This window comes from Amycolatopsis sp. GA6-003 (assembly GCF_046267895.1).
Classification (GTDB): Bacteria; Actinomycetota; Actinomycetes; order Mycobacteriales; family Pseudonocardiaceae; genus Amycolatopsis.
The window spans coordinates 9041509-9099179 of sequence record NZ_CP176499.1 but is presented as its reverse complement, the minus strand read 5'-3'; the positions used below and the strand labels follow the sequence as shown (position 1 = coordinate 9099179).

Here is a 57671-nt window from a genome sequence, read left to right as displayed (position 1 = left end):
GAGCTCCACGCCGCGTTCGCTCGCCTCCGCGGCCTTGCCGAGCAGCAACGCGGCCAGCACCGGTTCGGCGACCGCGCTCATCACGCGGTCGGTGAGTTCCTGTGCCAGCGCGAGTTCGGCGGTCGCGAACTCCACGGCGTCCTCGGGACGGCCGAGTTCCACCAGCGACACGACGGTGTGCAGCCGGTTCGCGGCCTCGTGGGCCTGCGAACGCAGCGCTTCGGCGAGGCTGCGCGCGGTGGTCAGCTCGCCGGTGAGCGTCTGAAGTTCGGTGTGGTCGCGCAGGATCACGACGGTCCCCTGCGCGCGTCCGCCGGAACTGACGAGCGTCGTGCTCACGACCAGCACCCGCGAATCCGTCAGGTGCAGTTCCTCGGTGCGGTTTTCCGGCGCGGTGAACGCCGCCGCCAGCTCGGGCGGCAGCCCCAGCTCGGCGAGCGGGCGCCCGACCGGGTCGCCGCTGAGCCCGAGCAACGTGCGGGCGCCGTCGTTGCACAGCCCGACCCGGCCGTCGCGGTCGACCAGCAGCACGCCCTCGCGGACCGAATGCAGCACCGCTTCGTGGTACTCGAAGAGGTTGCTCAGCTCAGCGGGAGCGACGCCGCGCGTCTGCCGTTTCAGCCGCGCGCTCACCAGCCAGCCCCCGCAGGCGCCCACGAGCAGTACTGCCGCCGCGACGCCGAGCAGCGGCCAGACGCGCTCCCGCAGCTCGGCCGAGATCGCCGCGATCGTGATGCCCACCGCGACGAGCGCGACCACCCGATGCCGCGAGTCGAACACCGGCACCACCACGCGCACCGACGGGCCGAGCGAACCGGTGTAGGTCTCCGACACCACGCCGCCCTGCTGGGCCGCTTCGATGTGCCCGAGGAACGGCTGGCCGATCAACGCCGGATTCGGGTGGGTGTAACGAATTCCTCGCGGCGACATGATCGTCACGAAGTCCACGCGCGTGTCCGCGAGCACCCGCTGCGCGTACGGCTGCAGCGTCGCGGCCGGGTCGGGCCCGGCCGCCGCGCGCGCGACGTCCGGCGCGTCGGCGACCGAGCGGGCCACCGCGAGCGTCTGCTCCCCGGCCCGGTCGGTCGTCGTGCGCCGGGCGTCGAGATAGGCGATAGTGATCCCGCCGGAGACGAGCACGAGCAGGACCGCCAGCTGCAGCGCCAGCAGCTGACGGGCCAGGCTCCAGCGGCTCGTCCGGATCCGGGGGGTCGGGGGCACCCGCTCATACCAGCACACGCCCTCCTCCGGCGGCACTCCGGCGCCGCGGCCGGAAAGTCCACACCGGACTCCTCCCGCCGCGAACTCAATGAACACAACGGTGACGCCAGTCATATCCGCCCCGCATAGTGACCCGCGTTCCACCCCACCGAGCTGGAGGCAACGGTGCCGACACCGACCCCCGAGGCGGCCGCGCCCAGGCGCGACCGCACGCGTTACCTGTACCTGGCCGTGATCGCCGCCGTCGTGCTGGGCGTCGCGGTCGGGCTGCTCTGGCCGTCCGTCGGCAAGAGCCTCGCCCCGCTGGGCACCGGCTTCGTCAACCTGATCAAGATGATGATCTCGCCGATCATCTTCTGCACCATCGTGCTGGGCATCGGCTCGGTCGCGAAGGCGGCGAAGGTCGGCAAGGTCGGCGTCACCGCGCTGGTCTACTTCATCGTGATGTCGACGTTCGCGCTCGCGATCGGGCTCGTCGTCGGCAACCTGCTGCACCCGGGCAGCGGCCTGCACCTCAACCCGGCCGACGTGTCGAAGGTGCACCAGCAGGCCAAGGGCGAGGGCGGCGTCGACTTCCTGCTCGGCATCATCCCGAAGACGTTCGTGTCCGCGTTCACCGAGGGCCAGGTGCTGCAGACGCTGCTGGTGGCGTTGCTGGCCGGGTTCGCGCTGCAGAAGCTCGGCAAGCGCGGCGAGCCGATCCTGCGCGGCATCGAGCACATCCAGCGGCTGGTGTTCCGCATCCTGTCGATGATCATGTGGGCCGCCCCGGTGGGCGCGTTCGGCGCGATCGCCGCGGTCGTCGGCGCGACCGGCTGGGGCGCGCTGCGCAGCCTGCTGGTGATCATGCTCGGCTTCTACCTGACCTGCCTGGTGTTCGTGTTCGGCGTGCTGGGCGCGGTGCTGTGGCTCGGCGCGCGGGTCAACATCTTCAGCCTGCTGCGGTATCTCGGCCGCGAATTCCTGCTGATCCTCTCGACGTCCTCTTCGGAATCCGCGCTGCCGCGGCTCATCGCGAAGATGGAGCACCTCGGCGTCAGCAAGCCGGTCGTCGGCATCACGGTGCCCACCGGGTACTCGTTCAACCTCGACGGCACCGCGATCTACCTGACGATGGCGACGCTGTTCATCGCCACCGCGCAGGACCAGCCGCTCGCGCTCGGCGAGCAGATCACGTTGCTGCTGTTCATGATCATCGCGTCGAAGGGCGCGGCGGGCGTGAGCGGCGCCGGCATCGCGACGCTGGCCAGCGGCCTGCAGTCGCACCGGCCGGAACTCGTCGACGGCGTCGGCTTCATCCTCGGCATCGACCGGTTCATGTCCGAGGCCCGCGCGCTGACGAACTTCGCCGGCAACGCGGTCGCGACCGTCCTCATCGGATCGTGGATGAAGGAGTTCGACCGCGACCGCTCGCGGCAGGTGTTCGCCGGCCAGGCGCCGTTCGACGAAGCGACCCTGCTCGACGACAAACCGGCCGAACCCGCTCAGCCGGCCCCGGCGAGCGCCTGAAACGCGGTCCGGGCCCGGGTCCCTTCCCCTCGGGCGCGGACTGTTCCGGCGCCGCGGCCGTGCGCGTCCCCCGTGCGCACGGCCGCGGCGCCTTTCCAGTTCAGCAAGCGGTGCGGCCGTCGTAGCTCTGCCGCGAAACCGCGATCGCCTCGCGGTGCCGCTCCGCCCAGTCGACCAGCCCGGACAGCGAGTCGTACAGCTCGCGCGCCATTTCGGTGGCCTCGTACTCGACCCGCGGCGGCACCGTCGGGTAGACCGTGCGCGTGAGCAGGCCGTCGCGCTCCAGGTTCCGCAGGGTGAGCGTGAGCATGCGGCGGCTGATCCCCTGCACCGAGCGTTCGAGTTCGGTGAACCGCACCGGACCGCGCGTCGCCTCCAGCAGGATGCCGATCACCCACTTCCCGCTGATCCGGTTCACGACCTCCATCACCGTGCACACCGCGAATTTCGCCGGGTCGAAGTCCGTGGCCTCGCCGGTCACAGCGATGTTCCCCTGGGACATGAAAGTGCCTCCTTCCGCGCCGGTCCATGGTCACACATGATGGGCGCTGTAACAAGAGATGCCCTGGCTGCGACCAGCGGAAACTCTCCCCAGTGCCGGTTATGGAGGACTTTGTCATGCCCGAAACCGCTCGGCATCGCGGCGCGGCGCTCGCCGTGCTGTCCGCCGCCTCGCTGATGGTGGTGCTGGACAGCTCGATCGTCGCGGTCGCCCTGCCGGTGATCCAGACCGACCTCGGGTTCAGCGCGCCCGGGCTGGCCTGGGTGGTCAACGCCTACCTCGTCGCGTTCGGCGGCCTGCTCCTGCTGTCCGGCCGCCTCGGCGACCTGGTCGGCCGGCGGCGGGTGTTCCTCGCCGGCCTCGTCGTCTTCACCGCAGCTTCGCTGGCCGCCGGGCTTTCGCCGAACGCCACCGCGCTGGTGGTCGCGCGGTTCGTCCAAGGCGTCGGCGGGGCCCTGGCGTCCGCGGTCGTGCTGGGCATGATCGTGACGCTCTATCCCGAGCCGCGCGCCCGCGTCCGCGCGATCGGCGTGTACAGCTTCACCCAGGCCGCGGGCGCTTCGATCGGCATGGTCGCGGGCGGCGCGCTCACCCAGGGCCTCGACTGGCACTGGACCTTCTACATCAACCTGCCGATCGGCGTCGCCGCGCTCGTCCTGACTCCGCTGGTGGTCGCGTCCGACCGCGGGCTCGGCCTGCGCACCGGCATCGACGTCCTGGGCGCGCTGCTGGTCACCGCCGGGGTGATGCTGCTGGTGCTGGGCATCGTGCAAGCCGGCGATGCCGGGTGGACCTTCCTCACCATCGCGACGCTGGTCGCCGCGGTCGGCCTGCTCGTGCTGTTCCTGCTGCGCCAGGCCCGGACGCGAACCCCGTTGCTGCCGCTGCGGTTGCTCCGGGTGCGCGCGATCAGCGGCGCCAACCTGACCATGGTCGTGATGGTCGCCGGGTTCCTGGGCTTCCAGTTCGTCACCGCGCTGTACCTGCAGCAGGTCCTCGGGTTCGACGCGCTCACCACCGGTTTCGCCTTCGTCCCGACGCCGGTCATGATCGCCGCGTTCTCGCTCGGCCTGGCCGACTGGCTGAACACCCGCTTCTCCCCGCGCGCGGTGCTGGTCGCCGGTCTGCTGACGGCGTCGGTCGCTTTCCTGTACCTGACCCAGGTCCAGACCTCGGGCGGCTACGCCCTGCACGTGCTGCCGTCGCTGATCCTGATGGGCGCCGGGGCCGGGACGGCCATCCCGGCGCTGATGGGCTTGGCGATGTCCGCCGCGACCCCCTCCGACTCCGGCGTCACGTCCGGCTTGATCACCACGACCCAGCAGGTCGGCGGCGCGCTCGGAACCGCCGTGCTGGCCACCGCCGCGGCGACCCGGACTGCCGAGCTGCTGGGCGGAGGCGCTTCGGAAAAGGAGGCGCTGGCGTCGGGATTCCGGGTGGCTTACGGCTTCAGCGCCGGGCTGACCGCGCTCGCCGCGATCCTCGCCGCGGTGCTCCTGGGCCGCCGAGCCGCCGCGGCTCCGGCCGGCGCCGCCGCCGAACCGGTCGCATCCTGACCCGGTGCGTCGTGAGCGGCGATGCCGGTGAGAACCGGGATCGCCGCTCACGAGTCCTCGGCGCTAAGCCGCTCGCCCGGTCGCCGCGAGGTAGCCGGTCAGCCCGTGGTGGCCCCGCCGCATCATCCACGCGTGATTGGCGCGGAAGAACGGCCGGGCCACCACGTCCAGCCTGCGCAGCAACGGTTTCCGCACCTGGACGTGCTGCGTGATCTCCAGCCGGGAGCCCCCGTCCTCGGCGTGGATCGCGCCGGCGAGCGTCCCGTCGAGATCCCCGCTCAGCCGGACCCGCACCCGCAGTCCCGCCGCGTCCTGCTGCTCCCGGTGCATCGCGACGACGATCCGGTACGGCAGCCGGGACCGGCAGACGATCCGGGCGGTGTCGTCGTCGACCTGGTGCACCGACTGGACGTCCGGCCACCACCGCGGATACGACTCCAGGTCGACGATCGCGTCGAACACCCGTCCCGGCACCGTCGGCAGCCACCAGTCGCTGCGGAACGAATACTCGGCTTCCCTCTTTTTCTCGAGGACCACTGCCGCCCCTCTCTCCCGATCAGCGGAACGCGCGCTTGTCGATCTTGACCGCCGTTTCCTAGGCTGGCCGCTCCTGGGGTACGCCGCCGCCTGAACTCCTCGAGGAGGCCTGCCGTGCCGATCATCGCCCGCACCGCCGTAGCCGCGCTGGCGGCCGCGACGCTCGTCGGCTGCGGGTCGTCCCCGCCCGCGCCCGCCTTCACCGCGACCCTCACCTCGCCCACGAACGTCGTCCTGCACTGGCCGTCGGATCCGGCCGCGGCGGGCTACCTCCTCGAATACGCGAACGCCGCCGACGGCCCGTGGACCGCGCTGCAGTACCTCCCGCCCGGCCAGACTTCTTACACCCACCCGAACCTGATCCCGGAAACGCCGTTCTACTACCGGATCCGGTCTTTCGCAGGCCCAGTGTCGGCGACCGTCACGTTGGGCGCTGCTTCTCCGCCCGGCACCGCTGCCCCGCCCGGCACCGCTGCCCCGCCGTCCGCCCCGGCCGATCTCACCGCGACGGCCGCTCCGGACCAGAGCCTGCACTTCGCCTGGACCGACCGCTCCGCCGACGAAGCCGGTTTCCTGCTGGAGATCCGCCGCCCGGGCGCCCCGGAGTTCGCCCCGGTCGAGGTGACCGATCCCAACGCGACGCAGTGCGCGCTGTCGCTTCTGCCCGGCGAACAAGGCTCGGCTTTCCGGGTCCGCGCCCTGTCCTACGGTCCGCTCTCCCCGGTCGTCGAACGCACCACCGGAAAGGACTGACCCTCCCGCCGCACAGCGAAAAGCCGCCCGGCACAGGGACGGACGGCTTTTCACGGCTCGGCTTCGAGCGGGTCAGGCGGGGTTCAGCACCTGCGCGAGGAACTCGCCGGTGTAGCTGCCCTCCGTGGCCGCCACCTGTTCCGGGGTGCCCTCGGCGATCACCATTCCGCCGCCGGAGCCGCCTTCCGGGCCCATGTCGATGATCCAGTCGGAGGTCTTGATCACGTCGAGGTTGTGCTCGATCACGATCACCGTGTTGCCCTTGTCCACCAGGCCGTTGATCACGCCGATCAGCTTGCTGATGTCCTCGAAGTGCAGGCCGGTGGTCGGCTCGTCGAGGATGTAGACGGTCTTGCCGGTGGAGCGCTTCTGCAGCTCGCTCGCCAGCTTGACGCGCTGTGCCTCGCCGCCGGACAGGGTCGGCGCGGGCTGGCCCAGCCGGACGTAGCCGAGACCGACGTCGACGAGGGTCTGCAGGTGCCGGTGGATCGCCTTGATCGGCTCGAAGAACTCGGCCGCCTCCTCGATCGGCATGTCCAGCACGTCGGACACCGTCTTGCCCTTGTAGTGCACCTCGAGCGTTTCCCGGTTGTACCGGGCGCCCTTGCACACCTCGCACGGGACGTAGACGTCCGGCAGGAAGTTCATCTCGATCTTGATCGTGCCGTCGCCCGCGCACGCCTCGCAGCGGCCGCCCTTGACGTTGAACGAGAAGCGGCCCTGCTGGTAGCCGCGGACCTTCGCCTCGGTGGTGGCCGCGAACAGCTTGCGCACGTGGTCCCACACGCCGGTGTAGGTGGCCGGGTTGGACCGCGGCGTGCGGCCGATCGGCGACTGGTCGACGCGCACCAGCTTGTCGACGTTGCCGAGGCCGTTGACCCGGGTGTGCCTGCCCGGGACCTGGCGCGCGCCGTTGAGCTTGTTCGCCAGCACCTGCGCGAGGATGTCGTTGACCAGCGTCGACTTGCCGGACCCGGACACGCCGGTGATCGACACGAGGCAGCCGAGCGGGAACGACACGTCGATGCCGCGCAGGTTGTGCTCGCGCGCGCCCACCACGGTGAGCTGCCGCTTCTTGTCGACCGGCCGCCGGATCGCCGGCACCTCGATCCGCCGCCGCCCGGACAGGTACGCGCCGGTGATCGAGTCCTTGTTCTTGAGGATCTTCTTGTACGGGCCGCTGTGCACGATGTGCCCGCCGTGCTCGCCCGCGCCCGGGCCGATGTCGACCACCCAGTCGCTGGCCCGGATGGTGTCCTCGTCGTGCTCGACCACGATCAGCGTGTTGCCGAGGTTGCGCAGCCGGGTGAGCGTCTCGATCAGCCGGTGGTTGTCGCGCTGGTGCAGGCCGATCGACGGCTCGTCCAGCACGTACAGCACGCCCACGAGACCGGAGCCGATCTGCGTCGCCAGCCGGATGCGCTGCGCCTCGCCGCCGGACAGGGTGCCGGACGCGCGGTCGAGCGACAGGTAGTTGAGGCCGACGTCGAGCAGGAAGCGCAGCCGCGCCTGGATTTCCTTCAGCACCGCGCCGGCGATCATCGCCTCGCGCGGGCCGAGGACCAGCTCGTCGAGGAACTCCGAGGCCTCCGCGATGGACAGCGCGCAGACCTCGGCGATCGACCGGTCGCCCTGCGTCGTGTGCTCCAGGGTGACCGCGAGGATCTCCGGCTTGAGCCGCGTGCCCTGGCAGGCCGGGCACGGCACCTCGCGCATGTAGCCCTCGTACCGCTCGCGCATGTACTCCGAGTCGGTCTGCTCGAGGCGCCGCTCCAGGAACGGGATGACGCCCTCGAAGGCCGCGTAGTACGAGCGCTGCCTGCCGTACCGGTTGCGGTAGCGGACGTGCACCTGCTCGTCGACGCCGTGCAGCACCGCCTTCTGCACCCGGGCGGGCAGCCGCCGCCACGGCGTGTCCATCCGGAACCCGACCGCCTCCGACAGCGATTCCAGCAGCCGCAGGAAGTAGTCGGCGCTCTGCCCGCCCGCCCACGGGGCGATGGCCCCCTCGGCGAGCGACAGCTCGTCGTCGGGCACCACCAGTTCCGGGTCGACCTCCTTGCGGATGCCGATGCCGGTGCACTCGGGGCACGCGCCGTAGGGCGAGTTGAACGAGAACGACCGGGGCTCGAGGTCCTCGATCGCCAGCGGGTGGCCGTTGGGGCAGGCCAGGTTCTCGGAGAAGCCGCGCACGCGGTGCGGGTCGTTCTCGTCGAGGTCGACGAAGTCGAGTTCGACCAGGCCGTCGGCCAGCCGCAGCGCGGTCTCCACCGAGTCGGTGAGCCGCTGCCGGGCGCTGGTCTTGACCGTGAGCCGGTCGATCACCACGCCGATCTGGTGCTTTTCCTGTTTCTTCAGCTTCGGCGGGTCGGTGAGCGGGTGCACCGTGCCGTCGACGACCACGCGCGCGTAGCCCTGCTGCTGCAGGTTCTGGAACAGGTCGAGGTACTCGCCCTTGCGCCCGCGCACGACCGGCGCGAGCACCTGGAACTTCGTGCCCTCGGGCATCTCCAGCACCTGGTCGACGATCTGCTGCGGGGTCTGCTTGCTGATCGCCTCGCCGCACTTGGGGCAGTGCGCCTTGCCCGCGCGGGCGTAGAGCAGCCGCAGGTAGTCGTAGACCTCGGTGATGGTGCCGACGGTCGAGCGCGGGTTGCGCGACGTCGACTTCTGGTCGATCGACACCGCGGGCGAGAGGCCCTCGATGAAGTCGACGTCCGGCTTGTCCATCTGCCCGAGGAACTGCCGCGCGTACGCCGACAGCGACTCCACGTACCGCCGCTGCCCCTCGGCGAAGATCGTGTCGAAGGCCAGGCTCGACTTGCCCGACCCGGACAGGCCGGTGAACACGATCATGCTGTCGCGGGGCAGATCGAGATCCACGCCGCGGAGGTTGTGCTCGCGCGCTCCGCGAACAACGAGGCGATCAGCCACGCCTTCGTTCCTTCCGTCGTTCTGCTCGGTGGCCCGCCGGGAGATCCGGTGCCGGCGGACGTGCCCAGGGTAGGGACGACCACCGACAAAAACCGGACCGCACGCGTTCTGCCTGGGCTTTTCCGCTCTCCGGGGGCCGGGGGAAGCGGCCCGCGGCGGGGTCGCCGGACGCTGTCGGAGGCCCCGCGCGGCAGAGCGGACGCGCGGGCTTGGCCCGGTTCCACGATACAGGTCGGCGAAGACCGCCCGGCCCGGGTGCACGCCCCCGGGAACCGGCGCGGGGCAGGGCCTTCCGGCGGTTTCGCGGAAAGTGTCGCCCCCTGCCGATACGTTCGGGGCCGTGGCGAGCGACGAAGCCGGAGCAGTGCGGATCTACGCGGCGGGGAAGGGCGGCGACACCCCGGGGCCGGGCGGCTGGTCCGCGCTGCTGGCCTACGGAGGGCATCGGAAAACCCTCACCGGCGGGTCCCCGGACGCAACTGCGGGCAGCATGGCCCTGACGGCGGCGATCGAAGCGCTGGAAAGCCTGAAACGGCCGGTCCGCGTGCACCTTTACAGCGACAGTGAGCATCTCCGCGCCACACTGGAGGGCCGGTCGTCCGACGCCCTCCTCCCCCGGCTTCGAGCCTGTGCCGCGCGCCACGAAATCTCCTGGCGCGAGGATCCGGCCGCCCGCGCCCAGCTCGCCGAACTGGCCGGCCTCGCGGCGGCGGCGCGCCCCACCCGACGCCCGCCCGCGCCGCCGGAGGACGACGAATGCCGCCACGGCATGACGAAGGCCTACTGCGCCGACTGCAGGCAACTCGACGCGGGCGTGCTGCGGACCGGCTACCGCACGGCAGGCGGCAGCGCGTACCACAACGACGCCGACTGCTACTGGCTGCGCAGGGGCCAGCAGCGGCAGGAGCGGATGGGGCGGAACACCCACGAGATCGTCCGGATCGCCTGGGCGTCGGTGATCCCGGGGGAACTCGCACCGTGCGAGCACTGCTGCACGCCGGAGTGGCTGCAGCGGAACCGGCGCGGGTGAGGGGTGAGCGATCCGCATGAGGCACCGGAACCCGCACCAGGCGAGCACTGCTGCACGACAGAACGGCTACAACCGGAACCAGCACTGCCGGGAACTCGATCGCGCTGCATGACCCACCGCACCCGGTCCCACGCGAACACCGCCGCACGACAGAACGACCGCAACCGAACCAGCACGCCCGACGCCTCAACCTCCCCACGCCCAGTCGACCCCGCACCACGCGAGCACCGCTGCCCGACGGAGTGGCGGCAACCGAACCGAAGCGGCCGAGAACTCAACCGCTCTGCATCACGCACCGCACCCGGTCGAACCGGCCCGCCGCGAGGTCGTCCTCGCGGATCAGCCAGTACAGGACGCCGACGTCGCCCCACGTGAGGCCCGCGTCGCCGTCGCTGTCGATCTGGGCGAGCAGGGTCCAGCGCAGCGCTTCGTCGGCGAGGTCGGACTCGCTCGCGTCGTCCGGCAGGACCGCCGCGGCGACCTCGTCCTCCGGCGGTCCCTGGACCGGCCACGAACAGCCGCCGATCTGGTGGTACGGCGCGGCCGACGACTCCCGGAGCCGGTCGAAGAACTCCTCGGACCAGTTGTCCGGGTCGGAGAGCGGGAGCCCGTCGCGGGCGAGCGTGCGGCGCAGCACCTCCTGCTGCGAGTTCGGGAACGTGCCGGTGATCTCCCCGGACACCTCCGCCCGCGGATAGGCCTCGACCCCTTCCGGCGCGGCCCGTTCCGCGGCCTCGGTTCCGGCCGGGACGAAAACGACCCCGCCGAGCGAGGTCAGGTCGACCGGGCCCTGCGCCTCGAACCAGTCGTCGCAGTAGAAGAACAGCAGCGAACCCGACGCAGGCAGCTCGATCCCGCCGGGCACCCGGGGCAGCGCCGCGCAGTCGACGGACGCGACGAAGTTCATCGGCAGCTCGTCCCGCCAGACTGGCCACTCCGCGTCCGCGGGCAGCGCGGGATCGCCGCCGAGACAGCCGACGCGCGCGCCGTTCCCGCCGGTGGTCAGCCGCACCGCGGGCCGGAACAGGGTTTCCCACGCCTCGGCCACGTCCGGCGGAAGGTTCTCGCGCGCCAGCTCGGCGAGCGGGTCGAGCCAAGAGGTCATGGGGAGATCTTGACAGCAAGCACCGACAGAAACGGCCGCATGGGCGACGCGCGGGTGATCCGGCTACGGTGGGGACTCGTGAACATCGCCGACACGTACACCGGACACGTCGAACCGGGCGGCGACGCCGCCCGCCGGACGCTGGACGGCCTCACCATCACCAAGCTCTCCGTTGGCCCGATGGACAACAACGCGTACCTGCTCGTGTGCCGCGAGGAGAACGAAGCGCTGCTGATCGACGCGGCCAACGACCCGGAACGCATCTCGGACCTGATCGGCCACGGCCCCGACCGGCCCGCGCTGCGCACCGTCGTGACGACCCATCAGCACCCCGACCACTGGCAGGCGCTCGGCGCGGTGGCCGGAGCGAACGGCGCGAACACCGCGGCGCACCCGCTGGACGCGGAACCGCTGCCGATCCCCCCGGATTTCCTGGTCGAACACGGAGACACCCTGAAGGTCGGCGCGGTGACCCTGGAAGTGATCCACCTGCGCGGCCACACGCCCGGGTCGATCGCGCTGCTGTACCGGGACCCGAACGGCCACGGGCATTTGTTCACCGGGGATTCGCTCTTCCCGGGCGGGGTCGGGAAGACTTCTTCGCCGGAGGACTTCACGTCGCTGCTGAACGACGTCGAGAAGCGGATTTTCGACGAACTGCCGGACGACACGTGGTTCTACCCGGGCCACGGGGACGATTCGACGCTGGGAGAGCAGCGGCCGCACCTGACCGAGTGGCGCGAACGCGGCTGGTGAGCTAAGGGCTTCCAGGGGAGGGGAGAACCACGTGGCCATCGAATCGGCGGCGCTCAAGATCGGCAGTGCGATCGCACAGACCGCAGCGAAGATATGGCTGCGGTCGCGAAGCTCCGCCGAGGAACGGAGCATGACACTGGTCCAATTGACTGGCGCGCGAGGCTTGGGCATCCTCCCGCAACGGCGGCTCAACCGGCAGCTTGACCAGCTCGCCGAAACAATCGCACAGCGGCTCGAGCCGCTGTGCGATCAAGAATTCCGGCGGCTTGCCGAACACGACAGGCTGGCCGCACTGGACGCCGTCGCGTTGACCCTGGAAACGGCCGATCTGAGCGACTCCCGCCTCCTGCAGGTAGCGGTTTCCGCACCAGAGGTGGAGCAGCTCGCGGCTCCCGCGGCGACAGCCGTTCTCGCGAAGGCGGAGCTCGGAGAAGCTGGCGAGCAGTTCTACCGAGTGGTGCTCAGGGAGGCGATCGCCCACCTGACGGAAGTGATCGTCACGCTGCCGAGCTTCCAGAACCGCGCATTGCGCGAGATCCTCGAGCGCGAGACTGAGATCATCGACCTTCTCCGCGGCATCTTCGACCGGATGCCCGAGCGTGAGGTGTTGAAGACCGCGGACGCCTCGGGCGAATTCGAACTGGAGTACCGGAGGGAAGTTGCCCGCAAACTGGACCAGGTCGAACTGTTCGGCGTTACCACCTCGAGGCCGACCCGGCGGTATCCGCTGAGCGTTGCCTACATCGGGCTCATGGCATCTGCCCATGATCTTTCCGACGGGCTGGACGAAGACGAAACCGTCGAGGCGACCCTGTCCGGAAGCTTCCGCACGGTCATCCGCGGCGAAGCCGGATCAGGCAAAACGACCCTGCTGCGCTGGCTCGCGGTCCGGGCCGCACAGCACAAGCTGGAATCCGCCCTCTCGTCATGGAACGGGCTCGTCCCGTTCTTCGTGCAGCTTCGGCGCCACGCCGGGCGGAAGATGCCCGGCGTCGTGCAACTGCCCGTGGAAACAGCTTGGACTCTGCGCGATCGCATGCCGCCGTCCTGGGCGTTCGACGTGCTGCGTGCGGGTCGCGGCCTAGTGCTCATCGACGGGGTTGACGAGATCCCGCTGCACCAGCGCGACGAGGTCCGCGAATGGCTCTCGGACCTGGTAGGCGCCTTCCCGACCTCCCGGTACGTCGTGACCTCGCGCCCGCCCGCCATTGCCGACGACTGGCTGGAGGACTGCGGGTTCGCCGCAACGGACTTGCAGCCGATGAGCCGGTCCCACGTGCGCTCGTTCATCCAGCATTGGCACGAGGCGGTGGGCGCGGATTTCCTGCCCGAGGACAGGGCGGACCTCCGGCGATACCAAGGCTCGCTTCTGGCGGGCATCGACGGCAACCAGGCCCTGCGCTCTCTTGCCACCAATCCGCTTCTGTGCGCTCTTCTCTGCGCTTTGAATCACGACCGGCGTGCCCAGCTCCCGCACAGCAGGATGGAGTTGTACCGCACGGCGCTGGAGATGCTGCTGTACCGGCGCGACACCGAGCGCCGAGTACCGGACGCGGAATTGACGGGATTGTCCCCCGCCGAGCAGATGCTGGCTCTCGAAGACCTCGCGTACTGGTTCACGATCAATCAGCTGACGAACGCGGAGTCCGACCGGGTAGTGCGCCGGCTGGGCACCACAGTACGGGGTTTTTCAGGCCCAGCACAGGATCCGCACGAGGTCTACACCCATCTGCTGCTGCGCTCGGGGTTGCTTCGCGAGCACAGTGCGGGCCAAGTGGACTTCATTCACAAGACGTTCCAGGAATACCTGGCAGCGAAAAGGATCGTGGACACCGACTCGATCGAAATGCTTGCGCGGCGGGCCACCGACGACTCTTACCACGAGGTGATCGTCCTGGCGGTAGGGCATGCCCGGCAGAGGGAACGGGAACTTCTCCTGGAGCAGATCCTGCTCCAGGAGAACCGTCCGGGCATCACCGCCCCGCAGCGCAAGCAGTTGCGCGGCCTCGCCGTATCGTGCCTGGAGACCGCGACCCAGCTCAGCCCGTCGCTGCGGCAGCGGATCGTCTCGTGTTTCAGCGAGTTCATCCCCCCGAAATCGCCTGCGGACGCCCGAGTGCTGGCGATGGCCGGCGCAGACGTCTTGCCTTTGTTGAGGAAGACCAGTTCGCTCAGCGAATCGGAGGCGGCCGCGTCCGTGCACGCCGCCGCGCTCGTCCGAGGCCGCTCCGCGCTGCCGACGCTGGCCGCGCTCGCGCGCGACACGCGGCCGGCAGTGCTCCGAGAGCTCGTCCGGTCCTGGACTTACTTCGACCCGGTCGAATACGCCCGCGTCGTGCTGGCGCCGGCACCGCTCGGCAGCAGCGACGTGACTATCAGCGACCCGGCGGTCCTGCCCGGAGTCGAGCACCTTCCGTCGGGCCGACGGCTGAACTTCGATTTCACCGGCCCGCTCAGCGCTGCGGATCTGCGGGCTATCGGAGCTGCCAAGACGGTGACTTCGCTCCGGCTGACAAACGAGCCGATGTTGGAATCTCTCGATTTCCTGGCCGAGCACCCGACTCTTCGAGAGGTGGCGATCTCCCATGCGGCGGCGCTGCGCGACGTCTCCGCGCTGCCGACTCTCCGCCAACTGGTCTCTCTGTCGATCACGTCCTGCCCTCAGGTCTCGGCAGTCGAAGACATTCTTTCGTGCCAGCGATTGCGGAAACTCTCGACGAGCCGCGTCGTCGCGCGTGACGCTCGGAAGATGGTCGAACGCCTGCCGGCGCTGCGCTGGCTCGACCTCCGCTCGTGCTCGAGCCTCATGACGATCGGGGACCTCGGGGCGAACCCCGCACTGCGGCGGCTCGGCTTCGACGCTTGCGGCGAGCTTTCCGGGCTCGACGGCCTGGCTGGCTTTCCGGGACTGGTCTCCCTTTCCTTTCTCGATTGCCCATTGCTTCGGATCAGCGGACCGGAGCTTGCCGACTCGGCGATAGAATCGCTGACCCTGCGCTGGTGCGACACGGTCCGAAACCTCGAACCTCTGTGCGCGATGCCGAATCTGCGACGGCTGCATTTGCAAGGACTCGGCATCCCCGACCTCGGACCGTTGCGCGAACTGACGAAGCTGACTTCCTTGGCCGTATTGGACTGCCCGTGGGTGAACGATCTTCGCCCGCTGGCCGACTTGCCGGCATTACGCCACCTGAGCCTCCAACGAACCGGGACGCGTCTCGACCTCGGGCAGCTCGGCCCGAAAGAAGACCTCGCCATCGAGCACAGCGGAAACGCCTACAACACGAAAGGCCTTGGCGTCTCGACCACGGTCAGCATCGCGAAAGCGGACCGGGTGCCGGAGTGACCCCAAGCGCCGCCCTCGTCCGGCACGCTTTAGGCGGGCTTTCGCGGCGTCGCTGGTTCAGTCGGCCGGACGTCGGCTCAGGCCCGCTCGACCAGCGTTCCTACGTGCGGTTCGGATCGCGCGGCATCCGGAGCTCGACCTCGACGCCTCGCATCGTGAGCACGGTGAATGCTTCGCAGGTCACCTCGAGGTTTTGTTTCAAAAAGCCGTCGACAATACCTCGGTATCGCTCGGTCATCGCATAGGTGAGCTGGCCGACCCGCCGGCCGCCGAGACGAACCTCGATTGCCTCTCGCCCTCGGTATTTCCCTGTTCCTATTACACAAAAACCCAGTGAAGCTACGACTTCTCGGTACTGCCGTTTGCCAGTGGGCGCATATTCACGCAGCACGTCTTGATGCGCTTCTTCTTTGGTCACCGTGCACGACCAGTCGTTTCGAAGCAACACATCGCTCGCCGTGATCTCGGCAACCACCGCGTCCGCTGGCTCGCTATCGCCGCTCAATTCGCCGGGCCCAGCCAGATGCAAGTAGATCCCGTAATATTTGTCCCCGCCACCAGTAATTCGAGCCGGGCAGGTGCCGAGCACGCCTTTCACGCCAAGCTCAAGCAACTCCGGTTGATATTCCGCAGCCCGATCACGGGAAAGATAGCCGACTTTCACAGTTCTGCTTCCTGCCAGGACGTCGACCCGCACAGCATCCTCGTCCCAAGGATTTTCCGGCTCTGGAACCAGAACGGCTGTCACGGGAAGATGTTCTTCAAAGCCCGCGCCGATCCTCCTGCCACCGGCGACAAGCCGGAGCGCCTCCTGGTAGTAGCTCTCACCGACAACACCGAGCCGCCCGTCGTCTGACAGCGAAACAAGATCCACCTGCAAGTCGCTGAATTTCGGCGGTTCCGCGCCAGAATAATCAAGTGACTCCTGCTCGTTGTCATCCACGCTGCCGAAGCCGCGGTTCGTCAACTCCTCGAACCGTACGGGCGGTTCCGTGCCAGCACCCGCGGTCGACAACGACGTCGCAACGATCGTTGGCGCCCGCGCCGGCAAACCGAAAGTCTGAACTTCGAGGCGCTCGTACTGCTCAGGAGTACCCCGAGGTGCAGATCTCTTTCTGCGCGAGAAGGGCCACATAGGTCGCAACCTCCGACGTCGACAAGGCCTCCGGCGCACCTCACGTCGTTATCGGGCAACGTCTCGTTACTGCCGACAAATCCCCATGACACAACTGATGCGAATCCGAGACGTTCTGACCGGTGCCTCGGCAATGGTCGCTCAAGAGCAGACGGCGGAGACCAGCAGATCCCGCCAACGGGATTCAACCGCACCTGCGCACGGCGCGTTGCTCCGCGGCCCTCCGGGAGTACGCAGGCGGAGGTCAAATTTCGTGGCGTCGGATTCTGGAAGGAGTACGGCAGTGCAACTGTGGCCACGACGAAGCTTGCTCGGAGGATAGCGGGCAGCGCAGCACTGCTCATCGCCGGTTGCATGGCAAAGCAGCCAGGCCACTCTCGCTGCCTCTCTCCCTCCCAGCCCGGGGGCGCGCGTGATGATCATCCGGTTCGCTGGAAAGCCATCCGGTCAGGCTGGCCCGGAATGGGATCGCCGTGAACGGCAATCCCATTCCCACTCGCTGACCGTCCGCGACGGCGCCCGACCGCGGTAAGACTGCCAGGCCGGTGGCGGAGCGGCTGGGCAAGACCGTCTTGACTACCTACGCCAAGGGCTGCGAGCGCGCGCTCGCAGCCGCATTCGGCGTGGCCACGCCGAAGAAGCGGCCAGACGACGGTTCGGCCTCGTGGGGCGCTGGCCCCCGGCCGGGTCCGGCCGAGCGCTCGCTCAAGTGCCGCAGCCGCTCCTGGCCGGGGACAGCGCAGAGCCGGTCAGGCGACCGCAGAACCTCACTGCCTCTCGTAAGGAATCTTCTCCCCCGCCTCCACCGCGAACGGCAGGCGATTCCCCTCCGGCGGCAGCGGGCACGTAGCGAAATCCGTGAACGCGCACGGCAGATTCACCGCCCGGTTGAAGTCCAGCGTCACGGTCCCGTCCGCAGCCGCCTCGGCGACCGGCAGGGAACGGTTCGCCGCATAAGTAGTCACGCCGCTCGTCGCGTCGGTGAAGAGAATGCTGTACCCGCCGGCCTTCCCGTTGAACGCCGTGAGCGCGTACTCGACCCCGTCGCGCTCGAACACGACTCGGCCCGGCGCGGTGTAGACATGCGACAGCCCTTCCACCACCGCACCCACCGTCGTCGGCCGTGGTTCGTCGAAGGGCTCGAAGCGGCCCGTCAGCACCCATGCCGGGTCTGGTTCGTACGCGGGGACACCGTGGAAGTCGTTCAGCACCGGCGCTTTCGGGTCGTGCACGCGGATCAAGTACCCCGACCGGCGCGCCACCTCGATCTCCACCGAGCCGGCCGTCACCCGGGTGCCCGCGCCGCTGTTCACCAGCTCGAACCGGTGGACATCCGTCAGCAAAGCGCCTTCGTGCCGCAACTCCCCGCCGGCGGGGTCGACGTACGCGGCTTCGGCGTCCTGCCACCATCGGCCGGGCAGGCCGGGGTAGGTCCGCGGCGCGTCCTCGAGCCAGTCGAGCGACACCAGCGCCAGCCAGCCGTACGGATCGGCCAGCGTCTTCTCCCGCTCCGCCTTCCAGTCCTGCCACGCCTGCGCGAACTCCACTGCCATGTCCGGGCCCCTTCCGTTCGTGTGCAGGGCACAACACCGTCCCCGGCCCGGCATTCCGGCTCCCAGCACGTGAGAACGGTAAGGTCGCCCGGGTGGCGGAGCAGACGGAACAAGCGGTGGAGATCTACACCGACGGCGCGTGCAGCGGCAATCCCGGACCGGGCGGCTGGGGCGCGCTCCTGCGCTACGGCAAGCACGAGCGCGAGCTGTACGGAGCCGAGGACACCGTCACCACCAACAACCGCATGGAGCTGATGGCTCCGATCCGCGCGCTGGAAAGCCTCACCCGCGCGTCCGTGGTGCGGATCTACACCGACAGCACGTACGTCCGCAACGGCATCCTCCAGTGGATGCCGCGCTGGAAGAAGAACGGCTGGCAGACGCAAGCGAAGCAGCCGGTCAAGAACGCCGACCTCTGGCAGCGCCTCGACACCGCCTGCCGGCAGCACGAGGTCGAATGGCTGTGGGTCAAGGGCCACGCCGGGCTTCCGGAGAACGAGCGCGCGGACAAGCTCGCGGTGAAGGGATCTCAGGAAGCCGCCGCGGCCGGGGTGCGCCGGGCTCGCGGCTGAACCTCGTCGACGCAGCGCCGCCTCGACAAGGCCGCCACCGACAAAAAAATTAGTCTTGACAAAAAGTACCTTCGGCGGGCAAGCTCGGCAGCACCAAGAGAGACCCGAGAGGACAAGCCATGCCGAAGTTCACCACCGTCGCCGAGTACGTCGCCGCGCAGCCCGAAGCGCTCCGCGAGGTCTACGCCGCCCTCCTGCCCGCGCTCGACGCCGCGATGCCGGCGCCGGCCGCGCTCTACCACGGTGCGCCCACCTGGAAAGCGGGCAAAAACCCGGTCTGCCTCGCGAAGGCGTACAGCTCGTACGTGACCCTCGCGTTCTGGCGCGGCCAGCTGATCGGCGACGGCCTCGAACCCAGCGCCCGCGAGATGGCGCACGTGAAGCTGCGGAGCGCCGAAGACGTCGACACCGAGCAGATCGCCGCCTGGGTGCGGCAGGCTCTCGCGCTGGAGACAGAATCAGCGGCGTGACCAACCCCTGCCCGTGCGGGCTGCCCGAGCCCTACGCCGACTGCTGCGGCCGGTTCCACCGCGGCGACCAGTACGCCCCGACGGCCGAGCGGCTGATGCGGTCGCGCTACTGCGCGTTCGCGGTCGGCGAGCCCGAGTACCTGCTCGAAACCTGGCATCCGGACACCCGCCCGAAGCGGCTGAAACTCGATCCCGCCCAGGAGTGGACCCGGCTGGAGATCCTCGGCCGGACCGGCGGCTCGCTGCTGCAGAACGAGGGCACCGTCGAGTTCCGCGCGCACTACCGTTACCAGGGCCGCGCCGATTCGCAGCACGAGAACAGCCGGTTCGTCCGCGAGGGCGGGCGCTGGTACTACGTCGACGCCCTCGGCTAGGAACCCCAGGGGAAAATCGGGCGAAAAGACCCCGCCGAGGTCTGTTCCCGGACGCTCCGGGCGGCTACCATCACCGGCAATCGTTAAGGAACTTTACTAACAATCGCCGCCGCCAGGAGCCCGAGGAGGACCGCTCGTGACCCCACGCCGGCCAAGAATGCCCGGACGGCTGTTAGCAGTCGCCGCCCTGACCGCCGCGCTGATCCCCGGTGTCGCCGGGGCCGCTTCGGCCGGGCCGGAACCCGGGCAGGCCGCGATCCCCGGCTATCTGATCCAGTCCTCGGCCAAGGTGTCCGACGACGCCTCGGTGTCGAAGCCCGGCTTCGACGCCAAGGGCTGGTACCCGGTCGGCTCGCAGTCCACGGTGTACGCCGGGCTGCTCGCCAACGGCCGCTACTCCGACCCGTTCTACTCCACGAACATGAAGAACGTGCCGACCGCGGACTTCAAGGTCCCGTGGTGGTACCGCGCCGACATCAAGGTCGCCGACCCCTCGCAGCGCACCTACCTGGACATCAGCGGCGTGCTGTCCAAGGCCGACATCTGGGTCAACGGCACCCGCGTGGCGACCAAGGACGAGGTCAACGGCCCCTACACCCGGCACGACCTCGACGTGACCAAGCAGGTGCACGGGGGCGTCAACAGCGTCGCGTTCAAGGTCTACCCGAACGACCCGAACAACGACCTGTCGATGGGCTGGATCGACTGGGCGCAGACCCCGCCGGACCAGAACATGGGGCTCGCCCGCGAGGTCGTCGTCCGGCACAGCGGGCCGGTCGCGCTCCGCGGCGCGCACGTGGTCACGAAGCTGAACGTGCCCGCGCTCGACCACGCCGACCTCACCGCCAAGGCCGACGTCCGCAACGACTCCGACGCGCCGGTCCGCGCCAAGGTGTCCGGCACCGTCGCGGGACGGCCGGTGAGCCAGGACGTTTCCCTTGCCGCGCACGAGAAGAAGACCGTCACCTTCCCGGTCGTCGGCGTCGACAAGCCGCAGGTCTGGTGGCCCGCCGGCATGGGCGGCCAGCCGATGCAGCAGCTGGACCTGACCGCGACCGTCGGCGGGACCGCCTCCGACGCGAGCCACTCCAGCTTCGGCATCCGCGACGTCAAGGCTCCGCTCAACCCCAGCGGCGGGCGGCAGTACATCGTCAACGGCAAGCCGCTGATGATCAAGGGCGGCGGCTGGTCCCCCGACCTGCTGCTGCGCTGGGACGCGGGCCGGGCGGCGGACAAGCTCGCCTACGTCAAGAACCTCGGCCTCAACACGGTGCGCCTCGAAGGCCACATCGAGCCCGACGCGTTCTTCGACCTCGCCGACCGGATGGGCGTGCTGACCATGCCCGGCTGGGAATGCTGCGACAAGTGGGAAGGCCAGGTCAACGGCGACGAGAAGGGCGAGCCGTGGACCGAGGCGGACTACCCGGTCGCCAAGGCGTCGATGACCGCCGAGGCCGAGCGGCTGCGCGACCACCCGAGCGTGCTGTCGTTCCACATCGGCAGCGACTTCGCGCCCAACGCGCGGATCGAAAAGGGCTACCTCGACGCGCTGTCCGCGGCGGACTGGCCGGCGGCGGTGATCTCCGCGGCCTCGGCCAAGGCGTCGCCGAAGCTCGGCCCGTCCGGGATGAAGATGAACGGCCCGTACGACTACGTCCCGCCGAACTACTGGTACGACAAGGCACACAAGGACGCGGGCGGCGCGTGGAACTTCAACTCCGAGACCAGCGCCGGGCCGGACATCCCGACGATGGACACGCTCAAGCGGATGATGACGCCCGCCGAGCTGGAAACGCTCTGGAAGAACCCGTCCGCGCCGCAGTACCACCGCTCCGAATCGGAGACCTTCGCGAACCTGAAGCTCTTCGGCGACGCGCTGGCCGGCCGCTACGGCAAGCCGACGAGCCTGGAGGATTTCGTCCGCAAGGCGCAGCTGGCGCAGTACGAGAACGTCCGCGCGGAGTTCGAATCGCACTCCCGCAACTTCACCGATTTGAAGGACCCGTCGACCGGGCTCATCTACTGGATGCTCAACAGCGGCTGGACCTCGCTGCACTGGCAGCTGTTCGACGCCTACCTCGACCAGAACGGCTCCTACTTCGGGGCCAAGAAGGCGAACGAGCCGCTGCACATCCAGTACTCGTACGACACCAAGTCGGCTGAGGTGGTCAACTCCACCACGAAGAAGGCGTCCGGGCTGACCGCCACCGTCGAGCTGTTCAACACCGACGGCACGAAGAAGTTCTCGAAGACCAAGAAGGACCTCTCGGTCAACGGCGGCGGCGCGCACGCGAAGGCGCTCGACATCGGTTCGGTCAGCGGGCTTTCTTCGACCTACCTGGCCAAGCTGGTGCTCGCCGATTCGGCGGGCAAGGAGGTCAGCCGGAACGTGTACTGGCTGTCCACCAAGGACGACAAGCTCGACTGGAGCAAGTCGGACTGGTACTACACGCCGACGTCGTCGTACGCGGACCTCTCCGGGCTGTCGAAGCTCGGCGCGGCGAAGGTGGCCACCACGGCGACCTCCGCACCGGGTCCGGACGGCACGACGGTGACCACGGTGAAGCTCACCAACACCTCGTCGGGCAAGACCCCGGCGTTCATGGTGGACACCCACGTGGTCGACAGCGCGGGCGCGCCGGTCCTCCCGGTGACCTGGTCGGACAACCAGGTCAGCCTGTGGCCGGGCGAATCGGTGACGCTCACCGCCACCTACCGCACGGCCGACCTGCACGGCTCGGCTCCGTCGGTGCGGGTCGCGGGCTGGAACACCGGCACGCAGACCGTCCGCGGCTAGGGACTCGTGAGCGGCAATCCCGGTTCTAACCGGGATTGCCGCTCACGACCCCCACAACCTCCGCTGCTCCGCGTCCGGATCCGACACCGTCGCGCTCACGTCGTCGAACACCCGCGTCACCCGGTCCCGCGGCGCATACGCCGCCCAGCCCGGATCGCCGGTCGCCACGAACCGGACCCACGTCGCGAACATCTCCTTCGCCATCGCCCGCAGCCGCTCCGGAGCAGGCCGGGCGAGCGCGAACAGAAAACGCCAATGCGGATTGCCGACGTCGTCGAACACGAACGGCAGGTCCACCGTGTGCGCCGCGCCGAGGCCCTTCCCGCGCGGCGCGATCCGCCAGTCCAGCCGGTACATCCACGCGGTTCCGCCCGCCGCGTGCTGGGATTCCGCGAGCCGGATCGACGGCAGCCACCAGTCCCCCGCCGTGCGGACGCGGTTCACCAGCTGGTCCTCCGGCCAGTCCGGCAGCAGTTCCCGGTACGCCTCGGTCATCCGGGCGATGTCCTCCGGTTCGAGCATGGTCGAGCCGGTGCCGAGCAGTTTCGCGCCGCCGGTTTGCAGCCAGGAGAACAGGTCCTGCTCGTCGGCCGTGGTGCCGGTAAGGATCCGCACCTCGCGCGCCGCACCGTCCGCGACCGCTTCGCCGGGCCGCCGCGGCAGGAGGTCTCCGCCGACCACCACCCGGTACGTCACGAGCGAGCCGAGCTGAGCCGTGACTCGTTGCTGCGCGGCCAAAATCTCCGTGGCCGGCACCGTCCGCAGATCTCTGTCACCCAGCTCAGCCAGCACCGCCTCGCCGACAGCTTCCGCTTCCGCGGGCGTGTGCACGACGGAGCCGACGCCGGTGCCGCTCTGCACGATCGCCTGGCTGAACAGGCCGCGCGCCGCCGGAACCGCCAGCAGCGTCCCCACCGTGCGGCCGCCGTTGGACTGCCCGGCGAGCGTCACGCGCCGGGGGTCGCCGCCGAACGCGGCCACGTTGTCGCGGACCCATTCCAGCGCCAGCACTTGGTCCTGCAGCGAGAGATTCCCGTCGGAAACCCCGGGCAGCCGGAGCAAGCCGAGCACCCCGAGCCGGTACCCGACGGTCACCACGACCACGCCGTGGCGGGCGTACGCGGACGCGTCGAACTGGTGCGGCGCGCCCATCACCCCGCCGCCGCCGTGGATCCAGACCAGCACCGGGTACGAGCCGGGCGCTTCGGGCGCGTACACGTTGACGTACAAGCAGTCCTCGTCGCCGACGAAGCGTTTACCGGTCACGTCGGGCTGCGGAGCTTTGGCCGCGAACTCCGTCGCGTCGCGCACCCCGGTCCAGGGCGCCACCGGCACCGGCGGCCGGAACCGCAGCTCCCCCACCGGCGGCTCCGCGAACGGCACCCCCAGGAAAACGCCGGCTCCGTCCCGCACTTCGCCGCGGACGGCACCGGCCCGCGTCTCCACCGTCGTCACGAGCGCAGCCTAGCGCCGGTCCCCGCGCGTGCTCCGAGGCCGCGGGTGATGATTGTGCCGTGGAAATCGCAGCGGAATTGGTGGCGCTCGTCCTGACGGTCCTCCTGGTGACCGTCGTCGCGCGCCGGATGGACTGGTCGGCGCCGCTGTGCCTGGTCGCGGTCGGCGTCGGGGTCTCGTTCGTTCCCGGGGTGCCGCAGTACGAACTGGACCCGGAGATCGTCCTCGTCGGACTGCTGCCGCCGCTGCTGTACTCGGCGTCGATCCAGACGTCGCTGGTCGCGTTCCGCAAGCTGCGCGGGCCGATCGCGCTGCTGTCGGTCGGGCTCGTGGTGTTCACCGCGTTCGGCGTCGGGCTGGTCGCCTGGCTGGTCGTGCCGGGATTGCCGCTGGCGGCCGGGATCGCGCTGGGCGCGGTCGTCGCGCCGCCGGACGCGGTGGCGGCGAGCGTGGTCGCGCGACGGGTCGGGATGCCGCGCAAGCTCGTCCGGCTGCTGGAGGGCGAAAGCCTGTTCAACGACGCCGCCGCGCTGGTCGCACTGCGGACCGCGATCGCGGCGATCGCCGGCGCGGTCAGCCTCTGGCAGGTCGGTCTCGACTTCCTGCTCGCGGCCGCCGGCGGGATCGTCGTGGGCTTCGTCGTCGGCCTGATCGTGACGTACGTGCGCGCGAAGCTGGAAGACACGCTCACCGACACCGCGCTGTCGTTCGCGGTTCCCTTCGCGGCCTATCTGCTCGCTGAAGCGGTGCACGGATCCGGCGTGCTGGCCGTGGTCGTCACCGGGCTGATCCAGGGGCATCAGACGCCGCGGATCCAGTCCGGTCCGTCGCGGCTGGCGAGCAGGCTGAACTGGGAGACCGTCCAGTTCCTGCTGGAGAACATGGTCTTCCTGCTGATCGGCCTGCAGGTGCGGCGAATCCTGCACGAGGTCGGCAAGAGCGGGCTGTCGCTGTGGCAGCTCGTGGGGATCTGCGCGGCGGTGCTCGCCGCGACCATCCTCACGCGGATGCTCTGGATGGCCGGCATCGGCGTGGTGAAACGCGTCCTCAACGGACTGGGCCTCCAGCGCGGCAAGGTGTGGCCGTGGCGCTATTCGGCGGTGATCGCGTGGGCCGGGATGCGCGGCGTGGTCACGCTCGCCGCGGCGTTCGTGCTGCCCGCGGACACGCCGCAGCGCGCGGTGCTCGTGCTGGCCGCGGTGGTCGTCGTGGCCGGGACGCTCGTGGTGCAGGGCATGACGTTGCCGCCGTTGATCCGGCGGCTCCGGCTGCCGCGTCCGGACCCGGCGGAGGACGCGCTGCAGGAAGCCGCCGTGCTGCACGACATGACCCGCGCCGCGCTCACGAAGCTGGAGGAATTGCGCCGTCCGGAAGACCCGCCCGAGGTGATCGACCGGCTGCGCGACCGGTTGCAAGGCCGGTCCGACGCCGCGTGGGAACAGCTCGGGCGGCAGAGCACGCTCGCGGAAACCCCGAGCGACGCCTACCGTCGGCTGCGCGTCCAGCTCCTGGAAGCCGAACGCGAAGTGTTCCTGAAGGCCCGCGACCGCGGCACGGCCGACGACGCCGTGCTGCGCCGGGTACTGGCCCGGCTCGACATCGAAGAATCCATGCTCGACCGCGACGAGGAGGAACCCCCGGTGGCCGAACGCGAACTCAGCACCCCCGCCGCCACAGCCGGGTCCTGCAAGCACCTCAGCCACGAATGGCCGGACAAACAACCCAGCTCCCCGGACTCCTGCGCCGAATGCGTCGAAGCCGGGATGACCTGGGTGCACCTGCGCAAGTGCCTCAAGTGCGGGCACGTCGCCTGCTGCGACTCGTCGCCGGGCAAGCACGCCACGCAGCACTTCCACGAAACCCTGCACCCGGTGATGCGCAGCTTCGAGCCGGGCGAGACGTGGCGATGGTGCTTCGTGGACAAGCAACTCGGTTGAGCCGACCGGTTAGGGTCGGGGCATGAGCACGCCCGAACAGGAAGTCGAGTACCGCCAGCACCGCTTCAGCCCGCCCGCGGGCGCCACCGAGATTTTCCTGGTGCGCCACGGGGAATCGATGCCGCAACGGCTCAGCGAGCCGTTCGACCTCGTCGACGGCCAGGCCGACCCGGACCTCGCGCCGGAAGGCCGCGACCACGCCGTGCGCGTAGGCGAACGGCTGGCCTCGGAACGCATCGACGCGCTGTACGTGACCACGTTGCGGCGCACCGCGCAGACCGCGGCGCCGCTGGCGGAAAAGCTCGGCCTCACCCCGTCCGTCGAGCCTGATCTGCGCGAAATCCACCTAGGCGAATGGGAAAACGGGCTGTTCCGCAAGCACACCGCCGAGGGGCATCCGCTGGCGCGGAAGCTGTGGGAAGAGCAACGGTGGGACGTCCTGCCCGGCGCGGAATCCGACGAGGCGTTCGGCCTGCGGATCCGGGCCGCGCTCACGCGGATCGCCGCGGCGCACCCGGACCAGCGAGTCGCGGTCTTCACCCACGGCGGCGTGATCGGCGAGGTGTTCGCGCAGGCGAGCCGCGCGCTGGAGCGGTTCGCGTTCCTGGGCGCGGACAACGGATCGATCTCGCACCTCGTGGTGCACGGCGACAACTGGCTGATCCGCGGCTTCAACGACCGGTCTCACCTGGCGGCCCCGCTCGGCTGAGCCGGCTCGTCGCGGCGGAGCGCCCCCGCCGCGACGAGTTCCACCGTCACCAGGACCGCGCTCGCTTCCGCGGCCAGCAGCCCGATCAGCACCAGCACCTGCGTCGTACCGGCCTGAAGCGGGCTCGCCCCGCCCAGCAGGACGCCGACGTACGCGCCCGGCAACGTCACCAGGCCGACCGTCCGGGTCTGGTCGAGAACCGGGATGAGCGCGTGCCCCGCCGACGGACGGCAGATCTCCAGCGCGGCCTGCCTCGGCAGAAACCCCAGCGCCAGCGCGGCTTCGTACTCGCCGCGCCGTTGCTTGAGCTCGTCGAGCGCACGACGGGCGGCCTGCGAGGTCGCGGTCATCGCACCGCCGATCACGATCCCCGCGACCGGCACGATCGAGATCGGCTTCGCCGGAACCACGCCGGAACCGAGCACGAGCCCCAGCACCGGAAGGACGCCGGCCGCCAGCGACAACGCGACCCACCCGACCCGCTTCGGCGCCCCGATCCGGCTGGCGGACGTCGCGGCGGCGATGGAGAACATCGCGAGGACGAACAGGCCGGTCAGCCAGCCCGACCGCAGGATGACCGTGATGACCAGCGAGACAAGCGCGAGCTGCGCGACGGCACGGACGGCCGCGACGAGCACCGCCCGCCCCTGCCCCAGCTGCCCGAACCGGACGACGGCCGCACCCGCGAACGCCAGCCCCACGAGCACGGCGATCAGCGCGGGCCCGAATCCGATGGCACCGTTCACGGGGTGATCCTGCCGCAGGCCAAGGCCCGGTGCGGTGAGCCGGGCCGGTTTCTGCTGACCACCGCTGGCCCAGCCGGGTTTCTCAGCGCCTCGGCGTGCGGCGGATTCAAAGCGCGCCCGAACCCTCGCAGGCCGTCCTCCAGACCACCGCTCGCCCCGCCGAGCTTTCCCAGAGGCACGGCATGCGGCGGATTCAAGCGCGCCCCAATCCGACCGCACCGCCCACTGCGACGATCCCCGCCGCAGACCAAGGCCCGGCACGGCGAACCGGAGGCTTCTCCCTGACCGGCGCTAGCCCGATGAGGTTTCTCCGCGTCGGGTCGGCGGTAGCGGCGCTCGTAAGGCCGACCCGGTGCAGCGGCTGGCGAGACTTCGCCCCCGCTGAGGTCCGTGGATCGCGCGTGATCCGTCGGCGAAACGAGATCCCCGCGCTCCGGAGAAACCCCCATGCGGCATCGGAAATGCTTCGAGCAGCCCCGGTCAGGCGCTGCAGCTGAGCTGCCGCCCCTCCCCCGCCACCGACTTCTCGGCCACCACGTGCCCGTCCACCCGGATCCGGCACAGCAGCGCCCCGGTGCTCTGCGCGACCAGGCTGCTGAACACCGGCTGCTCGGCGGGAGCCTTCCGCTGCACCGTCACCGACCAGGGCAGCCGCACCTCGGCCTGTTGTTCGAGGTCGCCGCCGGTCGCGACGTAGGTGAGGTTGTGCGCGACGTCCCCCCCGTCGAGTTCGTAGACGACCGTGCGGGTCACCTCGTGCACGATCGCCGGTTCGACGGTCACCGACGGCACCGACGCGGCCCGAGCCGGCCGGTCCGGGGTCGCTTTCGGCATGACGTACCACGCGACGGCGACCGCGACGGCGACGACGCCGGCCACGACCACCGCGCTTCCGAGCGGCCGCAGCCTGCCCGATTCCCCCCGGGCCGCCGTGGGCCGGGTCGCGCCAGGAACACCCATGGAGAGGTCTTCTCTTCTCGAGCGCACTTCCCGCGAGTGCGACGTCTGGTTCTTCGCCAGACCGTTACACGGCGTTAGCCAACCCGGGAAAATCGGCTCCATTTCACCCTGTTGGGGGTAGGGGGCGTTCGCTCACGAGTACGGTCACCACGCACGATGCCGATGACGCTCGCGCATCCCCCGCTTGACCCAGGGTGATCAGGCGCAGGGTGCTCAGTCGACGAGCCCCGCCTCGGCCAGCATCCGCAGCACGCGCTGTCCGGCGGGCGGGCAGGCGGCGGCGTCCTCGGCGCGCAGCCAGGCGGCCTCGGCGATCTCCGCCGACGGCTCCGGTTCGCCGGTGTGGTCGGCGGTGTAGCAGGTCATCCGGACGCGGCGGCCGTCGGCGAATCCGTCGGCCTGCTCGTCGAGCAGCGCGAAGAAGCGGAAGCTGAGCGGGTCGAGCGCGACGCCGAGTTCCTCGCGGATCTCCCGGCACAAGCCCTCGACGTCGCCCTCGCCGGGTTCGCGCTTGCCGCCGGGGAGATAGAACTTTTCCTTGCCCGCGGTGCGCACGGACAACAGCCGCCGGTCCCGCACGTGGACCCAGGCCAGGGCATCGATCGGGGTCATCCTCGCATTCTGTCGTACCCCCGGGGCATGATCGCGGGGTGTACTCGGAAAGCCCGCCGCCGGACCGGCTGCGCCGCCTCGTGCGGTGCCGCTGGGAGTCGGCCGAGCCCGGTCCGAAGCGGATCGTCCCGGACGGCTGCGTCGACCTCGTCGCCGGCGCCGGCCAGGTCTTCGTGGCCGGACCGGACACGACGGCGTGGACGTCGGTGTTCCCGCCCGGCGCCCGGCTGCGCGGCCTGCGCATCCGGCCGGGTGCGGCGGCGGCGCTGCTCGGCGTGGGCGCGGACGAACTGCGCGACAGCCGGGTTTCCCTGGCCGACCTCTGGAACCGCCGCGGCGCGACGCTCGCCGACGAGATCCTCCACGGCCGCGACCTCGCCGACGCGACGGCCGAGATCGCGACGGAACGGGCCGCGGTCATGGATCCGGTGGTGGAACGAATGCTGGCGCAACTCGCCGCGGACACCGGAAGCCCAGGCCGCGGTCAAGGAGAGAAACCCGCGGCACCGCGCCCTGCCCCGAATGCCGGCCACCCGTCTGCTTGTCCTCCAGCCCGCGCCTTCTCCCCAGGGCACCCGGCGAAACCAGGCCGGAGCGAACGACAGGCCCGCCGCCTCTTCACCCTCGCAGTCGGCTACGGACCGGCCACCTACCGGCGAATCCTGCGCCTCCAGCGAGCCATCGCACTGGCGCCGACCACCGCGACCCTCGCCGAACTGGCCGTCGCCGCGGGGTACGCCGACCAGCCGCACCTCACCCGCGAATGCCGGGCGCTCACCGGCCTCACCCCGGGCGCCTACTTCGCCGGATGACTCACTCCGCCGCCGATTCCTGCTGCCGCGCAAGGAAATGCGCCGTCTCCGCCGTCGCCGGATACAACGCGCGATAGTGCGCGTAGAACTCGTCGTACCGATCCGCCCGGACCGGATCCGGCTCGATCACCTCGGCGACCGGGTTCCACTCCTCGATGTCCGGCTCCAGCCCGACCGCCACCGCCGCCAGGTACGCGTCCCCGAAGCACGCGCCGACAGTTTCCGTCGGAAGATGCTGCGGTGTCCGGGTCACGTCGCTGACGATGCCCGTCCACACGCGCCCCTGCGTGCCGCCCCCGACAGCCACCAGCCGGCGGGCGGGCGCGCCCATCGCGGCGAGGTTGTGCCGCACCCCGTAAGCCGTTCCCTCCAGCGCCGCGCGGTACAGCTCCGCCCGGCCGTGCGAGGTGGTCAGCCCGGCGATCACGCCGCGCGCCAACGGATCCGGCACCGGAGTCCGCTCGCCCGCGAAGTACGGCAGCATCAGCAAACCGCGGCTTCCCGCCGGAACCCGGCCGGCCGAAGCGACCAGTTCGGCGAAATCGCCGTCGAACAGTTCCCGCAGCCAGTCGGTGATCGCGCCGGACGTCGCCATGCCCGCGGCCAGCGAGTAGCTGCCCGGGAAAACCCCGCGCGTCGCCCACAATCCGGGCACCGGACGAGCCTCCGCGACGGCCTGGACGAGGAACATCGTGGTGCCGTACATGACCATCGTGTCGCCGGGGTCGCGCACGCCCGCGCTGGTCGCTTCGGCCCACGCGTCGATCGTGCCGCAGGTGACCGGCAATCCGGCCGGCAGCCCGGTCTCGGCGGCCGCCTCGGCGGTGACCGTGCCGACGACCTCGGTCGGCCAGGCGAGCCGCGGCAGGTCGATCCCCGGAGCCACCAGCGCGGCCCAGTCCTCCGCCCAGCCGCCCGCGCGCAGGTCGTACATCGGGTCGCACTGGCTGGCCGAATGGTGGTCGAGCACGTATTCGCCGGTCAGCCGCCGCACCAGGTACGAACTCGCCATCAGGAACTGCCGGGCCCGCGCGGCGACGTCCGGCTCGTGCCGGTACAGCCACCGCCACTTGGGGCCGGCCGCCTGGCTCGACAGCGCGCTGCCGCAGCGCTCCACAATGGACTCTTCGCCGAGTTCGGCGGTCAGCTCGGCGATTTCCGCGCCGGCCCGGGTGTCGACGCCGTAGAGGATCGCCGGGCGCAGCGGGCGGCCGTCGCCGTCGGCGGGCAGCAGCACCGGGCCGATGCCGCTCACCGCGAGCCCGGCCGGCGCGTGCCCCCCGGCCAGCAATTCGCGCACCAGCGCGGCGAACCCGGCCCACCACACGGTCTCGGCGTCGTGCTCGAACCAGCCGGGGCGCGGGCGGGAGGTGCTGTGCGGGCGGGCGGCGCGCGCCAGTACAGTGCCGTCCGCACCCACGAGGACGCCTTTCGAACTGGACGTGCCGATGTCGATGCCGAGCAACGGGCCCGGTTGCATCGCAGCACCCCCGGCAATCGGACGGTAAACGATTACCGGGACGGTATTCTGCGGTCACCGGGGTGTCAAGGAAGCCAGGACGAGGAGGCTCGGTGGCCACGATCAGCGACGTCGCCGCCAGGGCAGGCGTCTCGACCGCCACGGTGTCGCGGACCCTGAACGGCAAGTCCACAGTGGATCCCGAGCTGGCCGCCCGGGTGCTGGAGGCCGCCGAGGAGCTGGGCTATCACCCGAACGGACTGGCCCGGAACCTGCGCCGCCAGGAGACCGCGGTGCTCGCGCTGATCATCTCCGACGTCGAGAACCCGTTCTTCACCTCGATCGCGCGCGGGGTCGAGGATCTCGCGCAGGTGTCGGGGTACTCGGTGGTGCTCTGCAATTCCGACGAGAACGAGGACAAGGAACGCCGGTACCTCGACGTCGCGCTGCAGGAACGCGTCGCGGGCGTGCTGCTGTCGCCCACCGGCCCGGCCACGAACGTCACCCGGCTGCGCCGGCTCGGCACGCCGGTGGTCGCGGTCGACCGGCCGCTGCCCGGCACCGACGGCGACCAGGTGCTCGTCGACACCCGCCGCGCGGCCCGGCAGGCGGCCCGGCATCTCGTCGCTAACGGCTACCGGCGGGTGGCGTGCCTGACCGGGCCGTCCGGCGTGCGCACCGCCGACGACCGGCTGTCCGGCTACTTCGACGCGGTCGGCGAGGAGAACGCGGTCTTCCGCCGGGCCGAGTACCGCGCGGAAGGCGCCCGGCGCGCCGCCGGGGACCTGCTGGACCAGCCGGCGCCGCCGGACGCGCTGCTGGTCGCGAACAGCACGATGGCGATCGGAGTCCTCGAGGCGCTCGCGGAGCGGAACCTGCGGGCCGGGCGCGACATCGGCATCGTCTCGTTCGACGACGCCCCGTGGACGACCTTGATCGACCCTCCGCTGACGGTCGTGGCGCAGCCGGCCTACGAGATCGGCCGGGTCGCCGCGCAACTGCTGCTGGCCCGCATCGCCGACAGCACCCGCGAACCGGTCACCACGACCCTGGACGCGCAGCTGATCGACCGGCAAAGCTCCCATCGCTGACCGGCCGCGCCGGGGAACCCGCGGACCAGGAAAGCCCGGCGAAACCCAGCGAAGAGAGCACGGGCGAGAAGGGCCTCCGAGGCCACGCCCCCGGCTTCCGTCGCGGACCACGGCGATCGACCGGCACGGCTCCCGTCGCCGGCCAAAGGCGTTGAAAGACCCGGCGTAATCCGGCGTGCGTCCCCGGAAACCACGCGGATCCGGAGGGAAACGACGTGCCTGGCGGCCCGGCGGAGATCCGCCGAGCCGCCAGGCCCGCCCCACCCCCTGTCCCCCCAGCTTCCGCCGCGGACGGCGGAGCACGGGCCGCACCCGAGGGCGGGAAACCGATTACTCGTTCGCAACGTAAATCGGCGGTCCGGGAGTGTCAAGCACTCGAAAGCCTGGACAAGGCGCCCGAGCCGGGGCAGACTGTCCCGAACTCGCCTACGCGCAGTGTTGACTTCTGTGCGATACGTGTCGATCTTTGGTGAATTCACCCACAAAAAGGCGAGAAACCGCACGAACCCGCACACACGCGCTAGGCTGAGCGTATGTCGATAGCGCTGGAGAACGTTCTCGCAAGAGCCGGCCTCAAAGCCGACGCGAACGAGTTTCTCACGCTCGTGGAGGACGCGGCCCGAAGGCTGTCGCCGCCCAACCCCGACCCCTCGCACTACTTCTCCCCCGACCAGCGGGCCGCGCTCGCCGACGCGGGCCTCGACCTGAGCCCGCGCGACGAGGGCGAACCGGACTTCCGCGCGCGCACCGTCGCCGCGCACGCCGTGCTCGCCGATTCCGCGCTGTCGGTCGGCCAGGCCGCCGAGATGCTGAACGTCGACGACAGCCGGATCCGGCACCGGCTCAAGGAGGGCAGGCTCACCGGCTGGAAGGACCAGGGCTGGCGGCTGCCCGCGTGGCAGTTCAACGGCGCGGGCGTGCTGCCCGGCCTGGAGACCGTGCTGCGCGCCGTCCCCGAGGACCAGCCCGCGCTGGTCGTCGCCGCGTTCATGAACACCCCGCAGTCCGACCTGGTGATCAGCGACCGGCCGGCCACGCCGCGGCAGTGGCTGCTCGCCGGCGGCGACCCCGAGCAGGTGGCCCGGCTCGTGGCCACGCTCGGCTCGCCGTTCTGACCCGCTGACCTTCCCGCCCGCGCACCGCCGCGCCCGTCGCGGCGCGGGCCCGCCCCCTGCCCCGACACAGGACGGACGACCTCCCCCGCATGGCCCGGCTCCCCTCGCCTCCGGCGCGGTCTGCTCTGGTCAAGGGGCTGGACCGCAGCCACGACGTGGTTTCGGTGCAGCCCGAGACCCGGCTGGTCCGCATCTTCACCGCGCACGGCAACCATCCGCAGCAGTGGAACACCTTCCGCTACACCGGCCCGCTCCCGCACGGCCGGTTCGACCAGCAGACGCCCGGCCGCGGCGGCCGTCCGGTCACCGACCCGGGCAACGGCGTGCTGTATTTCGGCCTGACCGTGCGCACGAGCGTCGCCGAGGTGTTCCAGACGACCTCGACGGTCGACCGCACGACGCGCGGCCCCCGGCTGGTCGTGGTGCGCCCGACGCGGGTGCTGCGGCTGCTCGACCTCACCGGGCTGTGGCCGACCCGGGTCGGCGCGTCGCAGGAGATCTCCAGCGGCCCGAAGAAGATCACCCAGGCGTGGGCGCGGGCGATCCGCGGCGCGATGCCGGACCTCGACGGGCTCTGGTACCGCTCGTCCATGGACGCGGGCAAGCCCTCGGTGTGCCTGTGGGACCCGCCCGCGGGCGCGGCGCTGCCGATCGCCCCGGACGTCCTGCTTCCGCTGGACCATCCGGGGCTCGACGTGCCGCTCGGGCGGGTGTGCGAGGAGCTGAACTACACGCTGCTCAGCTGAGGTGCCGGGCCCACCAGGCCAGCACCGCCTCGAACCGCTGCACCCGGTGCCGCGGCTTGCCCGAGCGCGTCAGCTCGTGGCCCTCGCCGGGGAACAGCAGGAATTCCGTCTCGACCCCGGCCTGGCGCAGCGCCACGAACTGCCGCTGCGCCTGCTCCAGCGGGCATCGCCAGTCCTGCTCGGAATGCACGACGGCGAACGGGATCCGCACGTCGGCGGCGTGGCTGAGCGGGCTGCGGCGCCGCTGCTCGTCGAGGTCCGCGCCGACGTAGGCCTCGGTGAAGTAGTAGCCGATGTCCGAGCTGCCGGCGAAGGAATCCCACGCGTTCACCGCGCGCTCGCTCCACGCGGCGCGGAACCGGTCCGGATGCTTCGCGGCGACCCAGCTCGTCATGAACCCGCCGTAGGAACCGCCCATGATCCCGGTTCGCGACGCGTCGAGGTCCGGCCGCTCCAGCGCCTTGTCGAGCAGCGCGAGCACGTCGTCGACATCGACGGTGCCCAGGTTGTGCACGACCGAAGTACCGTGCGATTGCCCGTATCCGGCCGAACCGCGCGGGTTGCCGAGCACGACCGCGAACCCCGCTGACGCGTACACCTGCGCCTCGTCGAACACCGTCCACTCCTGCTGGGCGAACGGTCCGCCGTGGACCACGCGCAGCACCGGATGCGGCCCTTCGCCTTCGGGCAGCACGAGCCAGCCGTGCACCGGGTAGCCGTCCGGCGCGGTCGTTTCGAGTTCCACGACCTCGCAAAGACCCTTGTCCCGCAACGGCTTCGAGTAATCGGTGAGCACGCGCGGACCATCGGAGCCGAGCACCACGAGTTCGCCCGCAGTGTCCAAACCGGCCACAACTGCGACGACAGTGTCGCCGTCCGCCGCGAAGCCGTGGACCGCCGAGTGACCCGCGTGCAGCACCCGCAGGTCAGCCAGTTTCGCCTCGTCGGCATCCTTCGGGACCGCGCGCAGTTCCACCGCACCGCGATTGCGCACGGCCAGCAGAATCTCGTCGCCGAGCGGAATCGCCGGTCCCGAGCCTGCCTCGATGTCCACAGTCTCCACATCGGTCAGCCGCCGCGGCTTTCCGTCCGAGACGACCGCGTACAGACCGGTGTTGGAAGCCACGACGACACCGTCCTCATGGGACGTGCCGAAGAAGTAGAGCGTGCCGTCCGGCGCATACACCGGCTGGTCGGCGTACCCGGCGCAGGCGGCCAGCACCTCGGGTTCGCCGCCGTCGACCGGGAACGCGACAAGGTCGTGCTCGCGCGTTTCCGCGCGGTCGAAGTCGTGCGGCACGGTCACGACCACGCGCTCGCCGTCCGGCGTCCAGACCGGCTGGTTGACGCTGTAGTCCCGGGGCGTCACCGCTTCCGGCTCGCCCTCTTCGAAGGTGTCGAGCACGTACAGCCGTTTCGGCCGGTCGCGCAGGAAGCCGACGTTGTCGAAGCGGTAGTCGAGCCGGGTGATCAGCCGCGGCGCCTCGGCGGCGGGGTCCGGCGTGCGCCCGTCGGCGTCCTCGGTGCCGTAGCGGCCCGGTTCGGCTTCGCGCGCGGTGAACGCGAGCCAGCGCGAATCCGGGGCCCACACCGGGGCGTCCGCGCCCAGGTGCAGCGAGGTGAGCTTCCGGGACTCGCCGCCGTCGACGGGCATCACGTGCACCTGCGGGCTGCCCTCGGCGCCTTTGCCGTCCCCGGCGCGCAGGAACGCGACCCACCGGCCGTCCGGCGAGATCGCCGGCGACGAGTCGCGCGGACCTTGCGTCCACGGCGTTTCGCCGCCGGAAAGCGAGATCCGGCGGATCGCGCTGCGGTACTGGTCGGTTTCCAGATCGGGACTGCTCACCGCGGCGAGCAGGAGGTCACCGCGCAGCGCGGGACGGCCGGGGACGACGAGGGCTTCGATGTCGGCAGGACGCATGCCGACGACCGTACCCGATCCTTAGCAAGGCAAACGACCTATTTGGCCTCGACCGCCCGCCGTTCGTCGCGCTTGGCCTTGGCCAGGCTCAGCACCGTGGTCACGGTCAGGACCACGACGATGACGCCGAGCGACATCCAGTTGCTGATGTCCAGCCAGTCCGGCGCCAGGTGGTACTCGTGCAGCGCGTGCACCACCAGCTTCGCGCCGATGAAGGCGAGGATCACCGCGAGGCCGTAGCTGAGGTACACCAGCTTCGTGACCAGCCCGCCGAGCAGGAAGTACAGCTGCCGCAGGCCCATCAGCGCGAACGCGTTGGCGGTGAAGACCAGGAACGCCTCCTGGGTGATGCCGAAGATCGCCGGGATGGAGTCCACCGCGAACAGCAGGTCGGCCGAGCCGATCGCGACGATCACCAGCAGCATCGGGGTGATCTTCCGCTGGCCGTCTTCCTTGACCAGGTACTTGTGGCCGCGGTAGTCGTCGGTGACCGGGAAGAGCTTGCGCACCCAGCGGGTGAGCGCGTTCTCGTGGTACTCCTCCTCGCCGCCGCCGTTGCCGCGCAGCATGCTGATCGCGGTCCACACGAGCACCGCGCCGAACACGAAGAAGACCCAGACGAACTGGTTGATCAGCGCCGCGCCGACCGCGATGAACACGCTGCGCATGCCCAGCGCGAGCAGGATCCCGACGAGCAGCACGCGGTGCTGGTGGATCGCCGGCACCTTGAACGAGGCCATGATGACCATGAAGATGAAGAGGTTGTCGACGCTCAGCGAGTACTCGGTGATGTACCCGGTGAAGAACTGGACCCCGGGGTCGTGCCCGGCGAAGATCCAGACGCCGGCTCCGAACAGGACGGCGCAGGCGATGTAGAAGATCACCCAGCGCGCGGCCTCGCCGGTGGTCACCTCGTGCGGCTTGTGGTCGACGATCACCAGGTCGATGGCGATCAGCGCGAGCAGCCCGCCGACTGTCGCGAACCACAGCCACAAGGGGACGGTCATGTCGAAAACCTCCGGATAGTGCGCAGCAGCAACTAACCGGAGGTCTCTCCCGCCGGTGCGAAACCGGCCGACGGTGCCGGGGACCTCGGCGAATGACTCGCCCGGGTCACCGTGCTGACGACACCGCCGCGAAGGAATACTCCCCTCACAGCGTGTTCAGTCTGCCGGTTACAGGGCGCGAACGCCAGCCGGGGTTGCCCACATCACCGTATCGATGGCACCGGCTTCGCCGGTGCGCGCGGGATCGCCTTCAAGCCGACGTTTGGGCCGAGCGACGGGAGGGCCTTCGGCCTGTCCCGCCGCTCGGCCCAAACGTCGGCGCGATCCCGCGGTGGTGGTCCGGTGCCCTCAACCCCGCACCATCAAATCTGTGTGAGGCCGGGTATTGGTTCTCAGGAAGATAGTCATAACGTCGCTTCGTGCCCCGAATCCCGTTTCCCCGCACCCGCGGTTCCCGGCTCGTCGCCGTCGCCGCCGTGGTGCTGGTCGCCGCTGCCGCGGTGACCGTCTGGGCGACCCGCGACCGCGGTCCCGCACCGGTCCGGACCCAGGACGCCTTCGTCTCGATGCCCGCCGGACCAGGGTCCCCCGATCAGGTCCGGATCGACACCACGACCTACTACCCCGAACGCACGCCCGCGCCCGCGGTGCTGCTCGCGCACGGCTTCGGCGGCGACAAGTCCAGTGTGGACCCGCAGGCGCGCGAGCTCGCGCAGCGCGGGTTCGTGGTGCTCGCCTGGTCCGCGCGCGGATTCGGGCACAGCACCGGCAAGATCGGGCTGAACGACCCGGACGGCGAGGTAGCCGACGCGCGGCGGCTCGTCGACCGGCTGGCGGCGAGCCCCGACGTCGCGAAAGGTTCCGGCGGCGCGCCCGAGATCGGCGTGACCGGGGCGTCGTACGGCGGTTCGCTGTCGCTGTTGCTCGCCGGGACCGACCACCGGGTGCGCGCGCTCGCGCCGGTGATCACCTACAACGACCTCGGCCAGGCTCTCGTGCCGAACGCCGCCGCGGCGACCGCTCCGACAGCGAAGACTCCGGCCGCTGGCGCGTTCTCGCCGGACGGCGTCTTCAAGAAAAGCTGGGCGGGCATCTTCTTCTCCGCCGGTTCGGGCGCGGCCGCGGCGAGCACGCCGTCCGCCGAAGCTCCCGAGGCGGGGCAGAAGACCAGCGACAACGGCAGCACCGCGGGAAACAGCGGCGGCACCGCGCCGCAAGCCGCCACGCCACCGGCCGGGGCACGAGCGGAGCGGCCGTCCGCGGATCCGTGCGGCCGCTTCACCGCGGCGGTGTGCAAGGCGTACGCGGAACTCGCGACCACCGGCAAGGCCAGCCCGGAGACGGTCGCGCTGCTGCACCGCGTCTCGCCCTCGTCGGTCACCGGCAAGATCACCGCGCCGACGCTGCTCGTGCAGGGCGAGAGCGACACGCTGTTCGGGCTCGACCAATCCGACGCCACCGCGCGGCAGATCACCGCGGCGGGCGGATCGGTGCGCACGATCTGGTACACCGGCGGGCACGACGGCGGCATCCCCGGCCCGCAGCTGCGCGCGAAGATCGGCGACTTCCTGTGGTCGTCGCTCACCGGACAGGGCGATCCGGGCCACGGCTTCAGCTATGACGTCCAAGGCACGTTGCGCGCCAACGGAACCCCGTCGGTGCGGACGGTCAACGCCGCCGCCTACCCCGGGCTCGACGGCGCCGGAACCGAACGGAAGCAGGTGGCGCTCAGCGGTCCGGCGCAGCCGGTCGTCCGGCCCGCCGGGGCGAATCCGGCGGCGGTGAGCGGGATTCCCGGGCTCAACGGGCTCGCGGCGGGCACCTCCCGGCTGGCTCCGCTGTTCAGCAGCGACCCGCCGGGACAGGCCGCGCAGTTCGCCACCGCGCCGTTCGGCAGCCAGGTTCTGCTCTCCGGTTCGAGCACCGTGCAGCTGCGGGTCGCGGCCGATCCGGCGAATCCGCAGCCGGAAGCGGTGCTGTTCGCGAAGCTGTACGACGTCGGCCAGGACGGCACCCGCGTGCTGCCCGCGAACGCGGTCGCGCCGTTCCGGGTCGCCGGGCTGCCCGCGGACGGCACGCCGGTCGACGTCACGGTGACGCTGCCGGGCGTCGTGCGGCCGATCGACTCCGGGCATTCGCTGCGGCTCGTCGTTGGCACGACGGACCAGGCGTACTCGGTGCCGGCGCAGCCGGGAGTGTTCCGGATCGAGCTCGCGCCGGGTGCCGGGCTCGCCGTTCCGGTGGTGCCCGGTGCGTCGGTCGGCGCTCCCGTGCCGGTCGGGCAGCTGATCGGCATCGGCGCGACGCTGCTGGTCGCGCTCGCGGCCGTCGTGGTCGCGGCGATCCGGCGGCGCCGGGCGCACGACGTCGACCCGGAACTCGCGGACACGCCGCTGGTGATCAAGGGGCTGCGCAAGCAGTACGCGGGCGGCTTCATCGCGGTGCGGGACCTGTCGTTCCGCGTCGAACCGGGCCAGGTGCTCGGTTTGCTCGGCCCGAACGGCGCGGGCAAGACGACCACGCTGCGGATGCTGATGGGCCTGATCACGCCGACCGCGGGCGAGATCCGCGTGTTCGGCCACCGGATCGCGCCGGGCGCGCCGGTGCTGTCGCGGATCGGGTCGTTCGTCGAGGGCTCCGGGTTCCTGCCGCATCTGTCCGGCAAGGCGAACCTGGAGCTGTATTGGGCGGCGACCGGGCGGCCCGCCGAGAAGGCGCATTTCACCGAGGCGCTGGAGATCGCCGGGCTCGGCGACGCGGTGCACCGGCGGGTGAAGACCTACAGCCAGGGCATGCGGCAGCGGCTCGCGATCGCGCAGGCGATGCTCGGGCTGCCGGAGCTGATGGTGCTCGACGAACCGACCAACGGGCTCGACCCGCCGCAGATCCACCAGATGCGGGAGGTCCTGCAGCGCTACGCCGCCACCGGGCGCACCGTCGTCGTCTCGAGCCACCTGCTGGCCGAGGTCGAGCAGACGTGTTCGCACGTGGTGGTCATGCACCGCGGGAGGCTGGTGGCCTCCGGCGAGGTCGGCGAACTGGCGGCCTCGAGCGGCGAGGCCACGTTCCGGGTCGACGACCCGGCAGCGGCCGCGGCGACGCTGAAGAGCATCGGCGGGGTGTCGGACATCGAAACCGAAGGCGATCTGGTGCACGCGAATCTCGACGGCCTGCCCCGCGCGGAGGCGGTCGCGGCACTGGTGCGCGCCGGGGTCGCGGTCGAACAAGCCGGGCCGCGGCGACGGCTCGAAGACGCGTTCCTGCAGCTGGTGGGAGAGGATTCATGAGCGAGGGCAACAGTTTCGGCGGGCTGCTCGGCGATCTGGGCAGCAGCCTGCGCCGCGTCCAAGACCGGTTCCGGCAGTTCGTGGGAGAAGGCTCATGAACGACACCAACGGTTCCGGCGGAGTCCACACCGACCCCGCCGCGCTGCAGGAGCTCAGCGACCTCGCCACCGCGGAACCGGCCGAGGTCGGGCCGGACGGGGCGGTGGCGGGGTACCGCGCCGACCGGACGCTGCGGCTGGGCGTGGAGCTGAAACGGCAGTTCCGCCGCCGGCGGACCCAGCTGGTGCTGGCGTTCGTCGCGGTGCTGCCGTTCATCCTCGTGGTGGCGTTCCAGATCGGGCAGTCGAATCCGAACCGCCGCACCGGCGGGTTCGTGGACCTCGCGACGGCGAGCGCGCCGAACTTCGTGGTGCTCGCGTTCTTCGTGTCCGGGACGTTCCTGCTGCCGATGATCGTCGCGTTGTTCTTCGGCGACACGATCGCGAGCGAATCGTCGTGGTCGAGCCTGAAGTACCTGCTCGCGATCCCGGTGCCGCGGCATCGGCTGCTGCGGCAGAAGGCCGTGGTGTCCGGGCTGCTGTCGATCGCCGCGCTGGTGCTGCTGCCGGTGGTTTCGCTGCTGGTCGGCATCCTCTGGTACGGCGCGGGCGACGCGATCAGCCCCACCGGCGACGCGGTCGGCTTCGGCGACAGCCTGCTCGCGCTGCTGATGTCCACTGTGTACATCGTGGTGCAGCTGGCCTGGGTCGCCGGGCTGGCGCTGCTGCTGAGCGTTTCGACAGAGGCGCCGCTGGGCGCGGTCGGCGGGACGGTGCTCGTGGCGATCCTGTCGCAGATCCTCGACCAGATCACCGCTTTGGAGGGATTGCGGAACTACCTGCCGACGCACTACTCGTTCGCCTGGATCGACCTGATCTCCACCGACATCGACTGGACCAACCTGGCCAGCGGGGTGCTGTCCTCGGTCGTCTACACGACGGTGTTCCTGCTGCTCGCGGGCCGCCGGTTCGCACGCAAGGACGTCACCAGCTGAGCCGGATGTCCGGTACGGTTCGGCGCGTGACGATCCACCTGGAACTCGATGCCGGCGTCGCACTCGTGACCCTCGACCACGGGCGCGGCAACACCCTCGACACCGCCACCTGCAAAGAACTGGTGATCAGACTCGAAGAGGCCGACGCCGCAGGGGCGCGCGCGGTCGTGCTCACCGGGTCCGGCGACATGTTCTCCGCCGGAGTGGACCTGGTGGCGCTCGACGAGGGCGGCGCGCGCTACGTCAGCGATTTCCTGCCCGCGCTGTCGGACGCGTTCCTGGCCGTCTTCGGCTTCCCGCGCCCGGTGGTGGCGGCGGTGAACGGCCACGCCATCGCGGGCGGCATGGTCCTGGCGGCGGCATGCGACCACCGAATCGCCGCGGACGGCCCCGGCCGCATCGGGGTGACGGAGCTGCTCGTGGGCGTGCCGTTCCCGTTGTCGGCGCTGGAAATCCTGCGCTGCGCCTACGGAACGACCCCACTGCCGTCCCTGATCTACAGCGGCGCGACGGTCACCATGGCCGACGCGCTCCCCCGCGGCCTGGTCGACGAGGTCGTGGCGGGCGAGAACGTGCTCGGCCGGGCCCGGGAGCTGGCCACCCGGCTCGGGGAGCTGCCCGCGGAGGCATTCGCGCACACCAAGCAGCAGCTGCGCCAGCCGTACCACCAGCGGATCGCGGAGAACCGCGTGTCCGACGACGCCCAGGTCGAACGGCTATGGCGATCGGAACCAGCACTGACGGCAGTGAAGGCATACGTGGAGAAGGTGCTGAAGCGCTAATCCCTTCGCCCGGCACACTCCTCACGGTCCGGTCCGCGAAGGCGGGCCTGGGAAGCGTTCACCGAGCAGCAGTTGCGGCAGCCGTGCCATCAGCGGATCGGGGAGAACTGGGCCGATCGCGGGAACGGGAGGCTTTCTTGCCTCGGCTCTGCCCGCGCACCCATTGCTTCCGGCGCATGTTTCTGTGAAAGTCGAAGCGAGGGTCCGGGAACCGGGGGTGCCTCAATTCGGAGCGCACCCCCGGGCCGGGGGGTGCTCGCGCGCCGGTCCGGTCAGGTCTCCTCCAGTTTGACCAGCTCCAGGTCGGTTTGCGGGAAGTCGTCGCCGGTGCAGAGCAGCGGTTCTCCGGCGATTTTGGCGGTGGCGTAGCTGTAGCAGTCGCCGAGATTCAGCTTCGCCGGATGACGGCCCTTCCCGAACTGGCTGAAGGCGTCGAGGGCGATCTCGCCGTGTTCCTCGGCGAAGGGCACCACCGCGATGCGGTTTTCCTGCATGAACCTGGCCAGGACCAGCCTCCCCCGGGAACCCAGCCGCATCGTCAAGACGACGCCCGCCTCCACCAAGGTCGGCGCGCCGATTCTCGGCGCGGTCGCCTCGGCGAGGCGTTCTTCGAGCCGTTCGTGACCCGGCTCGCGCAGGAGAATCGCCACGATCGCGGAGCTGTCGAGGATCACCCGCCCTCCGGCCCGAATCCGAGAATGTCTTCTTCCTTTTCCTTGGAGAGCGGCTTTCCCAGCTCCTCCGGCGGGATGAGCGGCCAGATCTCCTCATCGAGCATCCGGCGCAACCGCTTCAGCCGCTGTTCGGCGTCCTCGTGCTTACGCAGCTGGTCCCGGCGCAGCTGAAGAGACTCGCGGACCGCACCGGTCTTCGTGGTGCCGGTCAGTTCGGCCACCTCGGCGGCCAGGCGCTCCGTTTCCGGATCCTTGATGTTCATCGCCATGGTGTAAAGGTACCCGGGATGGTGTAATTACTTGATTCCCGCGGCGTCCATCCCGCGCAGTTCCTTCTTCAGGTCGGCGACCTCGTCGCGCAGCCGGGCGGCCAGTTCGAACTGCAGGTCGCGGGCGGCCTGCATCATCTGGTCGGTCATCTGCTGGATCAGGTCGGCCAGTTCGGCGCGCGGCATCGCCGACACGTTCTTGTCGGTGAGCATGCCCGAGCTGCGGACGCGGTCGCCCTGTTCCGGCTTCTTGCCGCGCGAGGCGTTGCGGCCCGAACCGCCGACCGCGACCGTCTCGTCGGAGTCTTCCGCCTCGCTGTAGACGCGGTCGAGGATGTCGGCGATCTTCTTGCGCAGCGGCTGCGGGTCGAGGCCGCGTTCCTCGTTGTAGGCGATCTGCTTGGCGCGGCGGCGGTCGGTCTCGTCGATCGCGTACTTCATCGAGTCGGTGATCTTGTCCGCGTACATGTGGACCTCGCCGGACACGTTCCGCGCCGCGCGGCCGATGGTCTGGATCAGCGACGTGCCGCTGCGCAGGAAGCCTTCCTTGTCCGCGTCGAGGATCGCGACCAGCGACACCTCGGGCAGGTCGAGGCCCTCGCGCAGCAGGTTGATGCCGACCAGGACGTCGTAGTCGCCCGCGCGCAGCTGGCGCAGCAGCTCGACCCGGCGCAGCGTGTCGACCTCCGAGTGCAGGTAGCGGACCCGGATGCCCAGCTCCAGCAGGTAGTCCGTGAGGTCCTCGGCCATCTTCTTGGTGAGCGTGGTGACCAGGACCCGCTCGTCCTTGTCCGCGCGCTCGCGGATCTCGTGCACCAGGTCGTCGATCTGCCCCTCGGTGGGCTTCACGACCACCTTCGGGTCGACCAGGCCGGTGGGCCGGATGACCTGCTCCACGAACTCGCCGCCGGTCCGCCCCATCTCGTACGGGCCCGGCGTCGCCGACAGGTACACCGTCTGGCCGATCCGGTCGGAGAACTCCTCCCAGGTCAGCGGCCGGTTGTCGACCGCGCTCGGCAGCCGGAACCCGTAGTCGACGAGGTTGCGCTTGCGGCTCATGTCGCCCTCGTACATGCCGCCGATCTGCGGCACCGTCTGGTGCGATTCGTCGATGACCAGCAGGAAGTCTTCCGGGAAGTAGTCGATCAGGGTGGCCGGCGCGGAGCCCGGGCCGCGGCCGTCGATGTGCCGCGAGTAGTTCTCGATGCCGGAGCAGAAGCCGACCTGGCGCATCATCTCGATGTCGTAGGCGGTGCGCATCCGCAGCCGCTGCGCTTCCAGCAGCTTGCCCTGCTTCTCCAGCTCGGCCAGCCGTTCCTCCAGCTCGGCCTCGATGCCGCGGATCGCCTTCTCCATCCGCTCCGGCCCGGCGACGTAGTGCGTGGCCGGGAAGATCCGGACCTCGTCGACCTCGCGCACGATGTCGCCGGTGAGCGGGTGCAGGTAGTACAGCTTGTCGATCTCGTCGCCGAAGAACTCGACGCGGATCGCCAGCTCCTCGTACGCCGGGATGATCTCCACCGTGTCGCCGCGGACCCGGAACGTGCCTCGCGCGAAGGCGATGTCGTTGCGCGCGTACTGCACGTCGACCAGCGCGCGCAACAGCACGTCGCGCTCCACCGTGGCGCCGACCTCCAGCTTCGTGGACCGGTCGAGGTACGACTGCGGCGTGCCCAGGCCGTAGATGCAGGAGACGGACGCGACCACGATGACGTCGCGCCGCGAGAGCAGGTTCATCGTGGCGGAGTGGCGCAGCCGCTCGACGTCGTCGTTGATCGACGAGTCCTTCTCGATGTAGGTGTCCGTCTGCGCGATGTACGCCTCGGGCTGGTAGTAGTCGTAGTAGCTGACGAAGTATTCGACCGCGTTGTGCGGGAACAGCTCGCGCAGCTCGTTGGCCAGCTGCGCGGCCAGCGTCTTGTTCGGGGCCATCACCAGCGTGGGCCGCTGGACGCGCTCGATCAGCCACGCGGTGGTGGCCGATTTGCCGGTGCCGGTGGCGCCGAGCAGCACGACGTCCTTCTCGCCCGCCTTGATCCGGCGTTCGAGCTCGTCGATGGCCGCGGGCTGGTCGCCGGCGGGATGGTACTCGCTGACGACCTCGAACCGGCCGCCGGCGCGAGGCACCTCGGAGACGGGGCGGAAGTCGGACTGGGCGAGGACGGGGTGTTCGGTTGCGAAAGCCACGGGAACCAGGGTAGGCCGGGGCACCGACAATTTCCGCTGCGACCCCGCTGAGCTGCGGATCCTCCGGCCCGGACGGCGGGCTCAGCAGCTGCAGCAGTCACACCCGTCGCAACAGCCGCAGTCGCAGTCGCACCCGCCGCAATCGCATCCGCCGCTGTGCGGTTCGCCGCTCCACGGGCCCGGGTACGGGTCGCGGCAGCAGAACTGGCAGGAGCAGCACATGTACGTCGCGATCGCGCAGCCCGCGAAGAAGGTGCGGCGTTCCGGCGGGACCGCGAACCTCGGCGCCCAGCAGCCGCCGCCCTTGCCGTCCAGCGAACGCGGGTCCTCCGGCGGCTCCGGGCCGTCCGGACCACCCGGGCCGCCAGGACCACCGGGACCACCCGGCCCACCGGGACCGCCAGGACCGCCGGGACCGGGCATCCCGGCAGGCCCGTGCCCTGGGACCGGAGCGCCGTGCCCCGGCCCAGCCGCCCCGATCCCCGGCCCGTACGGCGATTGCTGCGGGGCCGGTCCCGGCCCGATCCACCCGGGCGGCGGCTGCTGGCCGTGCAAGCGGTGGTGCCCGAACGTCCGCCGCACCGCCTGCCGCAGCTCGTGCACCAGTAGCGCGTGCACCAGCGCCGCGTCGGCGAACTCCGCCTCGCGCAGCGCCAGCTCGACCCCGAGCACCGCGTCCGAGCACAACCGGTGCGCCTCGTCCAGCGCGGTCCCCGTGGCCAGCAGCGGATTCCAGGAGCCGGACGCGGCATCGGCGGCCAGGTCCTCGACCGCGTCGAGCAGGTGGGCCACCCGGCCGAACAGCCGTCCGGCCTCGGCGAGCGGCGCGCGGTTGCCGGGGCGTCCGGCCAGCACCGCGGTCTGCGCGAACGCCGCCGACGACGCCAGCTCGGCCGGTTCGGTCGCCAGCAGCGGCGAGTCTCCGGCCCGAAGCGCGCGTTCCAGCTCGCCCTGCCGGCCGGCCGCCTCGGTCAGCACCGCGGTGTCGAAGCCGATCCCAGCCCCCGTCCGGCCGCCCTGCGCGGCCCAGCGGCGCGCGACGAGCCGGGCCGCTCCGGCGACCGGACGCCGGGCGAAAGCGCCGTCCCGGTCGGCGACGTGGTCGTCGACCTTCGCCGAAGCCAGCACCAGCGACACCGCCGCGGCGAGCCGGGCGCCGTCGCCGACCGCGACCGACGCCGGACGCATCGACCGCAGCGGGCACGGTCCCGCGGCGCGCCGGGGCCCGCTCGGCAGCTGCGCCTCGACCAGCGCCGACACGATCAGCGCGTCGTAGTTCGTCACGACCCGGGCGAACTGCCCGTGCTGGTCGCGCAGCGCGAGGCAGAGGCCGCACAGGTGCGCCGTCCAGTCCGCGTGCAGCCGCCCGGCCAGCCGGTGCCGGCAGGGCCTGATGATCCCGAACAACTGCTTGTCCCCCCAGGAGAACCGAACGACCCGCGCACTTTAGCCCCTCGCCCGCACCCCTGACCGGCGTTCCGGAGATTCTCGCGGAAGGCGCGGGCAGGGCAGGATGGGCGGATGACCGATCTGCACCCGCCGAAGGTCGAGACGTTCGACCCGGCCGCCCGCGTGAACATCGACAACAAGGGCATCCGCCGCGACGTGGAGGAGTTCCGCGAGGAGCCGTTCGGCCTGTACCTGGCGCGGCCGGCGCCGGGGCGGGCGCAGTTCCACTACCTCGAGTCCTGGCTGCTGCCCGAGCTGGGCCTGCGGATCACCGACTTCTGGTTCAGCCCCGGCCACGAACGCGACCAGGACTTCTACCTCGACGTGGTGCGCGTGCACCGCGACGGCCCGCGCTGGGTGGCCACCGACCTCTACCTCGACCTCGTGCTCAAGGACAAGATCTCGGTCCGGGTGATCGACACCGACGAACTGCTCGCCGCCGTCGCCGGGAACCTGCTGCCGGAGAAGGAAGGCGAGTACGCGCTCGAAGTCGCCTACGCCGCCGTCGAGGGGCTCGCCGCGCACGGGTACGACCTCGCCGCCTGGCTGTCCACAAAGGACATGACGCTCGGCTGGCGCAGGCATCCCTAGCCCGCGACGGGGGAATTCCCCACCCCGCCCGGCGGTCAGCCGGATTACCCGGGGCGGTTCGCGCGGCCACGATCAGCGGCATGGAACGAACCGCGAACCAGGTGACGCTCGACCTCGTGTGCTCGCTCTACCGCGAGCACACCGAAGCGTTGCGCGCCGCGAAAGACGCCCAACGAGCGCACCGCCGCGCGCATCCGACGATGAAGACGCAGCTGGACGACGTCGAAGCAGAAATCACGTACCTGCTCCTGCGGCACCTGAAACCGGAGAAAGTCGTGGAGATCGGTTCGCTGCACGGCTGGTCCACGAGCTGGCTCCTCCGCGCGCTCGCGGACAACGGCACCGGCAGGCTGACCACGGTCGATCTCATCGGCACCGCCATGAAAACCGTCCCGCACGCGCTGGCCGAGGGCCGCTGGGAATTCCGCCAGGGCGACGCGCGCACCCTCGACGGCGACTGGCTGTCCGATGTGGACTATCTGTTCATCGACGCCGACCACGGCGCGCGCTTCGCGAGGTGGTACCTCTCCGACGTGTTCCCGAAGATCGACGCCGCGGTAAGCGTGCACGACGTATTCCACCGCGCCGCCCCGCTGCCGTTCACCGAAGGCGCTGAAGTGGTGCGCTGGCTGGAAAAAACGCAGACTCCGTACTTCACCGCGGCCCGCGCCCGCGCGAAACACGCGTACGCTTGCCTCAACGAACTCAGGCGCGAACTCGGCGTCGACGCCGCGGTGCACACCGGCCGCGACAACCCGATGATCTACTTCCGCATCCACCGATCGGTGGATGCGCGGGGGACAGCCGGTGGACCGGAAGTCACGCCGTTCCGCTGATCCGATCGGCCCCGCGAGCCGGAATTCTCGAAGGCAGCAACCGCTGCGATTCGAGAGGGGACTCCGGGGCGATGCCGGTCATCGAGGTGCGGAACCTCCATAAACGCTACCGCGGGAAGACCGCGGTGGAAGACGTTTCGTTCACCGTGGAGCAGGGCGAGATCTTCGGGATCCTCGGCCCCAACGGCGCGGGCAAGACCACCACGGTGGAATGCGTCGAGGGCCTGCGCTCCCCCGACGGCGGCGCCGTTTCGGTGCTCGGGCTCGACCCGCGACGCGACGTGCGCGAACTGCGCCAGCGGCTCGGCGTCCAGCTCCAGGAAAGCCAGCTGCCGGACCGGCTGCGGGTCGGCGAGGTCCTGGACCTGTTCGCCGGGATGTACCGCACCCCGGCCGACCCGGATCGGCTGCTGGCCCTGCTCGGGCTCACCGAGCAGCGGAACACCTTCTACCGCAAGCTTTCCGGCGGTCAGCAGCAGCGCGTGTCGATCGCGCTCGCGCTGATCGGCAGCCCCGAGGCGGTGGTGCTGGACGAACTGACCACCGGGCTCGACCCGCAGGCCCGCCGCGACACCTGGGAGCTCGTGGAGGCCGTCCGCGCGGAAGGCGTGACGGTCGTGCTGGTCACGCACTTCATGGAGGAAGCGGAACGGCTGTGCGACCGGATCGCGGTGATCGACGCCGGGCGCGTCGTCGCGATCGACACCCCGGCCGGGCTGGTCGGGCGGGTCGGCGGGGAGCAGCGCATCCGGTTCCGCCCGTCCGCCCCGGTCGATCCGCGGGAGCTGGCCGCGCTGCCGGACGTGCGGAAGGCCGAGCGGACCGGCGCGCATCTCGTGGTGACCGGGGGCGACGGCGCGCTGCAGGCGGTGACGTCGTTCCTCGCCCGCGCCGGCGTGGTGGCGGGCGAGCTGCGGGTGGAACAGGCCAGCCTCGACGACGCCTTCGTCGCGCTGACCGGCCGGAAACTGGACTGAGGGGGAACCGGAAGTGTTGTCGAAGCTGACCGTCGCCGAGGCGAAGATCTTCCTCCGCGATCCGGGCGCGCCCGCCGTGGTGCTCGGGATCCCGCTGGCGCTGGTGCTGGTGTTCGGGCTGATGCCGGGGTCGCGCGAACCGAGCCCGGAGCACGGCGGCCAGTCGTCGCTGGCCACGCTGATCGCGCCGATGGCGGTGGCGATCCTGCTCGGGATCCTCGCGCTGAACCTGTTCCCCGGCGCGATGGCCGCGCACCGGGAGAAGGGGGTGCTGAAGCGGCTGGCGGCGAGCCCGCTGCCGCCGTCGCGGCTGCTGGCCGCGCAGCTGCTGGTGAACCTCGCCGTCGCCGTCGTCGCGATCGTGCTCGTCGTGGGGGTGGGCACGATCGCGCTCGGCATGGCGCTGCCGAAGAACCCGGGCGGGTTCCTCGCGGTCGTGCTGCTGGGCGCGGTGTCGCTGTTCTCCGTCGGCACGCTGCTCGCCGCGTTCGCGCCGACCAGCCGCGCGGCCAACGGGCTCGGCGCGGCGGTGTTCTTCCCGATGCTCGCGCTCGGCGGGGTCTGGGTGCCGAAGGAAAAACTGGCGCCGGTGCTGCAGCACGTCGCGGACATCCTGCCGCTCGGCGCGACGCTCGGCAGCCTGCGCGAGACGGCCGCGGGGCACGCGCCGAACCTGCTGTCCATGATCGCGCTCGCGGTGGTCGCCGTCGGGTGCTCGGCGCTCGCCGCCCGATTCTTCCGCTGGGAGTGACCGCGATGACCACGACACAAGAAGAAACCACGCCGTCCCGTTCGGTCGCCCCGTTCGCCCGGATGCCCGTGTTCGGCATCGCCGCGCTGATGGCGGTGCCGCTGGTGCTCACCGCGAACAACTACGGCTACTTCGGCGACGAGCTGTACTTCCTCGCCGCAGGCCGGCATCTGGCCTGGGGGTACGTGGACCAGCCGCCGCTGCTGCCGCTGCTCGCCCGCGCGATGGACACGATCGCGCCGGATTCGCTGTTCGCCCTGCGGATCCCGGCGATGCTGGCGATGCTCGCCGGCGTCGTGTTCGCCGCGCTCATCGCCCGCGAACTCGGCGGCCGCACCCGCGCCCAGGCCGTCACCGCCGCGACCTTCGCCGCCTGCACGCAGTTCATCGCCAGCGGCCACTACCTGGCGACGTCGACGCTGGACCCGTTCCTCTGGACCGTCCTGCTCTGGCTGGTGGTCCGCTGGATCCGCACCCGGCGGGACGGCCTGCTGGCGTGGGCCGGAGTCGTCACCGCGCTCGCGTTGTACGTGAAATTCCTGATCGGCGGGTTCTGGATCGTCGCCGGGATCGCGCTGCTGATCTGCGGCCCGCGCGAGATGCTGCGCCGTCCGCTGCTGTGGGCCGGAGCCGCGATCGCCGCGCTGGCTCTGGTCCCGACGCTGGTGTGGCAGGCCCGGCACGGCTGGCCGCAGCTCAGCATGGGCGCGGCGATCTCGAACGAGGTCGGCGAAACCTGGGGCGGGCGGCTGTCCTGGCTTCCGCAGGTCATGCTGCTCGCGGGGGTCCCGGCCGGCCTCGTGCTGCTGGGCTACGGCCTCGGGCGGCTGCTGCGTTCGCCGCGGCTGCGCTCCTACCGTTTCCTCGCCTGGACCACGCTCGCGCTCGCCGTGGTGTTCATCGCGGTCAACGGCCGGTCGTACTACATCGCGGGCATGTTCGCTCCGATCTGGGCGGCCGCGGCGGTGGAACTCGAGAGCGGGCGGGCGTCCCGGTGGTGGCGCTGGATCCCCACCTGGCCGGTCTACGTGCTCTCCGCGCTGCTGATGCTGCCCGCCACGCTGCCGGTGTGGCCGCATTCCTGGGTCGCGAAGAACCCGTCGCTGCCGACCCCGGCCTTCGCGTTCGGCGAGGTCGGCTGGCCGGAAGGCACGCAGTCGGTCGCGCGGGCGTTCCGCCGGCTGCCCGACCCGGCCCGCACCGCGATCGTCGGCGAGACGTACTGGACCGCGAGCGCGCTCGACCGCTACGGCCCGGACCTGGGCCTGCCCGAGCCGACCAGCCCGAACCGCGGGTACGCGACACTGGCCGTCCCGCCCGATTCGGCGCGCGACGTGCTGTTCGTCGGGGCCGATCCCCGGCCGTTGCTCGGGCACTTCGCCCATCTCGAGCCGGTCGGCGCCGTGTCCACCGGGGACGCGAAGCCGAGTGTGCTCGACGGCACTCCGCTGTGGCTGGCCAGCGGGAGGCTGCAGCCGTGGGCGGCCATCTGGCCCGAGCTGGCGAACACCGGGACGTGACCGGCGGCACCCGCCGAAGGAGCGCGCGAGGCCTCGCCCGTAGGGTGCGGGCGAGGCCAGCCCCCGATCCGCCGACAGGGAGCAGGATGGATGCCGTGACCACGGCCACCGCACCGAGCACGCCCGGAAGCGCGCTCGCCGAGTTCGCTCGGCGGCCGGTCTTCCTGCTCGCCGCGGGGACCGCCGCCGTGCTCCTCGCCACCGCCGGCCGCTACGGCTACTTCGGCGACGAGCTGTACTTCCTCGCCGCGGGCAAGCACCTCGCCTGGGGCTACGCGGACCAGCCGCCGGTGCTGCCGTGGCTCGCCTGGCTGGCGAACTCGATCGCGCCGGGCTCGCTCGTCGTGTTCCGGATCCCGGCGATCCTGGCGACCGCGGCGGGAGTCGTGTTCACCGCGCTCATCGCCCGCGAAATGGGCGGCCAGCGCAAGGCGCAGACCCGCGCCGCCGCCGCGTACGCGATCTGCGGGCAGTTCGTCGGCAGCGGCCACTACCTCGCGACGTCCACAGTGGACCCTCTGCTGTGGACGATCGTGCTGTGGCTGCTGGTGCGCTGGATCCGCACCCGCGACGACAACCTGCTGCTGTGGCTCGGCGTCGCGACGGCGGCCGGGCTGAACGTGAAGTTCCTGCTCGGCGGGTTCTGGGCGGTCACCGCGGTCGCCGCGCTCGTGTTCGGGCCGCGAGACCTGCTGCGCCGCCCCAAACTGTGGCTGGGCGCGGCGATCGCCGCCCTCGCGTGCGTGCCGACCTTGCTCTGGCAAGCCGCGAACGGCTGGCCGCAGCTCGGCATGGGCGACGCGGTCTCGCGCGAAGTCGAGGAGGCGGGCGGCCGGGCGATGTTCGTGCCCGCGCTGCTCGCCGGAGCCGGCCTGGTCATCGGCGCGCTGGGCGTGCTGTACGGGCTGGCGGTGCTGCTCGGCAGCGCCCGGCTGCGCGCGTACCGCTTCCTCGGCTGGACCGCGGTCGGCGTCTTCGCGATCTTCCTGATCGGCAACGGCCGGTTCTATTACGCGGCGGGCACTTTCGGACTGTTGTGGGCGGCCGCCGCGGTGCACCTGCAGGACCGGCGGCCCGCGTTGTGGTGGCGCTGGGTGCCGACGTGGCCGGTGTTCGTCCTGTCCGCGCTGTACAGCCTCCCCTACGCGCTGCCGGTGTGGCCGGAGCAATGGCTGGTCGAGCATCCGGCCGCGCCGCGCCCGGCGTACGCGATGGAGGAATACGGCTGGCCGGATCTGGCCGCGTCGGTCGCCAAGCAGTACCGCGCGCTGCCGCCGGAGGAACGCACCCGCACCACGCTTGTCACCGGCGGGTACTGGCAAGCCGGCGCGCTCGGCCGGTACGGGCCGGAGCAGGGCTTGCCCGAGGCGTACAGCGCCAGCCGCGGGTTCTGGTACTTCGGGCGGCCGAACGACAACGCCGACACCGTGCTGTTCGTCGGGCGCGAGCCGGCGAAGCTGGCGGCGCACTTCCGGTCCGCGCGCATCGTCGGCGAGGTCGACAACCGGCTCGGCGTCCCGAATTCCAGCCGGCACATGCCGATCTGGCTGCTCGAGGGCCGGATCGGTTCCTGGGCCGGGATCTGGCCGCAGCTGAAGGACCTCAAGGCGTGAGACTCGAAGACCTCCGGGGGGTCAAACTCCACTGGCGGGGCTCGCTGACGCCTCCGGCGGTGGGGTGGAAAGAAAGGACGCCGGTGCGGTGGCACCGGTGGTTCAGCCAGGCCGAGACCGTGCTCGCGTGGCTCCTGCTGGCGGTCTCCGTCCTGCTCACCGTGCTGGGCAGCGGCCGGACGAGCGACTACCGGACGGCCACCCTGCTGATCGCCGCCGGCGCCGCGGTCTGGCTGCTGCTGACGACCGTCGTGCTCAGCCCGAAGCTCCGCGATCACCCGGTGACCGCCGCGGTGGCGTTCGCCGGGGTCGTCACGCTCGGCGCGATCCTCGAAGGGCGCGAAACGTACTTCGTCATCTTCATGGTCTACGCGTTCTTCGCCGCCATGCGGATGAAGCCGATGGTGCTGGCCGTGCTCGGCATCGGCATCACTTCGCTGCTGATCAACACCATGACGCTCGGCGGTCCGATCCACGCTCTGACGGTTTCGCCGGGGGTCTGGATCTCGCTGGTGATCGTGCAGACCGCGGCGATCAGCGGCGGGGGCGCGGTGTTCGCCGCCGTGGGCAGGCAGAACGCCGAGCGCAAGCGGATGCTCGACCAGCTGGCCGCGGCCGAGGCGGAGAACCGCGGGCTGCAGCGGCAACTGCTCGCCCAGGCGCGCGAGGCGGGCGTGCTCGACGAACGGCAGCGGCTGAGCCAGGAAATCCACGACACGCTCGCGCAGGGCTTCACCGGGATCATCACCCAGCTCGAAGCCGCTGCCCAGGCCCGCGACGACGCGGCGGAATGGGAACGCCACCTCGCCGCGGCGACCCAGCTGGCCCGGGAAAACCTCACCGCGGCCCGGCGTTCGGTCGCCGCGCTGCGCCCGGAGCCGCTCGAAACCGCGACGCTGCCCGAAGCGCTCGCCGAGGTCGCCCGGCTGTGGAGCGAGCGCACCGGCGTCCCGGCGGAATTCTCGTCCACCGGGACCGCCGTCCCGCTGCATCCGGAGCTGGAGGCCACCCTGCTCCGGGTCACCCAGGAGGCACTGTCCAATGTGGCCAAACACGCGCGGGCCAGCCGGGCCGGGATCACCCTGTCGTACATGGGCGACGAGGTGACGCTCGACGCACGCGACGACGGCGTCGGCTTCGATCCCGCGCATCCGCCCGCGCCGCCGTCGGCGGAAGGCGGCCACGGCCTGCCCGGCATGCGGCGGCGCGCGGAACGGCTCGCCGGCGCCCTGCACGTCGAGTCCGAACCGGGCGGCGGCACCGCGATCTCGGTGCGGCTGCCCGCGATCCCGGCTGCGACACTGGATCCGACCGAGGGGGCCCCATGACCATCACGCTGCTCATCGCCGACGACCACCCGATCGTCCGGGACGGGCTGCGCGGCATCTTCACCGGCGAGCGCGGTTTCGAGGTGCTCGGCGAGGCCGCGCACGGGGCCGAGGCGGTCACGCTCGCCGAGGCGTTGAAGCCGGACGTCGTGCTGATGGACCTGCGGATGCCCGGCACCGACGGCGTCGCCGCGATCACCGAACTCGCCCGCCTCGGCAACCCGGCGCGGGTGCTCGTGCTGACCACCTACGACACGGATTCCGACGTGCTGCCCGCGATCGAGGCGGGCGCGACCGGCTACCTGCTGAAGGATTCGCCGCGCGAGGAACTGTTCCGCGCCGTGCGCGCCGCCGCCCGCGGCGAGGCGGTCCTCTCCCCCGCGGTCGCGAGCCGGATCATGGGCCAGATGCGCGCACCGGCCCAGGAACCGTTGTCGCAGCGGGAAATCGAGGTGCTGAACCTCGTCGCGCGCGGGTCGACGAACAAGGAAGCGGCGAAGAAGCTGTTCATCAGCGAGGCGACGGTGAAGACGCATCTGCTGCACGCGTACGCGAAGCTCGGCGTGAAGGACCGCGCGGCCGCGGTGGCGGTGGCTTTCGAACGCGGTTTGCTCGGGTCTTAGCCCCACAGCTCCCTGGTTTTCGCCGCCACCCGCGCGACCACCGCGGCCACGAATTCCTTCCCGGGCAACGGATCCAGCCTCCGGCCGTCCCTCAACCGAGGCGCGACCAGCCCTTCGTCGACCTCCCTCTGCCCGACCACCGCTTGATACGGCACCAGCCGCCGGTCCCGGATCCGAGCGCCCAGACTCCCCCGGTCCGCCGGGACGACCTCGGCGCGCAACCCGGCCTCCATCGCCTCCTCGGCGACCGCTTCGGCTGCCGGAAGTTCCGCGTCGCCGACCGGGAGCACCGCCACCTGCACCGGGGCCAGCCACGGCGGGAACGCGCCGCCGTGTTCCTCGATCAGCTGGGCCAGCACGCGTTCCAGGCTGCCGAGCACCGCGCGGTGCACCAGCACCGGCCGGTGCGCGCGGCCGTCCGGGCCGATGTACTCGAGCCCGAACTGCTCCGGCTGGTGGAGGTCGATCTGCACGGTGGACAGGGTCGACTCGCGGCCGGCGCTGTCGGCGATCTGGACGTCGATCTTCGGGCCGTAGAACGCGGCTTCGCCGGGACCGCGTTCGTACTCGACGCCGTCGAGCGCGTCGACGAGCACCTCGGCCGCGCTCTCCCACGCCTCGGCCGCACCGGCGTACTTGCCGCGGTTGTCCGGCAAGGAAAGGCGGTAGCGCGCGGGTTTCAGGCCCAGGTCGCGGTACACCCGGCGGATCAGCGCGAGCGCGCCCCGCACCTCCGCGCCGACCTGCTCGGGACGGCAGAAAAGGTGCGCGTCGTTCAGCTGGATCGCCCGCACCCGGCTGAGCCCGCCGAGGACGCCGGACAGTTCGGCGCGGTACATCCCGCCGAGTTCGGCCAGCCGCAGCGGCAGTTCGCGGTGGCTGCGCTCCCGCGACCGGTAGATCAGCGCGTGGTGCGGACAGAGGCTCGGCCGCAGCACGACCTGCTCGCCGCCGACGTCCATCGGCGGGAACATGTCGTCGCGGTAGTGCGCCCAGTGGCCGGAAAGCTCGTACAGCTCGCGTTTTCCCAGCACCGGCGACGAAACGTGCCGGTAGCCGGCGCGGCGTTCGGCCTCGCGGACGTACTCCTCCAGCACGTGCCGGATCGCGGCGCCGTCGGGCAGCAGATACGGCAGGCCCGCTCCGATCAGCGGGTCGCTGCCGAACAGGCCGAGTTCCCGGCCGAGTGCGCGGTGGTCAGGCATGGCGGTCTCCTCACGGAAGGCGAGGCGAGCGCACGAGCGGGCCCGGGGCGCTCGCCCCGGGCTCGAATGGCAGTGTTCAGCGCGCCGGGACGGGATCCGGCGTCGTGGTGGACTGGGCGCGCTTCATGCCGTGCACGGTAGCCCCGCGCCCGGCGGCACCGCACCTGGTTTTCCGCCTCAGGGCTTCCAGCCGCTGTGCCCGGCCCACTTCTCCGCGCGCACGAACGCCGCGTTGACCCAGCCCTGCTTCTCCTGCGCGTACTGCTCGACCGTGCCGTCCGCGGAATGCTTGCGCGCCAGCTCTTCCTTCACCTCGGCGTAGCCGTCGCGCTCCTCCGGATGCGCCCGGATCCAGTCGCGGAACAGGAGCGCGAGCCGCCACGCCGGGGTTTCGGTGGACCGGACGTGCAGGTTCACCGGCCGTTTCGGGTCCGCGCTCTGGTGGAACCGCTTGAGCCACTTGCCTTCGCCGCCCTGCGGGTCGTCCCACCATTCGCCTTCGCGGCGCGGGAAACCGGCGTCGGCGAGCGCCTCGGCGAGCGCGTCCGCGTCGTCCAAAGAGGACACGGTGAGCTGGAGGTCGAGGACGTCCTTGGCGGGAAGGCCCGGCACCGCGGTGGACCCGATGTGGTCCGCGCGCACCAGCCGCGGACCCGCGATCTGCCGCAGCCGCGCCAGCCGCCGTTCGGCCTGCAGCGGCCAGCTCGAATCGTAGGGAGAGATCACCGGCGAGGCAGGCGGACGCGGTTTGCGCAGCCGGAGATTCGCCTCGAACGGCACCAGCCGGTCCGCCCACAGCGCGTCCACCTCGGCGAGCACGACGTCCGGCGTGCCGCCGTTGTCGAGCCAGACGTCCGCGACCGCGCGGCGCTGCTCCTCCGCGGCCTGCGCGCGGATCCGCGCCCGCGCGTCGGCCTCCGGCATGCCGCGCACCTCGACCAGCCGCCGCACCCGCACCTCCACCGGCGCGTCGACCACCAGCACCAGGTGATACGCGGGCGCGAGGTCGTTCTCCACCAGCAGCGGCACGTCGTGCACCACCACCGCGTCGTCGGCGGCCGCGGCCATCAGCTCGCCGGTGCGCTGCCCGACCAGCGGATGCACGATCGAGTTGAGCCGCTTGCGGGATTCGTCGTCGGCGAACGCGCGCGCGGCGAGCGCGGGCCGGTCCAGCGACCCGTCCCCGGCAAGGATTTCCTCGCCGAACGCCTCGGTCAGCGCGGCCAGCCCCGGCGTGCCCGGCTCCACGACCTCGCGCGCGATGCGATCGGAATCGATGACCACGGCCCCGTGTTCGGCCAGCCGGTTCGCCACCGTCGACTTCCCCGCACCGATCCCGCCCGTCAGGCCCACTCGCAGCATGGCCACACCTTACTGTGCCGATGATCGGCTATCCGACCACAGCCACGGCCGAACGACTCCGCCGCGGCGGGCAGGCGCCGCGGCGGGGTCGGCCTGCTCTCGGCCACACGAGAGCGAGCATTACCCACCCGACCACAGCCACGGCCGAACGACTCCGCCGCGGCGGGCAGGTGCCGCCGCGGGGTCGGCCTGCTCTCGGCCACACCAGAGCGAGCGACCATCGCCCACCCGACCACAGCCACGACCGAACGACCCCGCCGCACCAGGCAGGCGCCGCCACGGGGTCGGCCTGCTCTCGGCCACACCAGCAACGAGCACCGCCGTCACCCGCTCAGGCGACATCGGACCTCTGCACGTGCAAGCGCACAGGTACCCGCACACCCTCCGCGCAAACGCAAGCACTTTTTCGGGCGTAGCCGAACTGATGTGGGTGACACGCCGCGTGCTTGCGCTGTTTTCGCGGG

47 protein-coding genes (1 of these 47 running past the window's edge) are annotated in these 57671 nt (G+C 70.8%); 27 read left to right on the top strand and 20 right to left on the bottom strand.

The features are described 5' to 3' along the window. Positions 1-1221, bottom strand: partial view of an ATP-binding protein gene (locus F9C12_RS41135; RefSeq protein ID WP_409464065.1) — the 5' portion only. Its footprint begins 384 nt before the window's first position; 1221 of the gene's 1605 nt are visible here — the first part of the coding sequence; its start codon is at positions 1219-1221; its stop codon lies off the left edge, out of view. A 165-nt stretch (positions 1222-1386) separates the two neighbouring features. Here F9C12_RS41135 and F9C12_RS41130 point away from each other — a divergent pair, with 165 nt between their 5' ends. Continuing rightward, positions 1387-2730 carry a cation:dicarboxylate symporter family transporter gene (locus F9C12_RS41130; protein WP_409464064.1) on the top strand — a complete coding sequence of 448 codons (1344 nt, stop codon included), beginning with the start codon at positions 1387-1389 and terminating at the stop codon, positions 2728-2730. 100 nt (positions 2731-2830) lie between these two features. Here F9C12_RS41130 and F9C12_RS41125 read toward each other — a convergent pair whose 3' ends face one another. Further along, complete coding sequence (locus F9C12_RS41125; RefSeq protein WP_409179712.1) at positions 2831-3232, bottom strand: winged helix-turn-helix transcriptional regulator; 402 nt, start codon at positions 3230-3232, stop codon at positions 2831-2833. Positions 3233-3348: 116 nt separating this feature from the next. Here F9C12_RS41125 and F9C12_RS41120 point away from each other — a divergent pair, with 116 nt between their 5' ends. Beyond that, positions 3349-4788 (top strand): DHA2 family efflux MFS transporter permease subunit, encoded by a 1440-nt coding sequence (locus F9C12_RS41120; RefSeq protein WP_409179711.1) that lies wholly within the window; start codon positions 3349-3351, stop codon positions 4786-4788. Between the two features lie 63 nt (positions 4789-4851). Here the strand turns inward: F9C12_RS41120 and F9C12_RS41115 are convergent, their stop codons facing one another. Further along, positions 4852-5325 carry an SRPBCC family protein gene (locus F9C12_RS41115; RefSeq protein WP_409464063.1) on the bottom strand — a complete coding sequence of 158 codons (474 nt, stop codon included), beginning with the start codon at positions 5323-5325 and terminating at the stop codon, positions 4852-4854. Between the two features lie 114 nt (positions 5326-5439). Here F9C12_RS41115 and F9C12_RS41110 point away from each other — a divergent pair, with 114 nt between their 5' ends. Next, positions 5440-6078, top strand: a complete 639-nt coding sequence (locus F9C12_RS41110; RefSeq protein ID WP_409464062.1) for a fibronectin type III domain-containing protein — start codon at positions 5440-5442, stop codon at positions 6076-6078. Between the two features lie 72 nt (positions 6079-6150). On the opposite strand, the gene uvrA is transcribed toward F9C12_RS41110, so the two are convergent. Then, positions 6151-9012 carry an excinuclease ABC subunit UvrA gene (gene uvrA, locus F9C12_RS41105; protein ID WP_409464061.1) on the bottom strand — a complete coding sequence of 954 codons (2862 nt, stop codon included), beginning with the start codon at positions 9010-9012 and terminating at the stop codon, positions 6151-6153. 340 nt (positions 9013-9352) lie between these two features. Here uvrA and F9C12_RS41100 point away from each other — a divergent pair, with 340 nt between their 5' ends. Next, positions 9353-10042 carry an RNase H family protein gene (locus F9C12_RS41100; RefSeq protein ID WP_409464060.1) on the top strand — a complete coding sequence of 230 codons (690 nt, stop codon included), beginning with the start codon at positions 9353-9355 and terminating at the stop codon, positions 10040-10042. A gap of 274 nt (positions 10043-10316) precedes the next feature. On the opposite strand, the gene F9C12_RS41095 is transcribed toward F9C12_RS41100, so the two are convergent. Then, positions 10317-11147 (bottom strand): YwqG family protein, encoded by an 831-nt coding sequence (locus tag F9C12_RS41095; protein WP_409464059.1) that lies wholly within the window; start codon positions 11145-11147, stop codon positions 10317-10319. A 78-nt stretch (positions 11148-11225) separates the two neighbouring features. Here F9C12_RS41095 and F9C12_RS41090 point away from each other — a divergent pair, with 78 nt between their 5' ends. Further along, the gene (locus tag F9C12_RS41090) at positions 11226-11903 is read left to right on the top strand and encodes an MBL fold metallo-hydrolase (RefSeq protein ID WP_409464058.1); all 678 of its coding nucleotides are present in this window, start codon (positions 11226-11228) and stop codon (positions 11901-11903) included. 31 nt (positions 11904-11934) lie between these two features. Next, positions 11935-15249 carry an NACHT domain-containing protein gene (locus F9C12_RS41085; RefSeq protein ID WP_409464057.1) on the top strand — a complete coding sequence of 1105 codons (3315 nt, stop codon included), beginning with the start codon at positions 11935-11937 and terminating at the stop codon, positions 15247-15249. Between the two features lie 100 nt (positions 15250-15349). Here F9C12_RS41085 and F9C12_RS41080 read toward each other — a convergent pair whose 3' ends face one another. Both F9C12_RS41080 and F9C12_RS41075 read right to left on the bottom strand, forming a co-directional pair. Continuing rightward, on the bottom strand, positions 15350-16216 hold the full coding sequence (locus F9C12_RS41080; protein ID WP_409464056.1) for an HIRAN domain-containing protein: 867 nt from the start codon (positions 16214-16216) through the stop codon (positions 15350-15352). Between the two features lie 935 nt (positions 16217-17151). Beyond that, on the bottom strand, positions 17152-17937 hold the full coding sequence (locus F9C12_RS41075; protein ID WP_409464055.1) for a DUF1684 domain-containing protein: 786 nt from the start codon (positions 17935-17937) through the stop codon (positions 17152-17154). 92 nt (positions 17938-18029) lie between these two features. Here F9C12_RS41075 and rnhA point away from each other — a divergent pair, with 92 nt between their 5' ends. The 4 genes from rnhA to F9C12_RS41055 all read left to right on the top strand — a co-directional run bounded on the left by rnhA (position 18030) and on the right by F9C12_RS41055 (position 22150). Next, positions 18030-18509, top strand: coding sequence for a ribonuclease HI (gene rnhA, locus F9C12_RS41070; protein ID WP_409464054.1), 480 nt, complete (start codon positions 18030-18032; stop codon positions 18507-18509). A 119-nt stretch (positions 18510-18628) separates the two neighbouring features. After that, positions 18629-18979, top strand: a complete 351-nt coding sequence (locus F9C12_RS41065) for a DUF1801 domain-containing protein (RefSeq protein ID WP_409464053.1) — start codon at positions 18629-18631, stop codon at positions 18977-18979. Continuing rightward, entirely contained in the window at positions 18976-19353 is a 378-nt protein-coding gene (locus F9C12_RS41060) for a YchJ family protein (RefSeq protein WP_409464052.1), read from the top strand. Before F9C12_RS41065 ends, F9C12_RS41060 begins: the two co-directional genes overlap by 4 nt. A gap of 157 nt (positions 19354-19510) precedes the next feature. Beyond that, positions 19511-22150, top strand: a complete 2640-nt coding sequence (locus F9C12_RS41055; RefSeq protein ID WP_409467153.1) for a glycosyl hydrolase 2 galactose-binding domain-containing protein — start codon at positions 19511-19513, stop codon at positions 22148-22150. 42 nt (positions 22151-22192) lie between these two features. Here the strand turns inward: F9C12_RS41055 and F9C12_RS41050 are convergent, their stop codons facing one another. Beyond that, positions 22193-23605 (bottom strand): carboxylesterase/lipase family protein, encoded by a 1413-nt coding sequence (locus F9C12_RS41050; protein ID WP_409464051.1) that lies wholly within the window; start codon positions 23603-23605, stop codon positions 22193-22195. A 59-nt stretch (positions 23606-23664) separates the two neighbouring features. Here F9C12_RS41050 and F9C12_RS41045 point away from each other — a divergent pair, with 59 nt between their 5' ends. After that, on the top strand, positions 23665-25542 hold the full coding sequence (locus F9C12_RS41045; RefSeq protein WP_409464050.1) for a Na+/H+ antiporter: 1878 nt from the start codon (positions 23665-23667) through the stop codon (positions 25540-25542). Between the two features lie 22 nt (positions 25543-25564). Continuing rightward, on the top strand, positions 25565-26251 hold the full coding sequence (locus F9C12_RS41040; protein ID WP_409179697.1) for a histidine phosphatase family protein: 687 nt from the start codon (positions 25565-25567) through the stop codon (positions 26249-26251). Here F9C12_RS41040 and F9C12_RS41035 read toward each other — a convergent pair. The 3 genes from F9C12_RS41035 to F9C12_RS41025 all read right to left on the bottom strand — a co-directional run bounded on the left by F9C12_RS41035 (position 26227) and on the right by F9C12_RS41025 (position 28569). Beyond that, positions 26227-26997: an ABC transporter permease gene (locus tag F9C12_RS41035; protein WP_409464049.1), complete on the bottom strand. Its 771-nt coding sequence runs from the start codon at positions 26995-26997 to the stop codon at positions 26227-26229. The genes F9C12_RS41040 and F9C12_RS41035 overlap by 25 nt on opposite strands. Positions 26998-27477: 480 nt before the next feature. After that, positions 27478-27957, bottom strand: a complete 480-nt coding sequence (locus tag F9C12_RS41030) for an MmpS family transport accessory protein (RefSeq protein WP_409179695.1) — start codon at positions 27955-27957, stop codon at positions 27478-27480. A 213-nt stretch (positions 27958-28170) separates the two neighbouring features. Then, positions 28171-28569, bottom strand: a complete 399-nt coding sequence (locus F9C12_RS41025) for an NUDIX hydrolase (protein WP_409179694.1) — start codon at positions 28567-28569, stop codon at positions 28171-28173. Between the two features lie 38 nt (positions 28570-28607). Between F9C12_RS41025 and F9C12_RS41020 the strand changes: the two genes are divergently transcribed. Next, positions 28608-29381: a helix-turn-helix domain-containing protein gene (locus F9C12_RS41020; RefSeq protein WP_409464048.1), complete on the top strand. Its 774-nt coding sequence runs from the start codon at positions 28608-28610 to the stop codon at positions 29379-29381. Position 29382: 1 nt separating this feature from the next. On the opposite strand, the gene F9C12_RS41015 is transcribed toward F9C12_RS41020, so the two are convergent. Continuing rightward, positions 29383-30861: an FGGY-family carbohydrate kinase gene (locus F9C12_RS41015; protein WP_409464047.1), complete on the bottom strand. Its 1479-nt coding sequence runs from the start codon at positions 30859-30861 to the stop codon at positions 29383-29385. Between the two features lie 92 nt (positions 30862-30953). Between F9C12_RS41015 and F9C12_RS41010 the strand changes: the two genes are divergently transcribed. From F9C12_RS41010 to F9C12_RS41000, 3 genes are all read left to right on the top strand, one after another. Continuing rightward, positions 30954-31931: a LacI family DNA-binding transcriptional regulator gene (locus F9C12_RS41010; protein WP_409179691.1), complete on the top strand. Its 978-nt coding sequence runs from the start codon at positions 30954-30956 to the stop codon at positions 31929-31931. 533 nt (positions 31932-32464) lie between these two features. Then, positions 32465-33046 carry a DNA-binding protein gene (locus F9C12_RS41005; RefSeq protein ID WP_409179690.1) on the top strand — a complete coding sequence of 194 codons (582 nt, stop codon included), beginning with the start codon at positions 32465-32467 and terminating at the stop codon, positions 33044-33046. 89 nt (positions 33047-33135) lie between these two features. Further along, on the top strand, positions 33136-33792 hold the full coding sequence (locus F9C12_RS41000) for an RES family NAD+ phosphorylase (protein ID WP_101439344.1): 657 nt from the start codon (positions 33136-33138) through the stop codon (positions 33790-33792). Here the strand turns inward: F9C12_RS41000 and F9C12_RS40995 are convergent. Further along, on the bottom strand, positions 33785-35713 hold the full coding sequence (locus F9C12_RS40995; RefSeq protein ID WP_409464046.1) for a S9 family peptidase: 1929 nt from the start codon (positions 35711-35713) through the stop codon (positions 33785-33787). The two genes, F9C12_RS41000 and F9C12_RS40995, sit on opposite strands and share 8 nt — an antisense overlap. A 38-nt stretch (positions 35714-35751) precedes the next feature. Then, complete coding sequence (locus F9C12_RS40990; RefSeq protein WP_409179688.1) at positions 35752-36720, bottom strand: TerC family protein; 969 nt, start codon at positions 36718-36720, stop codon at positions 35752-35754. A gap of 419 nt (positions 36721-37139) precedes the next feature. Between F9C12_RS40990 and F9C12_RS40985 the strand changes: the two genes are divergently transcribed. The 3 genes from F9C12_RS40985 (at position 37140) to F9C12_RS40975 (ending at position 41822) form a co-directional block, all read left to right on the top strand. Beyond that, a complete protein-coding gene (locus tag F9C12_RS40985) occupies positions 37140-40007 on the top strand; it encodes an alpha/beta fold hydrolase (RefSeq protein ID WP_409464045.1) in 2868 nt (955 codons plus the stop codon). Positions 40008-40101: 94 nt separating this feature from the next. Beyond that, entirely contained in the window at positions 40102-41040 is a 939-nt protein-coding gene (locus tag F9C12_RS40980) for an ABC transporter permease (protein WP_409464044.1), read from the top strand. 26 nt (positions 41041-41066) lie between these two features. Beyond that, positions 41067-41822, top strand: coding sequence for an enoyl-CoA hydratase/isomerase family protein (locus tag F9C12_RS40975; protein WP_409464043.1), 756 nt, complete (start codon positions 41067-41069; stop codon positions 41820-41822). Positions 41823-42094: 272 nt separating this feature from the next. On the opposite strand, the gene F9C12_RS40970 is transcribed toward F9C12_RS40975, so the two are convergent. The 4 genes from F9C12_RS40970 to F9C12_RS40955 all read right to left on the bottom strand — a co-directional run bounded on the left by F9C12_RS40970 (position 42095) and on the right by F9C12_RS40955 (position 46359). Then, positions 42095-42496 carry a type II toxin-antitoxin system VapC family toxin gene (locus tag F9C12_RS40970; RefSeq protein ID WP_409464042.1) on the bottom strand — a complete coding sequence of 134 codons (402 nt, stop codon included), beginning with the start codon at positions 42494-42496 and terminating at the stop codon, positions 42095-42097. Next, positions 42493-42765, bottom strand: coding sequence for a type II toxin-antitoxin system VapB family antitoxin (locus F9C12_RS40965; RefSeq protein WP_409464041.1), 273 nt, complete (start codon positions 42763-42765; stop codon positions 42493-42495). Before F9C12_RS40965 ends, F9C12_RS40970 begins: the two co-directional genes overlap by 4 nt. 27 nt (positions 42766-42792) lie before the next feature. Then, the gene (uvrB, locus tag F9C12_RS40960) at positions 42793-44952 is read right to left on the bottom strand and encodes an excinuclease ABC subunit UvrB (protein ID WP_409464040.1); all 2160 of its coding nucleotides are present in this window, start codon (positions 44950-44952) and stop codon (positions 42793-42795) included. Between the two features lie 81 nt (positions 44953-45033). Then, positions 45034-46359: a DUF5685 family protein gene (locus F9C12_RS40955; RefSeq protein WP_409464039.1), complete on the bottom strand. Its 1326-nt coding sequence runs from the start codon at positions 46357-46359 to the stop codon at positions 45034-45036. 114 nt (positions 46360-46473) lie between these two features. Here F9C12_RS40955 and F9C12_RS40950 point away from each other — a divergent pair, with 114 nt between their 5' ends. The 8 genes from F9C12_RS40950 to F9C12_RS40915 all read left to right on the top strand — a co-directional run bounded on the left by F9C12_RS40950 (position 46474) and on the right by F9C12_RS40915 (position 54640). Beyond that, a complete protein-coding gene (locus F9C12_RS40950) occupies positions 46474-46992 on the top strand; it encodes a DUF402 domain-containing protein (RefSeq protein ID WP_409464038.1) in 519 nt (172 codons plus the stop codon). A gap of 80 nt (positions 46993-47072) precedes the next feature. Then, positions 47073-47828 (top strand): class I SAM-dependent methyltransferase, encoded by a 756-nt coding sequence (locus F9C12_RS40945; RefSeq protein ID WP_409464037.1) that lies wholly within the window; start codon positions 47073-47075, stop codon positions 47826-47828. Positions 47829-47899: 71 nt separating this feature from the next. Next, positions 47900-48805 (top strand): ABC transporter ATP-binding protein, encoded by a 906-nt coding sequence (locus F9C12_RS40940; protein WP_409464036.1) that lies wholly within the window; start codon positions 47900-47902, stop codon positions 48803-48805. Positions 48806-48818: 13 nt separating this feature from the next. Next, positions 48819-49556, top strand: a complete 738-nt coding sequence (locus tag F9C12_RS40935) for an ABC transporter permease (protein WP_409179677.1) — start codon at positions 48819-48821, stop codon at positions 49554-49556. 5 nt (positions 49557-49561) lie between these two features. Next, positions 49562-51076 carry an ArnT family glycosyltransferase gene (locus tag F9C12_RS40930; protein WP_409464035.1) on the top strand — a complete coding sequence of 505 codons (1515 nt, stop codon included), beginning with the start codon at positions 49562-49564 and terminating at the stop codon, positions 51074-51076. 95 nt (positions 51077-51171) lie between these two features. Beyond that, positions 51172-52689: an ArnT family glycosyltransferase gene (locus F9C12_RS40925; RefSeq protein WP_409179675.1), complete on the top strand. Its 1518-nt coding sequence runs from the start codon at positions 51172-51174 to the stop codon at positions 52687-52689. Between the two features lie 83 nt (positions 52690-52772). After that, positions 52773-54017, top strand: a complete 1245-nt coding sequence (locus F9C12_RS40920) for a sensor histidine kinase (protein ID WP_409464034.1) — start codon at positions 52773-52775, stop codon at positions 54015-54017. After that, positions 54014-54640 carry a response regulator gene (locus F9C12_RS40915; RefSeq protein WP_009079732.1) on the top strand — a complete coding sequence of 209 codons (627 nt, stop codon included), beginning with the start codon at positions 54014-54016 and terminating at the stop codon, positions 54638-54640. The genes F9C12_RS40920 and F9C12_RS40915 overlap by 4 nt, the downstream gene beginning before the upstream one ends. On the opposite strand, the gene thrS is transcribed toward F9C12_RS40915, so the two are convergent. Together thrS and coaE are read right to left on the bottom strand one after the other, a co-directional pair. After that, entirely contained in the window at positions 54637-55845 is a 1209-nt protein-coding gene (thrS, locus tag F9C12_RS40910; protein ID WP_409464033.1) for a threonine--tRNA ligase, read from the bottom strand. The genes F9C12_RS40915 and thrS overlap by 4 nt on opposite strands. Positions 55846-56022: 177 nt before the next feature. Beyond that, the gene (gene coaE / locus F9C12_RS40905; RefSeq protein ID WP_409179673.1) at positions 56023-57207 is read right to left on the bottom strand and encodes a dephospho-CoA kinase; all 1185 of its coding nucleotides are present in this window, start codon (positions 57205-57207) and stop codon (positions 56023-56025) included. Between the last annotated feature and the right edge of the window lie 464 nt (positions 57208-57671).

What these genes read in the sequence shown, in the direction of transcription:
- F9C12_RS41125 (WP_409179712.1), bottom strand. Translation starts at nt 3,232, where the DNA reads ATGTCCCAGGGGAACATCGCTGTGACCGGCGAGGCCACGGACTTCGAC.
- F9C12_RS41120 (WP_409179711.1), top strand. Translation starts at nt 3,349, where the DNA reads ATGCCCGAAACCGCTCGGCATCGCGGCGCGGCGCTCGCCGTGCTGTCC.
- F9C12_RS41095 (WP_409464059.1), bottom strand. Translation starts at nt 11,147, where the DNA reads ATGACCTCTTGGCTCGACCCGCTCGCCGAGCTGGCGCGCGAGAACCTT.
- F9C12_RS41075 (WP_409464055.1), bottom strand. Translation starts at nt 17,937, where the DNA reads ATGGCAGTGGAGTTCGCGCAGGCGTGGCAGGACTGGAAGGCGGAGCGG.
- F9C12_RS41065 (WP_409464053.1), top strand. Translation starts at nt 18,629, where the DNA reads ATGCCGAAGTTCACCACCGTCGCCGAGTACGTCGCCGCGCAGCCCGAA.
- F9C12_RS41055 (WP_409467153.1), top strand. Translation starts at nt 19,511, where the DNA reads ATGCCCGGACGGCTGTTAGCAGTCGCCGCCCTGACCGCCGCGCTGATC.
- F9C12_RS41040 (WP_409179697.1), top strand. Translation starts at nt 25,565, where the DNA reads ATGAGCACGCCCGAACAGGAAGTCGAGTACCGCCAGCACCGCTTCAGC.
- F9C12_RS41030 (WP_409179695.1), bottom strand. Translation starts at nt 27,957, where the DNA reads ATGGGTGTTCCTGGCGCGACCCGGCCCACGGCGGCCCGGGGGGAATCG.
- F9C12_RS41025 (WP_409179694.1), bottom strand. Translation starts at nt 28,569, where the DNA reads ATGACCCCGATCGATGCCCTGGCCTGGGTCCACGTGCGGGACCGGCGG.
- F9C12_RS41015 (WP_409464047.1), bottom strand. Translation starts at nt 30,861, where the DNA reads ATGCAACCGGGCCCGTTGCTCGGCATCGACATCGGCACGTCCAGTTCG.
- F9C12_RS41005 (WP_409179690.1), top strand. Translation starts at nt 32,465, where the DNA reads ATGTCGATAGCGCTGGAGAACGTTCTCGCAAGAGCCGGCCTCAAAGCC.
- F9C12_RS41000 (WP_101439344.1), top strand. Translation starts at nt 33,136, where the DNA reads ATGGCCCGGCTCCCCTCGCCTCCGGCGCGGTCTGCTCTGGTCAAGGGG.
- F9C12_RS40995 (WP_409464046.1), bottom strand. Translation starts at nt 35,713, where the DNA reads ATGCGTCCTGCCGACATCGAAGCCCTCGTCGTCCCCGGCCGTCCCGCG.
- F9C12_RS40990 (WP_409179688.1), bottom strand. Translation starts at nt 36,720, where the DNA reads ATGACCGTCCCCTTGTGGCTGTGGTTCGCGACAGTCGGCGGGCTGCTC.
- F9C12_RS40980 (WP_409464044.1), top strand. Translation starts at nt 40,102, where the DNA reads ATGAACGACACCAACGGTTCCGGCGGAGTCCACACCGACCCCGCCGCG.
- F9C12_RS40965 (WP_409464041.1), bottom strand. Translation starts at nt 42,765, where the DNA reads ATGGCGATGAACATCAAGGATCCGGAAACGGAGCGCCTGGCCGCCGAG.
- F9C12_RS40950 (WP_409464038.1), top strand. Translation starts at nt 46,474, where the DNA reads ATGACCGATCTGCACCCGCCGAAGGTCGAGACGTTCGACCCGGCCGCC.
- F9C12_RS40945 (WP_409464037.1), top strand. Translation starts at nt 47,073, where the DNA reads ATGGAACGAACCGCGAACCAGGTGACGCTCGACCTCGTGTGCTCGCTC.
- F9C12_RS40940 (WP_409464036.1), top strand. Translation starts at nt 47,900, where the DNA reads ATGCCGGTCATCGAGGTGCGGAACCTCCATAAACGCTACCGCGGGAAG.
- F9C12_RS40930 (WP_409464035.1), top strand. Translation starts at nt 49,562, where the DNA reads ATGACCACGACACAAGAAGAAACCACGCCGTCCCGTTCGGTCGCCCCG.
- F9C12_RS40915 (WP_009079732.1), top strand. Translation starts at nt 54,014, where the DNA reads ATGACCATCACGCTGCTCATCGCCGACGACCACCCGATCGTCCGGGAC.
- thrS (WP_409464033.1), bottom strand. Translation starts at nt 55,845, where the DNA reads ATGCCTGACCACCGCGCACTCGGCCGGGAACTCGGCCTGTTCGGCAGC.
- coaE (WP_409179673.1), bottom strand. Translation starts at nt 57,207, where the DNA reads ATGCTGCGAGTGGGCCTGACGGGCGGGATCGGTGCGGGGAAGTCGACG.